This is a genomic window from Botrimarina colliarenosi (assembly GCF_007859955.1).
Taxonomy (GTDB): domain Bacteria; phylum Planctomycetota; class Planctomycetia; order Pirellulales; family Lacipirellulaceae; genus Botrimarina; species Botrimarina colliarenosi.
In genome coordinates, this window is the sequence record NZ_SJPR01000005.1 from 183,012 (window position 1) to 239,946 (window position 56,935).

Consider the following 56,935-nt stretch of genomic DNA (forward strand, 5'->3'; position numbering starts at 1 on the left):
CCGCGGTTCGGCCCCTCACTCAATCGATGGAGTTTGGCTATGCGTATCTCTTCCCAAGGCCTCGCCTGGCTGACGCTCGGTCTTCTGGTCGCCACTGGTCCCGTTTCGAACACGGTGGCCCAAGAGCCCGTGACTGAGTTGGCCGTCTCGACCGGCGCCACGCTCTCGCTACCGACGCCACCCAACGACAAGAAAGGCTGGGCGCCCGAGGGCGAGTTCGCCGAGTTGCTCGAACGCATGGGCGACGCGACCGCTGCGTCGCGCGAGGTCTTCAAGCCGCTGTCGGCCACCCAGATGAACTGGCGCCCGCCGAACGGCACCCACACCCCGCGCTGGAACGCCGAGCACCTGGCGGCGACGCAGCTGCGTTTGTTCTCGCAGGTCTACGCCGCGCTCGACCCCGACCACCACACCGAGATCTCGATCGGTCCCGAGCAGATGCCGGACGCCTACGTCCCGGCTCACCCCACCTGGTCCGGCGCCCAAGAGGCCGAGCAGATGGAGCGGATCGGCGACTACGTCCGCGGGTTCGCCTACCTGCTCGAGGACGCCGATCTCGACAAGCCGGTGAAGGGGACGCGCTGGGCGCCACGCAAGCTAATGGACCTGATGGTCCGCCACTACGGCCAGCACACGGCGAACGTCGAGGCGAAGTTCACCCTGCCCGACTGGCCGAAGGAGTGACGCGAGCCTTCGCCCGCTTCCTACGGCGTCTTCTCAGCAGCCAGTCTAGCCAGAGATTGGTCGCCCACGCGACGGGCCGGTGAATCGCCCAGGCGATCCCCGAGCTAACAACGATCGCTAGAATCAGCGGCACAATGAAATCGCCGGTCAGCGTCAGCAGGCTCAGCAAGACCGACAAGATGGCAGTGATCGCCATCAGCCGCCAAACGGTGAACCGACTTGTTCTGTCTCCGTCGGGACACCTTCCTCGGCGGCGGAGGGCGCTCATCGATCCGAGGTATCCCCCCGCTTGATCGGCGGCGATCGCGAGAAATCCGCCCGCAACCTGAATAGCGAGCATCCAAGCAATGCCCGCCGACATTGCGTTTGCTGAGGCTTGAATCGAGCCAATATGGAACAAGCCCCCAGCCGAACCGACCACCGAGACCGCCGAGCCGCTAATCCATCCGGTCGTGTCGCGACGGATCGGCTCTGCGATCAGCCGCTGGCCGAGGTAGACGCAGGGCAACAGGATCAGGCTGAGCAGGCCTCCCCACAGGAAGCTCATCAACCACCCCAACGGGATCGAGATGAAGAGAATGGCCGCCATCATCCCGGCGCCAGGCATCATCGCGAGACTCAACGGCAGGGAAATCAAGCTCCGCAATAATGCGGCATTGGCGCCCATGATCGCGATCTTGCGCCCCATCCGCCACCAGTACCGACGGCCTGACACCCCCAAACCAAGCTGGTCCGGACCACGGCGGACTAGATGGAAAGACTTCATACTTCGAGGAAGCCGGGCCGGGATTGAGGCCGCGTTCTAAGGGCAAGACGTGGTTGCCTCGACGTTGCAAGAGAACGTTGAGGAGGAGTGGCAGCTTAACCTGCTAAGGGTGACGCTGCGAATCCAACTCGGAACGGGCGTTGGCTTCACGTTGAATCCTCCGCAAGCCGCGCCTACCGGTGTCGGCGGATCTGTCGGCTGACAAGCCACGTGGTCGGCCTCCATGTCGCTACGGTGACCACGGAGGCGGCCGCCGAGCTGAGCAACAAGGAGCGGCTGAACAGGTCCGCGACTTGCAGGAAGGTCAGCACCGCGGAGATTGGCAGCATCAGCGCCATCAGCCGCCAGAGGGTGAGCCTGAAGGGCGCTGTGGGGAGCCGCCCCAATTGTCGTCGGTGAAAGTCGGCCCCCCCCGCCAAGCAGCCAGCGACTTGCCCCGTCCACATCCCCAGGGCGAAGAGGACCACCCCGAAGAGATTGGGGGCGACGTTTTCCGAAAGGGCGAGGAAGCCGAACAGTTGTAGCGAGGCGTAGGCAACCAGCGACCCGGCTACCCGACCGATCTGGTCTCGACCCGGCCGTTCGTTGCCGACGGCCAGGGTCAAGGCGACCGCAGGCAGAACGACAGCCGCGACACAACATGTCCCAACTAGGCCCATGAGGAGGGCGAGCGGGGTGATCGACAGCACGGACAGGCTGGGCCTGATCGGGAAGCCACCAGGAAGGCGCCCGAAGGAGACGGCGCCCATGACTTCGAGAACGCCCAGTACGCCAAAAATGAAGAGCACGAACGCAGCGTAGAACCCTCCCGCCCGCGCGCATTGGCCCCCTAGTTGGGTCCAGAATTCCGCCCGCGATTGCCGGAGCCCGAGGCTCCACCGCGACGGCAGCAACGAGGACCGCCGGAGTCGCTTCAGCTCTTTCTCCCGAAGCGCTCTTGCAAGGGGGCTGAAGGAGTCCGGCATGGCGACAGGTGGTGCGTTGGGTTGTGAGCGAGCGAGCGTCGTTCTAGGTGGTGTTGACCTTCTCCTGGCGACTCCGTCGCCCGATCTCCCACCCCTTGATGGGGAGGGTCGGGGAGGGGTGAGGAACCCGGGTACCCGGGGCGCCCCCCTCCCCACGAGCGGGAGGGGGACTTAGCGACTCGGTCTCCCTACGAATTTTCAACAAGACCTAGCGATCATTTCTTTTTGGCCACTGGAGTCTCTATCCTAAGGGCCGTTCGGCAGGGGTGCGCTGGGCGCCACAAGACGTGTTTCACGTGAAACGACCTTGCCGTTGGCGTCGACGGGGTGTTCCACGTGAAACAGCGTGGCGGCGGGGACGGCGCCGGTTGTTTCACGTGGAACGCTCCGCGAGCCGCGCCGCCCGGCGGCGGCGGAGCCGGCGGTCGAGCCAGTGGTTCACCAGCCAGGTGCTCGGCGGCCACGTCAGCACGGCGCAGAAGGCGGCGCCGAACAGGGCCATCGCCATCGTCGGCGTCAGCAAGTCGGTCAGCTGGAGAAACGCCAACAACGCCGAGAGCGGGACCGTCACGGCCAACAGTTGCCAGATCGAGAATTGCACCGGGGACTTGTTGTGGCGTCCGTGATAACGGCGACGGAGGTCGGCGACACCCGCCAGCGAGCCGGCCACCTGCCCCATCGCGATCGCCAGGGCGACGTGTAGCTGGCCCAGCACAGCGACGATCAGAGCGTCCCAGTTCGTGAAATTGACAGCGATCAGCAACCCGATCGGCAGTGTCGCGACCGCCGCCACGAGGGAGCCGCCGAGGCGACCTATCGAATCCCGCGCAGCGTGCCGCTCGACACACAGAGTCGTTACGACGAACAACAAGGGCAGAGTGACCAACGCCACGACGCCTGTCCAAAGGAAGCCAATGCCGAATTGGGCGGGGCTGGCGAGTAGGACCGCCGCAGCACCCGCCAGGCATCCGAGCAGCGGTTGACCTTGGCCTAAGCCAAGTAACGCGACCAGCGAAAGGGCCGTCGTGATCAGGATCCAGAGGGCGAACACAACTACCGGATAAAGTCCTCCCGCGAGGGCGATGCGCACTCCTAGCAGGATCCAAAAATCGTCGCCCGGAGAGACGACGTAGACACCTCGCCCTGTCGGGGACCGCGAACGGAGAGGTTCGCCCGGATTGGCCATTTGGTCGTCGTTGAAGGCAGAGCGGGTCTCGGCGCCAGCATAGACGCCCAACCGCTAACTGGCGTTCCCCTTCACCACGGTGGCCGCTAACCTCCGCCCGCCGCGGTCGAGGACGACGCGGCTCGCTCGCAAAACGCTCGCAGCGTTCCGTCCTGATACCTCACCCCTCAAGCCTCACCCCCTCCGCCATGGGCCGCGTCCTCTGCATCGCGAACCAGAAAGGGGGCGTCGGCAAGACGACCACCGCGGTGAATCTCGCCGCCGCCCTCGCCGCCGCGGGACGCAAGACGCTGCTCATCGACCTCGACCCGCAGTGTAACGCCACCAGCGCGATCGGCGGCGAGCCCACCCCGCGGCACCCGCTGGTGCAGCGCACCCCGCTCCGCGACGCCGTGACGGCGACCGAGATCGCAGGGCTCGAACTGCTCCCCGGTAGCCGCAGCTTCCACGACGTCGACCACCTGGCGACCGCCGGCGGCGGCGAGTCTCGCCTCGTGGCCGACCACCTGGCGGCGAGCCTCAGCGTCTACGACGCGGTGCTGGTCGACTGCCCCCCGTCGCTCGGGACGCTCACCGAGACCGCCCTCGCCACGGCGGACGAGGTCGTCATGCCGCTGGAGTGCGAGTACTTCGCGATGGAGGGGCTCACCCAGATGATCGAGCTGGTGAAGCGGGTGATGACCCGCCGCAACAGCCGTTTGCAGCTCGGCGGGATCCTGCTAACCAAACACGACCCCCACCTTGAGTTGACCCACGAGGTCGAGCGCGAGGTGCGGGAGTTCTTCGGAGAGGCGGTCTTCCAGACCGTCATCCCGCGGGACGTCGCCCTCGCCGAGGCGCCGAGCCACGGCCAATCGATCTTTCAGTACGACTGTCGCTCGCGCGGTGCGCGGGCATACATCGAAGTTTGCCAGGAGGTGCTCTCGCCATGAGCAGCCAACGTCGCTTGGGTCGCGGATTAGAAGCCTTGCTCGGACGCTCGCTCGACGAGCCGGCGCACGCGCCGGTTCCTCAGGCCACCCCGGGAGAGGAGGGCGAGGCGATCGCTCCGCTCGCCGTCGAGGACGGTGTGATGACGCGCGACGAGGAGGGCCAGCGTTGGCTCGACCTCGGCGTGATCGAGGCCAACCCCTTCCAGCCGCGGAAGCACTTCGACGAGGAGCAGATCGCCGACCTCGCCGACTCGATCCGCGAACACGGCGTGCTCCAGCCGCTGGTCGTGCGCCGGATCGACGGCCGCTTCGAGCTGATTGCCGGCGAGCGCCGCCTCCGCGCCGCCCAGGCCGCCGGCTGGCAACGCGTCCCCGTCCAGGTCCGCAGCGTCGACGACCGCGAGCTCTCCGAACTAGCGATCGTCGAGAACGTCCAGCGCACCGACCTCAACGCGATCGAGAAGGCGACCAGCTTCGACCGTTACCTCCGTGAGTACGACTGCACGCAGGAAGAACTATCGAAGCGGATCCACATCAACCGCTCGACGATCGCCAACCTGGTCCGGCTGCTGGAGCTGCCGGCCGAGGTCAAGCAGATGGTCATCAGCGGCGAGCTGACGCAGGGCCACGCCCGCGCGCTGCTCGCGCTGCCGGCCGAGAAGCAGAGCCAGTACGCCCAGCAGGTCGTCAAGGAAGGCCTCTCGGTCCGCAAGGTCGAGCAGCTGGTCCAAGACGCCACCGGCGGGGCGGGCCTCCGCGTCGTCGGCGACGACGGCGTCAGCCGCCAGCCCGGCGCCGGCCGCAGCGCGCAGTTGGCGTCGCTCGAGCAAGAGCTGACGACGGCCCTCGGGACGAAGGTCGCGCTCAGCCAGAACGCCAAGGGCGCTGGCAAGATCACCCTCCACTTCAAGAACGCCGACGAGTTCGACCGCCTGCGGGCGGTGCTGAAGGGCTCGGACCAAGCGTCGAGCGCTGTCGCCTAGCGGCGGAAGCCTTACCGATCAATCCTTGTGGGAGGCGTCTCCCGACGCCGATGACGGATTGCCTGCTGAATCGGCTGGCAGCGCGTCATCGGCGTCGGGAGACGCCTCCCACAGGCGTTTGCTGGGGTAACTGCCCCCAGACGGTCGTTGTGGTGAACCGCCCGCCGGCGTACGATGTCTTGATCCTCAAGCCGAGGGCTTCCGGGCCCCCGGCAATCCCAACGGGGCGTGGCGCAGCTTGGTAGCGCGACTGCTTTGGGAGCAGTAGGTCGCACGTTCGAATCGTGTCGCCCCGACTGAGTTGTTGGCGGTCTCAGCTTGGCTCTCGCCAAGACTTCGCCACGTTGTTGGCGGTCTCAGCTTGGCTAGCGCCAAGACTTCGCTACGCGTTTCTGGCGGCCTCTGCTTGGCAAAACTGAAAGTAGCGCTGCCCGAGGCTAGCGCCTACGGCTCAAGCAGTGGTCACCTCTTGAGCCGTAGGCGCTAGCCTCGGGCAGCGCCAGTTTTGGTGGAAACCCGTGTCAGCGGTTGCGCTTGGGAGCGCAATCTCCGTCCGCCCTCCGACGGCGAATCACCTGACGCCGGTGTTCGACTTATTCGCCGCCCACCAGCCGGTCGACGATCAGCGACCCGATGTTCAGCGACGCCGTTGCGGCGGGGCTGGGGGCGTTCAGCACGTTGACGACGTGGCCCTGCTCTTCGATCAGGAAGTCGTCCACCATCGTGCCGTCTGACAAGACCGCCTGGGCGCGGACCCCGGCGGGCGCCGCGACCATGGCGTCGGCCGTGATGTCGGGGACGAGGCGCTGCAGCGCTTTGACGAAGGCGCCCTTGTTGACGCTCCGCCACATCTCGCCGGCGCCCATCCGCCAGTGCTTGGCCGCCATCCGCAGGAACCCGCCGTAGGTGAGCGACTCGGCGAGGTCGGCCACGTTGAGCGTTGTCTTGCCGTACCCTTCGCGCGCCAGGGCGAGCACCGCGTTGGGGCCGCACTCGACGCCGCCGCCGATCATGCGCGTAAAGTGGACGCCGAGGAACGGGAACGCCGGGTCGGGCGTCGGGTAGATCAGGTTGCGGCAGAGGTGCTCGGCGCTCGGCTTGAGTTCGAAGTACTCGCCCCGGAACGGCACGATCTTCGAGTCGGGCTTCGCGCCCGACAGCTTGGCGACGCGGTCGCTCTGCAGGCCGGCGCAGGTGACGACTTGGTCGCCAACAAAGTCGCCGGCGGTCGATTGGACCACCACTTCGTCGGCCGACTTACGGATCGCGGTGACACGGGCGCCGGTCACCACTTGGCCCCCCGCGGCGGTGACCTTTTCGGCGAGCCGGGCGCAGACCGCGCTGTAGTCGACGATGCCCGCCTCGGGGACATGGATCGCCGCGATGCCGCGGGCGTGCGGCTCGAGTTCGGCGAGGCGTTCGACGCCGATCCGCTCGCAGGTGACGCCGTTCGCCTGGCCGCGGTCGTAGATTTTTTCCAGCGCGGGCAGGTCCCCCTCGTCGACCGCCACGATGACCTTTCCGCACAGCTCGAAGGGGATGCCTTCCTCCTGGCAGAACGCCTCCATGGCCCGCTTCCCTTCGCGGCAGTTGATCGCCTTGAGCGAGCCCGGCTTGTAGTAGATGCCCGAATGGAGGACGCCCGAGTTGTGCCCCGTCTGGTGCTGCGCGACGGAGGACTCTTTCTCTAGCAGCGTGACGAGGGCGCCCGGCCGCCGTTGCGTGTAGCGGTAAGCGGTCGCGAGTCCGACGATGCCGCCGCCGACAACGAGGAGGGAGGATTTAGCCATCGAACTTAGCCATCAATCAAACGTGGAGGGGCCATCAAACGTGGGGAGTCTCAAGAAGTCACACAAAGCAAGACGTCACACAAAGCAAGTCGGGTCCGAGCCGGCGACCGGAGCGGGCGGCCTGGAGCCCCTCAATAATGATCACCACGCTTGCGGACATGAACCGTCGGGGCCGTCTCGCTGAGAACCCGACCGGCGGTGACCCGGGCCACAAAGACACGGTGGTCGCCGGCGTCGGCGGCGCCCGCCAGCTCGCATTCGATCAGGGCGACCGCGTCGGCGAGGCCGTTGGCGCCGCATGCTGTCGCTGCTAGCTCGAGCCCCTCGAACGCCGGCTCGCCCGGCTCGAAGCCTTTGCCGAAGTGCTTCATCAGGCCCCGACCCCCTTCGCCGACGACGTTTAGCACGAAGGGCTCACCCGCCTCGATCCGGTCGCAAACGGGACGGCCCCGTTTGAGAGCGACGCTCACCATCGGCGGGTCGAATGCGGCCTGCTGAACCCAGCTAGCGAGCATGCCGGTCGCCTCGGCGCCTTGGCCGACGGTGAGGATATAGATGCCGCTCGGCAGGCGGCCGAGCGCGGCGAAGGCTCCGTCGTTGAGGAGGGGGTCGTTGGAGAGGGGGCCGCTAGGGGAGGGGTCGCTCACGCTGCTGTCAGGGGTTGGTTCGAGAGAGGGATCGACCGAGCTTTGCCTCGACGCTCGCCACCTTGCTGCGGAGCCGGCCGCTATGGCCCGGCCGGTAGTCGAGCTTCGCCGAGCAGGTCACGCGGCGGCTCTTGGTCGCCAGCTGCTCGATGCAGCGCTGCATCAACGCCAGCACCTCGGGCAGCTCGCCTTCGACGATGGTCCCCATCGAGTGCAGCTCGTACGGCAAGCCGCTGGCGTCGATCAGCTCGACGCACTCGGCGACCGCGGCGCTGACGCTCTCGCCAGCATCCATCGGTACGAGGCTCATTTCGAGAAGAACCAAGGCGAGATCGTCACTTCCGGAGGGGGTGGGGTGGGGCGACCCGGGCGGGCTGTATCGGTTGTAAGGTTTTTGCGGCCGATCGTCGAGGGGCGCCAGCTCGTAACTCAATACCGGTATAGAGGTTACGAACCGTCAAGTTTGGTCTAGGGGGTGGCCGATCTAACCGCTACCCTCCGCACGACTAGCGCCCAGCCTCGGCTAGGGACGGCTCTACCTGCGTCCACTATGATCGCCCACCGCAAGAACGCCTTCCTCCTCACGCTCTTGGCGACTGCCTGGGCCGGAGGGGCGATCGCCCAATCGCCGGCGGTCGATCCGTTCCTCGCCGCCGCGCGGCTAGCGCAGCGGCCGGTCTCGAACGGTGTCGGGCAAGGGGGCGTCCAGCTGACGAGCGGCTACGCGCCAGTCGAGTATGCACCCGTCGAGTACGCGCCGGTTGATTACGGACAACCGACTCCCTACTTGGGCCCCGAGGTGGGCGCTCCCAACGCCAATTGGGGTTACGCCAATCCGACCGGCGGCTGGGGTTGGGAGCTCATGCCCGATGGGCTGATCTACCGCAGCTACCAGGCCGGCCCGCGCGAGTCGCGGCTCGGCCTGCACACGATCCAGAACAGCTACCCGGGCACAAAGAGTGAGATCGCCTGGGACGCGACCCTCGGCGGCCGCAAAGGCGTCGTCCGCTTCGGCAATTGTGACCCTACAAACCCCGTCGGCTGGCAGCTTGATCTTGAGGGGGCGACGATCGTCCGGCTCAATCTTGACGAGAACCGCGATGTCGATTCGTCCGACTTCCGTTTTGGCGTGCCGCTCACCTACACGGCCGGCGACGGCGTCGCTTACAAGTTGGGCTATTACCACCTCAGCTCGCACCTCGGCGATGAACTGATCGCCCGCACCGGTGTGAACAACCGGGTGAATTACGTCCGCGACGCGATCATCGCGGGCGTCTCGTACCAGATCGTGCCGAGCGTGCGGATCTACGGCGAGACCGCCTACGCGTTCTTCACGGCCGGCGGCGCCGAGCCGTGGGAGTTCCAGTTCGGCGCCGAGTACTCGCAGCCCGGCCCCACCGGCTTCGCGGGGACGCCGTTCATCGCGACCAACGCCCACCTCCGCGAAGAGCTGGAGTTCGGCGGCGACTGGACGCTCCAGACCGGCTGGCTCTGGCGCGGCAACACCGGCAGCACCCTGCGGCTTGGCCTTCACTATATGAATGGCAAAAGCACGCAGTACCAGTTCTTCGACCGGAACGAGGAGCAGTTCGGCCTCGGGCTATGGTGCGATTTTTAGGGCCGACGCCTGAGGCTTGAGACTTGAGTCCTGAGGGGTTAGCAGCGAAGCTGCTGTTGTCCTCAAGCCTACCGCCTCAAGCCTCACCCCTCCTGTGGTTCGCCTCCTCTGTATTGAATCGACTTGCGACGAAACCGCCGCGGCGGTGGTGACCGACTCGCTCGAAGTTCTCGGATCGGTGGTCGCTTCGCAGAACGCCCTCCACGAACGGTTCGGCGGCGTCGTGCCGGAGATCGCCTCGCGGGCGCACGTCGAGCGGATCTTGCCGGTCATCGACGAGACGCTCCGTCAGGCGGGCGTGACGCTCGCCGACCTCGACGGCGTCGCCGTCGCGAATCAACCGGGGTTGGTCGGATCGCTCCTCGTCGGCGTTTGCGCGGCGAAGGCGCTCTGTGTCGCGACCGGTCTGCCGCTGATCGCGATCAACCACCTGCAAGCGCATATCTATGCCTGCAAGATCGCCAGCGGCGAGGAGGTCTTCCCCTGCGTCGGACTGATCGTCAGCGGCGGGCACTCGAACCTCTACCGTTGCGACGGGCCAACCGACTTCACGCCGCTTGGCGGCACGATCGACGACGCCGCCGGCGAGGCGTTCGACAAAGTCGGCTCGCTGCTCGGCTTGCCGTTCCCGGGCGGGCCCGCCGTGTCGCGCGCCGCCGCCAACGGCGACCCCAAGTCGATCCGCTTTCCGCGCCCGCTGCTCGACGACAACACCCGTTTGGCGTTCAGCTTCAGCGGCCTGAAGACGGCGGTCCGTTACGAGATCGCGGGCCCCGGTGGCGACCCCGCTACGGTCGAATTGTCGGAGCAGCGTGTCGCCGACATCGCCGCGAGCTTCCAAGAGGCGGTCGTCGAATGTCTCGTCGGTAAAGCCGAGATGGCGTTGCGGCAGACCGGCTTCAACACGCTCTGCGTCGGCGGCGGCGTCGCGGCAAACGGCCGGCTACGCGAAGGCCTCGAGGCGTCCGCCGCGCGCCACGGGCGCCGCTTGTACATCCCGCCGATGTCGCTCTGCACCGACAACGCGGTGATGGGGGCGATCGCGATCGAGCGATTCAAAGAAGGGAAGTTTGAATCGCTCGAGATGGACGTCTATCCGGGACTGCAGCGGATCGGGTGACGCGCGTGCGGGGGAGGGGGGTGGGTTGGGGGCGTGCTCCGCTTACTGCGTGCGCGGCTCGATGCAACTCGCTTAGCGGAGGCGCTTTGAGCCGCGCACGAAGTAAGCGGAGCGGCCCAAACGCAAGAAAAGCCCCCCCCCGCAAAAAACCGGGCCGGCCCCCGCAAGTGCGGAGACCGGCCCGTCGTTCAATCAGTAGCCGGAGCGCCTCAGCGGTTACGCAGCTGGCAGCTCGGGCAGTACGGCTTCGAGTAGCTCGGTGTCGATACCGGGCCGTCCATCGTCGGCGTGTAAGTCGCGGCCGGCGTCGTTGTTGTCGTCACCGGCTTGGCGACCGTGTAGGCCGTCGCGCGGGCGCCGTCTTCGTGCTTCTTGAGGACGGACGTCCATTCCTGCTTGGTGATGTCGCCCGACACGCGGCGAAGAATCACGCTGCCGCTCTTGTCGATGATCGCGACGTGCGGGAACTCGGTCACCTTGAAGCCTTCAGCCACTTGCTTGCCGTAATCGGTGCTGACATCGATACGGCAGAGGGCGTAGCTGTCCAGCGGGAAAGCGCCGCTGTCGGCGCTGAGCAGGCTCGGGTCGAGTTGCTGCGATTCGTCGCCAGGCTGCTCGAACACCACCAGCAGCGGGTGCTCTTCTTGCTTGGTCTCCGCCAGGGCGACGCCGTAGTCGGCGTGCCATTCCGTCGCGAGCGTCGGGGCCGAGTCGGCGTTGGCAGTCGGGACCGCAACAGCCGCAACGAACATCCAGATCGATAGCATCCTACTTCTCCTGTGGGGTCGACGTCGCAGACTCGCGGGCCCACCGTGACAAGGGCGTCACGGCCGCCGGCGTTGCAGTGGCCGAGCGAAACGGCGTCGGAAAGTTTGAACCGGCTGGGCAGGCGCCTCAGCAAGTAAAATCGGTTCGATTCAGTTCTCGGAAGGAAATGAGCCGGCGGGGACCGCCGCACATCGCGGACGGCAGCCAACGAACGGAATAAAAGCAAAGCGGCCAATCGGATTCGTTGGCAACGACCCTACCCGGGCGACAATCCCGTTCAAGGGGTTGTCGAGGTGATCCACGCCGATTGTGGTGCGATCGCCAACAATTCCGGTCGGGGGGGTGACGCCCTCTGCGGCGTGCTAAGCGGTTGCCAAGCAGCGACTTAACGCTTTCGCTGTTTGTTCAGAGACGCGGCAGCGCGACGCCAAGGAACTCGGCAAAAAAACTTCTTCGCCGAGGTGCATAACCTGTAAATAGAAAAGATAGGCGAGATGGCGCGAGTCGCGTCAGCGCGCGGTTCGCTACTTGACAAACGCGATGAGGGTCGCCGCTCAAGTGGCCCCTAAAGTGACCGGGACATCGACGCGCCTTCCATCGCGCTGCACGGTGAAGACGACGCGATCGCCCGGCGCGTGCGCGTCCATGATCGCCAAGAACTCGGTGTGGGTCGCGACCGGCCGTCCGTCGATGGCGAGGATCAGGTCGGCGTAGTCCTTGTCGAGTTCTTTGATCTCATAGACGACGGCGCCTTGGCGCTCGTAACGCTTCTTCACACGGAAGCCATGGAGCCCCGCGCGCTCGGCGGGACCGTCTTTCGCGAGCTTGGCGATTCGCAAACCGCTTGAGGTTTGGTTGAGAACGACAATGCCGTGGTACGCGCGGACGATGCGGCCCTTCTCGATCAGTTCGGGGACGAACCGCTTGATCCGATCGACGGGGATAGCGAAGCCGACGCCCGAGTTCTGTCCGACCGAGCTACGGATCGCGACGCACATGCCGATCATCTCGGCGGATGTGTTGAGGAGCGGGCCGCCGGAGTTGCCGGGGTTCATCGCGGCGTCGGTCTGGATCATGCCGTCCATGACGCGGCTGTCGATCCGGCTCGGCAGGGAGCGGTTGAGGCTCGAAAGGATGCCAGTCGTCAGCGTGCCGTCGAGGCCGAACGGATTGCCGAGGGCGTAGGCCTTCTGGCCGACGCGGAGGTTGTCGCTGCGGCCGAGGTTGATCGGCGACAAGGCCGCCAGGGCCGCACGCGGCGCGTCGATCTTGAGGACGGCGATGTCGTACTCGCTGTCCGCGCCAATCACTTCCGCGTCGAACGTCTGGTCATCGCTGAGCGTGACTTTGATGCTGTTGGCGTCATCCACGACGTGGTGGTTGGTAAGGACGTGACCCTCGCGGTCGAGAATCGCTCCGGAGCCGGCGCCCTCGCCCCCCTCGATCGGCACGCCGAAGATCGGGTGGTACTGAACGGTGCTGGTCGTCACGTGGACGACGCTGCGGTTGGCGACCTCGTAGACACGGATATTCGCCAGTTCCTCGGGCGTCAGCTGCACCGGCGCCGCGGCCACCGGCGCCGTGGCCTGCTGAGCGATCGCGGTCGGCGCCGCGACGACGAGACAAACGAGCGGAAGTAGCAGGCGTGGGGGATTCATAGCGACGGGTGCGGGCGAAAGGCGGAAAACGTAGCAAGCTTCTAGGCGGTACGCCAAATCGCGGCCGAACGTTCGCCTCCAATCGCGATCTGGGCTAACCGAGCCGGAAGGGCCAGATCAGCCCGATTAGCGTGATCCCCAGCACCGCGATAATCGCCTGCAGGGGCCCGCCGACGCGTAGATAGTCCCGGGGCTGATAGCCGCCGGGGCCCATCACCATCAGGTTGGTCTGATAGCCGACCGGCGTGGCGAAGCTGAGCGAGGCGGCGACCGCCACCGCCATCAAGAAGGGACGCGGGCTGAGGCCGGCCTGCTGGGCGATGCCGACCGCGATCGGGATCATGATCGTCGCGACCGCCGCGTTGGTGATCGCCTCGGTCATGACCATCGACAAGAGGTAAACGCCCGCCAGCAATAGCCACGGCAGAGCGGCCGTCGGGGCTGGGGTCAGCTGGACCGCGCCGACGACGCCGTCGGCGACCCACTTGGCGGCGCCCGAGTGGCTCAGCGACGTCCCCAGCCCGATCGCCGCCGCGATGGTGATGAGCACTTGCAGGTCGATCGCCGAACGGGCTTGGCTCGTCGTCAAGCAGCGGGCCACGATCATCGCCATGACGACGGCGATCCCCGCGATCGGGCGGATGTCTGGCGAAAGCCAAGCCGGCGCCGAGGCGCTCGCGGCGCCGAGCGACGTCGCGACGAGCCATGCCAGCAGGAAGACGAACAGGCCGGTCGCCACCATCGCCCGGTCGTGCCGGCGGGCCGACGAGCCGTCGATCTGGCTCACCAGGTAAAAGTCGCGGCTGTTGCGGTGCGTCTCAACAAACCCGGCCCGCGCCTGCAGGAGCAGGGTGTCGCCCGGCTGCAGGCGGATGTCGCCGATCTTGGTCCCCAGCCGTTCGCCGCCACGGTGGACCGCCACGATCGCCGCGTTGTAGCGCTGGCGGAAGTTGGCCTCGCGGACGGTGCGTCCGTTGATCGGCGACGTGCGCGAGAGCACGGCCTCGGCCAGATGCCGCTTCGTCCGCTCGGCGGGGCGGGACTCGTAGGTGATGTCCGCCGCCGGCACGAGGCCGGGGATCCGCTCGAGGTCGGCGATCGTCCCGACAACGCCGGTAAACACCATCCGGTCGTGGGCGTGGATCACGTCGCCGGGGGCGATCGGCGTGATCACTTCCTCGCCCCGGCTGATTTCGATCAGGAAGAGGCCCGGCAGTTGCCGCAGGCCGGCCTGCTCGACGGTTTTGCTGACCAGCCCGCAGCCCGGCTGCACGAGCATTTCCACCAGGTACTCGCGGCGACGGTCGCCGAAGTCCTCCAGTAGGTCGGTCCGGTCGGGCAGCCGCTTGGGGGCGACCAGCAGCATGTAGCCGATGCCCGCCAACGCGATCGGGACGCCGACGGCGCCGACCTCGAAGAAGCGGATGTCGGCCGACTCTGCGACAAAGGCGTCGGAGACCGAGCCGGCGGCGGCTTGCAGTGACAGGTCGGCCCGGACTTTGGCGATCTGAGCGTTACAGACCAGCGTGGTGCTGGTGCCAATCACCGTGACGACGCCCCCCAGAATGACCAAGTAACTGAGCGGGATCATCAGCCGCGACGGCGACACGCGGTGCTTGCGGCACCAGTCGATCACCACCGGGGCGAGCATCGCCACCAACGGGGTATTGAGCACAAAGGCCGAGATCGGGGCCACCAACGCCAAACGTCGGAGCGCCTCGCGCTCGGTCCGGGCCGACCCCAGGAGCAGTCCGCCGATCCAGTCGAGGGCGCCGGTGGTCTGCAGCCCCGCGGCGGCGGCAAAGAGGGCCCCAATCAGCAAGACGGGGGGGCTCGCGAACCCCGCCAGGGCCTCTTTCGGGGGGATCGACCCACCCAGGGTGACGATCGCCAGTCCACCCAGGAAGAGCAGCTCGACCGGCGTCGAACGCCGGACCATCAACGTGATAAAGACCCCCGCCACCACTACCAGCGAGAGCGTGCCTTGCGGCGTCAGCGAGGCGGCAAGGGCTAGCGTCGAGGGCATAGGGGGTGGTGGAGGCCAGCGCTGCTAGGGAATCAGTCGCCCGTCGGGCGGGCCGGTTATCGTAGTTCCGCGGGCGATTTGCTGCGCGGCTGTTTTTTTCGCCCCGCCAAGCCTTAGGACCGTCGCGACCGGCCGGGCGAATTGGGCGAAATCCGGTGGAAGGGCTTCGGAGGCCCGGATAAGATGGAGGCTCTTGGCTAAATACGCAGCCGGCAACGGTTTGCGCCGCCAATCTTACATTGGCTGTCGCGATACCGGACCCGACTGCGGACGAAGTCACAGACAAGGACCGCGCCGGCCGCGGTTCGCGATTTGGACAGAGATGAGAACCGGCTTTCCCAAAGCGGAGCAGGCCCCGAAGATGATTTCGACGCGTACTTGTCGGTTGACGTTTGTTTACTCCCTCGCTGCGCTGCTGGTCAGCCCGGCTACCGGCTTGGCTGCCGGCGACGCCCCTGGCGACGTGGACCTACAGGTCTACGACGCTCCAACGGGCGAGCGGTACTTCGCCGCCAGCTTTGGCCCGGTCGCTGCGCCGGCCCAGCCGACGCCGATGGACCTCGTCATCGTCGCCGACACCTCCGCCAGTCAGGTGGGGCCGTTCCGGTCGACCACGCTGGCCGCCGTTGAGGCGTGCCTGGCGAGCCTCCACCCGGAGGACCGCGTCGAACTGATCGCCGCCGACCTCGACGCCCGCGTCTTGACCGCGGCGCCGGCCGCCCCCGAAAGCACCGAACTAACAGCCGCCCTCGCGGCGCTCACCGAGGTGACCCCGCTGGGCGCTTCGGAATTGCGTGGAGCGATCGAGTCGGCCGCCGACCGGTTGGCGAAGGGTGAGAGCTCGCGCCGCCGGGCCATCCTTTACATCGGTGACGGCGTCTCGATGGGCGCCACCAAGCTCGCGGGCGCCTGGGCCGACACGGTCCGCCAGCTCCGCAGCGACCGCGTGGCGGTCTCGAGCTTTGCGGTCGGACCGCAGAAGAACGCCGCGATGCTCGCGTCGCTCGCGAATCTGACCGGCGGCAACCTTTACGTTGACGACCCCGGCATCGCCGAGGACGACGCCGACGCCCGCCGTCGCGGGCAGCGGGTTGGCCGCGTCCTCGCCGACTGGGCCCACGCCGACGTGGTCTGGACCGATTCGGCGTCGGCGAACGACGCCGTGCTAGCCGCCTACCCGGCCGACATGCCGCCGCTCCGCAGCGACCGCGACACCGTCGTCATCGGCCGCCTAGCCGCCGAAGCGACCGCCCTAGAGGTTGACGCCCTGTCGGGCGACGAGACGCTCGCTTGGTCCGCCAAGACGCCCGCTTCGGACGACGAAAACGCTTACCTGACGACGTTGGTCGCCGACGCCGCCCGCGATGGCGGCTTGTCGCTCACCACCCTTGGTTCGGCCGGCCTGAGCGAAACGGGCCGCGCGATCGCCGCCGAGACCGACCGCCTGGCGACCATCGCCGAGCAGGCCGTCGCGATGGGCGACGCCGAGGGCGCCGTCCGCATCAGCCAAGCCGTCTTGCAACGTGATCCGGGCAACCTGCGGGCCCAAACGGTCCAGCACGCGGCCGACGCCGACCGGAAGACGCCGATCCGCACCGCCCAGCTGGAGGTTCTCGAGTCGCCCGCCGCCGAGGAAGTGCTGGCCCCCGGCACCCCGGCGTTTGAAGGCCCGGTCGCCGGTTCGGCGCCGCTGACCGACGGAGCGATCGTCGATGCCCCCGGCGTGAATGCGACCCCTTCGGACGCGTACCCGATGCAGCCCGGCACGGCCTACGAGGACCAGGGCTTCTACCCGCCCGCCGAAGCGGTGGTCGATGGTCGGTTCCTCAACTCGATTGACCGCAACCGGGCCGTCTTCGCCCAGTTGCTGGAGAAAGAAGTCCAAAACGCCATCGTCGACGCCCGCACTGAAATGTCGAGCGATCCCGAGGGCGCCACCCAATCCTTGAAGCTGATGCTGCAGAGCGTCGAGCGGGCGCCCGAGCTGGTCGCATCGACTCGGGCGGGCCTCATCGACAAGCTGCAGTCGGCCCTCCGCGAGGCGTCCCGGCAAGCGATCATCAAGGACGAGCTCGACCGCGAGCGTCAAGAGAATCTGGCCGCCGCCCAAGAGCGTCGCCTGCTGCTCGACCGCATGGCGCAGAAGCGTGAGCGGATGAAGCAGCTGATCGAACGCTTCAACGCCCTGATCGACGAGCGCCGCTTCGCCGAGGCGAGCGAAGTCGCTCAGATCGCCGAGGACCTCGACCCCGAGGGCGTCGTCCCGCGTGTCGCCCGCGTCTGGGGCGAGGCGAAGCGTTACCACGAACTCAACATGGAGCTCCGCGAGCGTCGCGCCGCGATGTTCTTGGAGGCCATGTACCAGGCCGAAGAGTCGTTCATGCCGTTCCCGGACAACGTCCCGATGGTCTATCCGGACCCGGAAAAGTGGCGTGAGCTGACCCGCCTGCGTGAGAAGTACAAGGCGGTCGACGTGGCGGGCGAAAGCCCCTCCGAGAAGGCGATCGCGGAGGCCTTGAAGAGCCCGTTGCCGAGCGCCGGCCTCGACTTCCCGGACGGCACGCCGCTCGAAGAAGTCGTCACTTACCTGCGCGTAGAGTACGAGATCGAAATCGTCCTCGATAACATCGCGCTCGACGAATTGGGCCTCGGCCCCGATGAGCCGATCCAGGTGAGCCTCCGCAACGTGTCGCTCCGTTCGGCGCTGCGGCGTATGCTCGAGCCGCTCGAGTTGACCTACGTCATCGACGACGAGGTGCTGCTGATCACCACGCAGGAAGAAGCCCTCACCAAGCTGACCGTGAAGGTCTACCCGGTCGCCGACCTCGTGATCCCCATCCCGCCGCCCCAGCAGGGTGGCATCGGCGGTGGTGGCGGCGGTGGTGGCCTCGGCGGCGGTGGCGGTGGCGGCCTCGGTGGCGGCGGCGGTGGTGGCCAGGGCGGCGGCGGTTTCGGCGGCGGTGGCGGGGCCTTTAGTGTCCCCGACGACCTGTCGGCGGTCCGCCTCGCGAAGCAGCCCCGCACGCTCCAGATCGAAGAGGAGTCGGCCCCGGCCCATCAAGCTCCGGCGCCGCAGTCGGATGCCCCGAAGGCGCCCGTCGGCAAAACGATCGAACTCCCGGCCCACGGCGCCGATTCGGCCGCTTGGGACGCCGCTCTCGAAGACAGCGCCGACTCGGCCGATTCGCTGCGTGACGCGACGCGCCGACTGATGGCCGACAAGCGGTACGGCGACACGACCCAGTTGATCGGCGCCGCAATCCGCGCCGGCAACCCCCAGCCTTGGATGTACGAGTCGCTCGGCATCGCGATGCAGCTCGACGGCAAGGCCCAACCCGAGATCGAGCGGGCGGTCCTCTCGGCCGTCGATCTCGCCACCGACGCCAATCAACTCGTCGCGATCGCTGACTACCTCGTCGGCATGGGCCTCGACCGCCGCGCGGTGCAGGTCTATCGCCTGGCGTTGGAGCGTGACCCGCTGCTGCAAGAAATCCTCGGACCCGCGCTCGCCGCGGCAAAGCGGAGCAACGACGTCGACGCCCTCCGCTGGGCGACCACGGCCGTGCTCGAACGGACCTGGCCCGCCGAGCTCCAGCCGATCGCCGGCGAGGCGCAGCGGGTCGCCAAGGCGCTCGCCGCTCGACTCGAGGCGGACGGCGATAGCCGCGTCGCCGAGCGTTACCGCAACCAACTGGCCGAAGCCAACCGTCGCGACTGCGTCGTCCGCGTTAAGTGGACCGGCGAGGCCGACGTCGATGTGGCGGTCAAAGAGCCCGCCGGCGGCGTTTGCTGGGCCGGCGAGCCCCGCACCAGCGGCGGCGGCGCCCGTATCGAGTCGCTCGCCGACGCGTCGGACGACGCGGTCCGCAGTGAAGCGTACGAGTGCTCGCGCGGCTTCGCGGGCGTGTACGAAGTCTTGGTCAACAAGGTCTGGGGCGATGTGGTCGCCGACTCGGTGACGGTCGAAATCACCGTCGCCGAAGGGACCGAAGCGGCCGAGACGCAGTCGCACCAAGTGAAGCTCGATGAGAACGGCAAGGCTTTGGTGAAGTTCAACGCCCCGACCGGACGCCGTGTCGAGCCGATCGCCGAGGAGAAGCTGGCCCAGGCCCTGCGTCGTCAGGACAAGGTGGCCCGCTCGGTGGTCGCCCAACAGCTCAGTTCGCTGGCGGACCCGACCGCGGTGTCGCTGCGGCCCGACCAGGCGGTTCGCCGTCGCCGCGCCCTAGCGGGTGCGGGAACGGTCGGCTTCCAGCCGCAGATCGTGGTTCTCCCCGAGGGAACGAACCTCAGCGTGTCGGCCGTCGTTTCGGCGGACCGTCGTTACGTCCGGGTTAGCCCGACGCCGACGTTCTCGGTGATCGGCGACGTCGCCACCTTCTCGTTCTCGGGCGGTGGCGTGAATCCGAACGACCAGTTCGCAGCGGCTGGCGCCCAGCAGGCGGGCGCCGCAGGCGGCTTCGGCGGCGTCGGCGGCGGCTTGGCCGGTGGCGGCGGGCTTGGCGGTGGCGGCCTCGGCGGCGGCGGACTCGGTGGTGGAGGCGGCGGCCTTGGCGGTGGTGGCGGTGGTCTCGGCGGTGGTGGTGGTGGCCAGGGTGGCGGTCAGTTCTGACCCTCACCCGACGGGACTTCCCCTACCGGGGCCTTCACCTACCGAACGTAGAAAGCAACGCCGCGATCGCCTCTGGCTGAATGCCTCACGTGGCTTACAGCTTCACGCCGCGCCGTTCTGCAGGTCGGTGATCTGGGCGATCCCTTCGATCGCCAGATCGAGCATCGCGTTGAGCTGCGCACGGCTGAACGTCGTTCCCTCGCCCCCGCCCTGGACCTCGATCAGGTCGCCAGTGCCGGTCGCGACGACGTTCATATCGACTTGGGCGGTCGAGTCCTCGGGGTAATCGAGGTCGAGCGCCGCTTCATCCCGGACGAGCCCGACACTGACCGCGGCCACGCTGCCGATGAGCGGCTTGCCGGGTCCGACGACGTCGCCCTCGGGGAACAGCAGTTGGCCGTCCTCGTTGCGGATCGTCGCGATGGCGTCGCGTAGCGCCACCCAGCCGCCGGTGATGCTGGCGGTGCGGGTGCCGCCGTCGGCGCGGAGGACGTCGCAGTCGACGGTCAGGGTCCGTTCGCCGAGCGCCGCCAGGTCGACGCCCGCACGGAGCGAACGGCCGATGAGCCGCTGGATCTCGGTCGAACGGCCGTCGGGCTTCCGCGCCTTACGCGGGCTCGTCGAGCCAGGCAGCATGTTGTACTCGGCGGTGACCCAGCCGCGGCCCTTGCCGGCCAGCCAGGGGGGCGTCTCGTTCGAGAGACTCGCCGTGCAGAGCACGGTCGTCTGACCCCACTCGACCAGGACGCTGCCGGCGGCGGCCGAGGCGTAGCCGCGGGTTAGTTTCAAGGAACGCAGTTCGTTCGCGGCGCGGCCGTCGTGGCGTGGCATGTCGTCGAGTTGTTGGTGTGAGAGTTTGCGTCGCCAATGTCGAGACGGCGAGCCGGAAGCGTCAGCGCCCGGAGTGTTGTGGGTACACGGTTTGTTGAGCGTGCACCTCGTTCACTCCGGGCGCTGACGCTTCCGGCTCGCCTACGTTCTGCTCTAGGCGCCGTTGTTTTGTTCAGTCGTGCGCGTGCGAGCCTAGCAGCCAGACGAGGATGCCCTTTTGAACGTGCAGCCGGTTGGCGGCTTGCTCGATGACGGCGCTGCGGTCGTGGTCCATGACGCCGTCGGTCACTTCCTCGCCGCGATGGGCGGGGAGGCAGTGGAGGAAGATGGCGTCGTCGGGCGCTTTGGCGAAGAGGGCTTCGTTGACCTGATAGTCGGCGAACGCCTTCTTGCGGACGTCGGCCTCGTGCTCCTGCCCCATGCTGGCCCAGATGTCGGTGTAGACGGCCGACGCGCCATCGATCGCGGCGACGGCGTCTACGGTTGACGAGAGCTTCGCGCCCGGGCACTGCTGGCGGAACCTGTCGAGGAGCGCCGGGTCCATCTGGTAGCCCTTCGGCCCGGCGATTACGAACTCGACGCCCAGCCTTGCGCAGCCGTGGGCGAGGCTGCGGGCGACGTTGTTGGCGTCGCCGATCCACGCGACCTTGCGGCCCTTCAGGTCCCCAAAACGCTCGCGGATCGTGTAGAGGTCCGCCATCGCTTGGCAGGGGTGCGAGATGTCGGTGAGTCCGTTCACGACCGAGCAATCGGCGTGCTTGGCGAACTCGGTGACGGTGTCGTGCCGCTTGCTGCGGATGACGACGACGTCGACCATCTGGCTGAGCACGCGGGCGAAATCGACCAACGCCTCACGCGGGCCGCCGAAGCCCGTATCGGAGCCGAGCATCAGGCTCGAGCCGCCGAGGTGCGCCATGCAGGACTCGAAGCTGACGCGGGTCCGCAGCGACGGCTTCTCGAACAGCAGCGCAAGGACTCTCCCCGGCAGCAGCGGCTCGCGGACGCCCTGCCTCAGCTTGTCCTTGAGGTCGGTGGTCAGCGCGAAGATCGTCTCGATCTCAGCGGTGGAGACGTCGTCGAGCGTTACGAAGTGACGCATCGGAAGTGGGGATTCGGAAGTGGGAAGTGGGAATGCGGAAACTTGAGCGAGGCGTCGTGAGCCGTGTCGTCCTTGACGCCTCGCTTAGCTTGCCAGGTTGCGGAGGACCTCGATGAGGATTTCGCAACCCTCGTCGCACTCGGCGTCGCTGAGATTCATCGCCGGGAGGAGGCGGATCACCGTCCCCTGCGTGCAGTTGATCAGCAGGCCGCGCTTCATGCACTCGGCGACGACCGGGGCGCCCTCGACCAAGAGCTCGATGCCGATCATCACGCCACAATGGCGGAACTCCTTGACGTGGGGCAACTCGTCGACGAGCGGCGCGAGGCGCTGCTCGAACCGCTTGCCGATCTGCTTGGCCCGCTCGAGGAGGCCTTCGCGCTCGATCGTTTCGATCGTGGCGATACCGGCGCGGGCGGCTAAGGGGTTGCCGCCGAAGGTGGCCGCGTGCATGCCGGGACGCAGGCTGGGGGCGATTTCGGCGGTGGTCAGCATCGCTCCACCCGCAACGCCGCCGCAGAGGCTCTTGGCGAGCGTGATCACGTCGGGCGTCACGCCCATCGTCTGGTACGCGAACCAGTCGCCGGTCCGGCCGCAGCCCGCCTGGACCTCGTCGAAGACCAGCAGCAGGCCGTGCTCGTCGGCGATCTCTCGGAGCCCTTGGAGGAAGCCCTCCGGCGCGAGGCGGACGCCCCCTTCGCCTTGGATCGGCTCGACCATGATGCCGGCCGTCTCGTCGTCGATCAATTCACGGACGGCGTCGAGGTCGCCGAACGGGGCGTAGCTGAAGCCCGGGACGAGGGGGCCGAGGCCCTGGTGGTACTTCGGCTGGGCGGTGGCGCTGGTGGCGCCGAGCGTCCTGCCGTGGAAGCCGCCGGTGAAGGTGATGATCTTGTAGCGGTCCTCGGGCGTGTGGAGCCGTACGAGTTTGATAGCGGCCTCGTTCGCCTCGGTCCCCGAGTTGCAGAAGAACGCCTTGCCGCCGAAGGAACGCTCGCTGAGCATCTTGGCCCACAGGCCTTGGGCCTCGGTGTGCCAGCTGTTGGGGACGTGGATCAGCGTGGCGACTTGCTGCTGCACCGCCTCGACAACGGCCGGCGGACAATGCCCCAACAGGTTGCAGCCCCAGCCCGGGAAGTAATCGAGGTACTTGTTTCCCCGGTCGTCCCAGACCCACGAGCCCTCGCCACGCACCAAGCAGACCGGGTACCGGCCGTAGTTGGGGACGACGTAGTCCTTGTAGAGGTCCGCCGTGGCGGGTGACATCGTCGATTCGGCAGTCGCTGACATAGGATTCACCGCGGAGAATGCGGAAGGCGCGGAGGTAAGAAGACGATGTTTGGCACGGGTAGCAGCAGGCCTCCGCGCTCTCCGCGACCTCCGCGGTGAGCCCGATAGACATGGCGATCAAGCCGCGGGTTCGTTGACAATTTGCGTGCCGACGCCCTGGTTGGTGTAAATCTCGAGCAGCAGCGAGTGGCGGAGCTTGCCATCAACGATGTGGACCTTGCCGACGCCGTTGGCGAGCGTCTGGAGGCAGGCCTCGACCTTCGGGATCATCCCGCCCGAGATGACGCCGGCGCCGACTAGTTCTTTGGAGAGCGACGGCGTGAGCGTGCCGATCCGGCTGGAAGGGTCGTCCTTGTCGCGGAGCACGCCGTTGACGTCGCTGAGGAAGACCAGCTTCTCGGCGCCGAGCGCCTCGGCGACCGCCATGGCGGCGGTGTCGGCGTTGACGTTCAAGAGCTGCCGTTTGCCGTCGACCACCTCGTCGGTCTCGCACAAGCAAGGGATCACGGGCACCTGGCCGGCGAAGCAGAGGTTCTCGATCGCGTCGCGATCGACCCGGGTGACGTGCCCGACGTGGCCCAAGTCGAGCCGCTCGCCGTTCTCGCCTTCCAGCGTGATTGGCTCGCCGTAGAGGACGTTGTTGTTCGATTCGCCGGTCGTGTTGAGCGGCATCGCCCGGCCGCCGTACGACTCGATCTTGTTGGCGATCAGCTCGTTGAGTTCGCCGCCGAGGACCTTCTCGACGATGCCGAGCGTGGCGTCGTCGGTGTAGCGGCGTCCCTGGACCCAACGGGGTTCGAGTCCCGCGGCGGCCATCGCTTGGTTGACCGCCTTGCCGCCGCCGTGGACGACCACCGGCCGCATGCCGACGGTCTCCATAAAGACGATATCGATCAGCAGGTGCCGGAGCGCTTCCTCGTCGTCGAGCAGGCTCCCGCCGAGCTTGATGACGGTCACGCTATCACGGAACCGGCGGATCCAGCCCATCGCCTCGATGAGGACGTCGGCTTTCTGGATCGCTTTTTTGGGGATCGGTTCTTGCACGTGATCGGGACAGGGGTGGAGCGTCTCGGGAGCGGCGGGGCAATCCGACAGGATAGGGCCGCCGGGATCGGGCCGACGGGATCGGGGGACTAAGGCGCCAAAGAGCCAAGGGAGGCCCGGCCCGCGAATCCCGCAATTTACGCGGGTTGGCGCTCGCGGTCCAGGCAAGGCGCCCCCGCCCGTGACGCCGGCGCTCCTGGAACCCGACCGCCGATTCGGCGATGATTCATCGTTGGCCCGCCTCGGTTCGCCCGACGCCCCGGCTTCCGAGACGCGTCCCCCCTTTCGTTATCCCTAGAAAATGCCCGACCTTCCGCCCGCCGCCCCGATGGCGATCGTCCTCGCCGCCGGCAAAGGGACGCGGATGCAATCCGACCTGCCGAAGGTGCTCGTGCCGGTCGCTGGCCGGCCGATGATCCGGTACGTCGTCGAGGGGCTCCGCGCCGCGGGCGTCGAGAAAATCGTGGTCGTGGTCGGCTATCAGGCGGACCTGGTGCGACAAGAACTCGCTAGCGAGCCTGGCGTCGAGTTCGCGCTCCAAGCCGAGCAACTCGGCACCGGCCACGCCGTGATGATGTGCCGCGAAGCCATTGCGGGACACTCCGGCCCGGTCGTCATCGTCACCGGCGACTCGCCGATGCTGCAGGCGTCGAGCGTCGAGGCCCTGCTCGCCGATTTCACACAGACCCACCCGGCCTGCCTGCTGGGCACGGCGCACCGCGAAGACCCGACCGGGCTGGGGCGGATCGTCCGCGACGCCGCGGGGCGGTTCGTCGGCATCGTTGAGCACAAGGACTGCACGCCAGAGCAGTTGGCGGTCACCGAGGTGAACATGAGCACCTACGTGTTCGACGCCGTCGATCTGCTGGCTTCGCTCGAATCGCTAACGACCGACAACGCGCAGGGCGAGTACTACGTCACCGACTGCCCCGGCCTGCTGCTGGCGGATGGGAAAGATGTTCGCGCCCTGGCGGCCCTCAAGCCGTGCGAGGCGCTGAGCGTCAACACGCTGGCGGATTTGGCGGTCGTGGAAGCGGAAATGAAGAAGATGAAAAGGTAGGAGGCTTGAGGCGGCAGGCCTGAGGAACAGGGCCCGGCCACCCGCCCTCAAGACTCACCACTCAGGACTCACCCCCCACGACGATGCACGACCTCAAGCTTTTCAGCGGCGGCGCCAATCCGCGTCTCAGCCAGTCAATCGCCGACTATCTGGGGGTGCCGCTGGGGCATATTTCGTTGGGACGATTCCCGGACGGCGAGATCAGCTGCAAGATCGACGAGGACGTCCGCGGCCGCGATGTCTTTCTAATCCAGCCGACGTGCCCGCCGGTCAACGAGAACCTCATCGAGCTTCTCGTGATGATCGACGCGTGCGTCCGCGCTAGCGCCGAGCGGATCACCGCGGTGATCCCCTACTTCGGCTACGCCCGGCAGGACCGCAAGGACGAGGGCCGCGTGCCGATCACGGCGAAGCTCGTCGCCAACATGATCGCGCGTGCGGGCGCAAATCGAGTGCTGACGATGGACCTGCATGCGGCCCAGATCCAGGGTTTCTTCGACGTGCCGGTGGACCACCTCTACGCGGCGCCGGTGCTGACCGAGCACTTCCTCGAAGCCCTCGAAGATGTCGGCGACATCGTCATCGTTAGCCCCGACGAGGGGAGCATCAAGCGCGCATTGGGGCACGCCAAGCGGCTTGGCGCCAACCGCGACGGCGGGGCGCCCGTCGCGATCATCGACAAGCGTCGCACCGGGCCGACGACGACCGTGCAGGCGAATATCCTCGGCGGGCCGGTCGAGGGGCGCACGGCCCTGATGTTCGACGACATGATCAGCACAGCGGGATCGATCGCCGGCGCCGCCAAGGTGCTTCACGAGCACGGCGTCAAGGCGATCCACGTCGGGGTGACGCACGCCGTCCTCTGCGGTCCCGCGATGGAGCGACTCGAGGAGGCGAACCTAGCGAGCCTCGTCTGCACCAATTCGATCCCCCTGACCGAGGCCCAACGGCTGCCGCAGACCCACGTGCTCGATGTCGGCCCCACGCTCGGCGAGGCGATCAAGCGGATCCACCGCAACGAGTCGGTCAGCAAGCTGTTTAGATAATCACGCCAGTGCAGCAGCCAAAAACGCCCAGGACGCTCAAAGCCCGCAAATCGCCTGAGCCGGGGGCGCGAGCCCTCGGAGAGACGCCGGCGATCCGCTTCGACTCCGAGGGCTTGCGCCCCCGGCTCAGGCGTCAGCCAATTGGCTGCCTCGGACGGAAACCTGAGGAAAGCGGCCCTTGATCCCTGGGCGGAATCTGCCATAATCCGCGATTCTCGCCGGTCCGGCAGTCCCAGTGGGCGGTTGGTTCCTCTGGCGAGACCAAGCCATTCCCGTCCGGGCCGAGCCACGCCCTCCCCTCCGTCCTTCGGAGTGTTGCGTGGGTCCGCCGTTTGAGGAGATTTTTGATGTCAGATACCCTCGCCGCCCAGCGGCGTGAAAAGATCGGCTCGCGGGCCTCGATGCGTCTGCGTGCCGAGGGGCTGGTCCCCGCCGTGCTGTACGGCCACAAGGAAGCCGCGGTGAGCCTGTCGCTGCAGTCGACGGAGCTCCGCAAGTCGCTCGCCCACAAGGCGAAGGTCGTCAACCTGTCGGGCGACGCCTCGGGTCAGGCGATCATTCAGGCGCTGCAGTGGGACACCTTCCACCGCGAATTGCTCCACGTGGACCTGTTGCGGGTCGACGCCGGCGAGCGCGTCCACGTGACCGTACCGCTTGAGACCAAGGGTGAGGCCGTCGGCGCCGTCGAAGGTGGCGTCGTCACGATGGTGGTCGATCACATCGAGATCGAGGCCCCCCCGGCCAGCATTCCCGAGGTGCTGCACCTCGATATCACGAATCTCCACCTGGGCGACAGCATGTCGGCCAGCCAGATCACCGACTTGCCCGAGGGCGCCAAGCTGCTGACCGACGCGGACACCGTGCTGGTGCACTGTGTCCCGCCCGCCGGGGCGCCGGCGCTCGATGGCCCTGCGGCCGCTTCGGAGTCTCCCGAGGTGATCGCCAAGGGTGGCGAGGAAGAAAAAGACGGCGAGTAGCCGCGAGACGACCTCCCCCGCGGGAGGGCCGGAAGTCCGAGGGCTGTTGGGAGCCAATCGATGAAAATCGTCGTTGGCCTTGGCAACCCAGGCAAGCAGTACGAGGCGACGCGGCACAACGTCGGCTTCGACACCCTGCGGCTCCTGGCGGAGCAGTTTTCCGCCGAGACGCCAAAGTCGAAGTTCGACAGCTACGTCACCGAAGCGATGGTCAACGGCGAGCGAACGCTCCTCGTTTGGCCCCAGACGTTTATGAACCGCAGTGGCCAGGCGGTTCGCCAGGTGGTGCAGTTCTACAAGACGCCGCTAGAGGATTTGCTCGTTATCTGCGATGATTTCGCCCTCGATGTGGGGCGGCTGCGGATCCGGGCGAAGGGCTCCTCGGGCGGTCAGAATGGGCTGAAGGACGTGGCCCAGCAGCTAGCGACCGAGGACTACCAGCGTTTGCGGATCGGGGTCGGCCCGGTCCCGAGCGGACGCAACGCGGCGGACTTCGTCCTCGGGCGATTCGCCTCGAAAGAGCGCGAGCTGGTGGAGGTGGCGATTGCCGACGCGGCGGCCGCGGTCGCCTGTTGGGCGGAAGCGGGCGTCACCGAAGCGATGAACAAGTTCAACGGCGCCGGGTCCTAAGGGCCCGCTGCCGCACGCGATATTACGAAGCGATCCACGAACCTATCCTGCGGCGCCAACGCGCCGACAACGAGGGCGATCCCTTGGCACAAAACGTTTACGAAGGCCTGTTCATCTTCGACGCGAACAAGTTCGCTCGGGACCACGACGCGCTGCCCAAGGCGGTGGAAGAGATGATCACCTCCGAAGGGGGCGAGGTCGTCGTCAGCCGCCTCTGGGAAGAGCGTCGGCTCGCTTACGCCGTCAAGGGACAGCGCAAGGGCGCCTACTGGCTGATCTACTTCCGCCAGGATGGCGACAAGATCACGGGCCTCAACCGCGCTTGCGAGCTCAAGAGCGGCGTGCTCCGCCACATGGTCCTCAAGATCCACCCGCGTCTGGTTGAGCCGATCCTCGAGCACGCGACCGCGGCCCCGATCCACGAGGGCGAAGGCGAGGGAGAAGGCGCCGCTACCGCCGAATCCGCGCCCGCTCCCGCCGAGGCGACCGCCGCCGAGTGAGCCCAACGGCTCCTGCTGTGAAGGCCCCGCTCCGACGTTTAACGCTCCACGACTTTAGCCCCGTGGCGAACCGCAATGGCCAGCTACAACCGCGTCGTCCTCGTCGGTAACCTGACGCGCGACATCGAACTCCGTTACATCCCGAGCGGGACCGCTGTGTCCGAGATCGGCCTCGCCGTGAACGACCGGGTCAAGAAAGGGGACCAGTGGGTCGATGAGACAACCTTCGTCGATGTGACCCTCTGGGGCCGCACCGCGGAGGTCGCCAACCAGTACCTGACGAAGGGCTCGTCGGTTCTCATCGAGGGTCGGTTGAAGCTCGACACGTGGGAAAAGGACGGCCAGAAGCGTTCCAAACTCCGCGTCGTCGCCGACAAGATGCAGATGCTCGGCGGCCGCGGCGAAGGCGGCGGTGGTGGTGGCGGCGGCCCTCGTGGCGGCGCGTCGCGAGCCCCCGCTAGACAGCAAGAAAGTTACGATCAGGACCAGGACTACGGCGACAGCTACTCGTCGGCGCCCTCGGCCCCTCCCGAAGACGACATTCCATTTTGAGTCGGCGGTTGGCAGTCGGCAGTGAGCAGTTTCTGTTCGCGGCTTGCTTGCCCACTGCTTACTGCCCACTGCCCAATACGCAGCCATGGCCACTACCAAGCAAAAGAAACTCAAGCGTACCCCGGTCCGCACCAAGCGCTTGCCGCGCGGTGAGAACGGCGGCGTCGAGCTGCTCTTGATCCAGTCGGTCGAGCACCTGGGCAAGCAAGGCGACGTGATCGAGGTCAAGGCGGGCTACGCCTTGAACTACCTCGTCCCCGAGGGCCTGGCCACGATCGCCAACGACCACCACAAGCGGATGGTCGAGAAGCACAAGGCGAAGCTGGCCGAGATCGAGCGTGAGCGCCAAGCCGAGCTCCGCAAGCAAGCCACCGAGATCGCCAAGCAGAGCGTCACGATCGAGGCCAAGGCGACCGAAGAGGGCCACCTCTACGGCAGCGTCGGCGCCACCGAGATCGTCGCCGCCCTCAAGAAGCAAGGCGTCACCATGGCCGCCGAGCAGATCAAGCTCGAAGGCGTCCTCAAGGAGCTGGGTCTCTACACCGTCAAGATCCGCTTCTCGAGCGAGGTCGAGGGCGAGCTCAAGGTGTGGGTCGTCCCGGCTGTTGGCGACGAGTAAGTCCAACGACCGCTAGCATTTACGCACACGAGGCAGCCGCCCGGCGACGGACGGCTGCCTCGCTCGTTGATGCCTCTGGACGCTGACGCTTGCGGCTCCCGGCCCGCGTTTGGTGAACGACCCTTGGGCAGAGAGCCGCAAGCGTCAGCGCCCGGAGCGTACCCTCGCCCCGCTCCGCCACAACTAACGCCGCCCCCGTTCGAAGGAGTGAACATGTCGATCGGCGAATCTCGCGACCGGAAGGACTCCCCGCACCGCGGCCGCGGTGGTTCGCAGCCCACGCCGCCGTCGATCCTTGATCGCCAACTCCCGCAGAGCATCGAGGCCGAGAAGGCGGTTATTTGCAGTGTTCTCTTGCTGCCGTCGGTCGCCGACGAGGTCGCGCTGATCCTGCGACCGGACGACTTCCTCGACGACGGCAACCGCCGCATCTACGGCCACCTCGTCGCGATGCACGACGACGGCGTCGCCATCGACGTGATGCTGCTCATCCAGCGGCTGCGTGACGCGGGCGAGTTCGAGGCGATCGGCGGCAACTCGTACCTCGCCGAGCTGAGCGACACCGTCGCCACCGCGGCCCACGCCGAGCATTACGCCCGGATCGTGCGCGAGAAGGCGACGCTCCGCAGCCTGATCGAAGCCTCGACCGACACGCTCCGCGACGCCTACGACCCAACGATCGAGCCGCGGCAGCTCCTCAGCCAAGCCGAAGAACGCGTCTTCGGCATCCTCGAGTCGAAGGGGCAGGGCCAGGTCCATTCGATCCGCGACGTGTTGCACCAGGCGCTCGAACGGATCGACGCCCGGATGAAGCAAGACCACGCGTCGAGCGGGCTCGAGACCGGGTACGACGATTTCGACGAGATGACCGGCGGCTTCCACGGCTCGGAATTGATTATCCTCGCCGCCCGCCCGTCGATGGGCAAAACGGCGCTCGCGATGAACATGGTCGAGCACGTCGCGATCGACTGCCAGCAGCCGACGCTCTTCGTGAGCCTCGAAATGTCGGCGCTCGAGCTGGCGGACCGCCTGCTCTGTTCACGCGCGATGGTGAACGGCCACAAGCTCCGCAACGGCCAGATCTCGATCGAGGACCGGCAGAAGCTGATCCGCACCGCCGCGGAGATCAGCACGGCCCCGCTCTACATCGACGACTCGCCGAGCCGGACGATGACCGAAATCTCCGCCGCCGCCCGGCGGCTCAAGCGCCGCGACGGGCTCGGCCTGATCGCGATCGATTACCTGCAGCTGATCGACCCCGACAACTCACGCGACCCCCGGCAGGAGCAGGTCGCGAAGATCGCCCGCCGGCTGAAGGGCCTCTCGCGCGAGCTGAACGTGCCGGTGCTCTGCCTCGCGCAGCTCAACCGCCAGACCGAGTCGTCGCGCGACAACAAACCGCAGCTGTCGAACCTCCGCGAATCGGGCGCCATCGAGCAGGACGCCGACGTCGTGATGTTCATCCACCGCGAAGAGTACTACGCCTCGAACGAGGAAGAACGCGAGCTACACCGCGGGGAAGCCGACCTGCTCATCCGCAAGCAGCGCAACGGCCCGGTGGGCGACGTGAAGCTGACCTGGCTGCACGACTACACGCGTTTCACCAACCGCGCCCCCCAGCAGTACGACGAGTTCTCTGGCGGATGGGGCGGCGAGGAGGGGTGAGGCCCCCTGCTGGAAAAGGGGCCGGGCCTACTTTGCTAGCGTTCTGCGTTACGAACTGGTCGCACGAGAATTGGCGACTTTCCGGGGGAAAGATCGTCAACCGTGGTGCAGCGGATCCTCGACTCGGGACGCTGAGGCCCCATCGCCCCAGGCGCTTCAAAGTGAGCCGTCGGCGCTAGCCGCGGTTGAACCCGGCTGTGACGCCACCCGCGGCTAGCGCCGACGGCTCACTGATTTCCAGATCGACAAGACCTTGGAGCATGGCGGATGCCCCGCGTGCTAGCACGCCGCCACGGTGAAAAGCGGGTTGGTCGGTCCCCTTCGGTCTTGTTCCCGTGAGAGGCATTCTCTAGTTCTACGCGGCCCTCCGCTGCGTCGGGGGGTCGGCGGACCCCGCGTCCGCCGCCCGAACGCCGTGGAACGCCGCTCATCGACCCCTGCACGCCCGCGATGCCGCAAGCCAAACCATTCCTGTCGGTCCGGCCGTCTTCGTCACGCCATCGAGCGGGGCGATCGGCTGCTCTGCGTTGGGCGATCGCGGTTGGAGGAGGCCTCTTTTCCGCGTGGATCGCTGCGGCGCCGGTCTGTGGCCAGGGTTACGGCGACGGTTTCGGTTCGTCCCCCGCCGCTCGGCCGCCGATGCCGAGCGAGAACAAACAACGTCGTGCGACCTCGGGGTTGAGCGAATTCGCCACCGACGAGCTCGTCGCCGACATCCAAGTGCGGGGCAACCGCACCGTCCCCGCCGCGAGAATCACGGGCCAGATGCAGACCCGCGTCGGGCGGCCCTTCGACCCCCGCGCGCTGGCGGCCGACATCAAGAAGCTGGCTTCGCTCCCCTACTTCGTGACGGTTCGCCCGCTGCACAAATCGACCGAGGCGGGACGCGTCATTGTGCTCGAGGTCGTCGAGCGTCGGACGCTGCGGTACGTCGAGTACCTCGGCAACGAATCGGTCAAGGAGAAGAAGCTTGCCGAGGCGACGGGGCTGGCGGTCGGCGGCGCCGTCGATCCCTACGCGGTCGAAGAAGGCAAACGCAAGATCGCCGCCCTCTACCAAGATAACGGCTTCAATCGCGTCCACGTCGAGGTCGTCGAGGGGAGCAAGCCCGAGGACCAAGGCGTCGTCTACAGCATCAACGAGGGCGCCCTCGAGAAGATCTGGGCGGTTGAGTTTGTTGGCAACGAGTTTGCGTCGGAAGGCCAGCTGAAGAACAAGATCGACACGAAGCCCGGCTTCGCTTGGTTGATCGGTGGCAAACTGAAACGCGACGCCCTCGACTCGGACGTCCAGAAGCTTACCGACTACTACCGCTCGTACGGGTTCTTCCGCGCCGATGTCGGCCGCACGGTCGAGCTGAACGACGAAGGGACTTGGGCGACGGTTCGCTTCGCCATCAACGAGGGTCCCCGCTACGCGATCCGCAACGTGACGCTGAACGGCGTGACGATCTTCGAGGAGTCGAGCGTCCGCGCCGGCTTGAAGCTGAGCGATGGGAAATCCTTCGAGCGTTTGATCCAGCAAGCCGACGTGGCGTGGCTTCGCGATCTCTACGGCAGCCGCGGTTATATCTTTGCCGACGTGCGGGCCGAGATGCTCTTCCTCGAAGAGCCGGGCAAGATCGATCTGGTCTACAACGTCGAAGAAGGCAAGCGTTGGCGGGTTGGCCAGATCCTCGTGAACATCAAAGGCGAAGACCCCCACACCCGGCTGCCGGTGGCGCTCAACCCGCTGGGCATGGCGCCGGGCGACTGGATCGACATCCGCAAGATCCGTGACGCCGAACGCCGACTCGGCGCCTCGGGCATCTGGAACCGCAGCCCGGCGCAAGGGACCGTGCCGAACATCACCTACGAGCCCTCGGAAGAAACCAAGCAGCAGCTGGCTAACGAAGAGAAGGCGGAGGAGAAGGACCGCGAGGGGGTTTTCCGCGGGCAGAGCCAAGCCCCGTCCGGCCCGACCCCGTGGACCTCGTACAAGCCGCCGCTGCCGTCGGTCTACCAAGTGCAGCAATTGCAGCCCGTCGCCGCCGACGGCTGGGCGCCGCGGACGACGCACGCCGTCGCCAAGGAGCCTGTCGCCGCCGAGCCGGGCGTCTTCCGTGGTCAGAGTCCTAGCTACGGCTACCCTTCCGCAGGACAACCGGCGAATGGGTCGGTCTACCAGGTGCAGCAGTCGAACGCCGGGACGGCCGAAGAGGCGCTCGCCCGCAGCGGGACGATCTTTGCCGATCCCGGTCCACCCGCCGGCGCGATCTACAACGGTTCGACCGCCGCGGACGCCCACTACAACGCCTACACCGGTGGGTACGGCGGCACGGCGGTCGGCGCGACGGACCCGAGCGTAGCGCCGGTGAACGCGTACGGCGCGCCGGTCCAACCCATGGGCGTGGTCGAAACTCCCAACAGTGTCGCCCCGGCGCAGTACGCGCAGAGCTATCCGGCGACGCCCGGCTATCCCCCGCAGCCGGCTTACCCGCCCGCCGCGAGTTACCCCCCCGCGGATCAGCCGCCGCAGAACTACCAGAGCGCGCCGATCGCGCCGCCGACTTACGGCCAGCCAACCAGCCCGGTGTACGGCTCGGTAGCCGCCGATTCGTACCAGTCGATGAATCCGGTCAACACGCGGATCTTCCCGTCGCAAGTTTACGCGCCGACGCCGGTGCCGCCGCCGAACGACCCGTTTGCCGACCTTGTGCTGAATCTCGAAGAGACGCAGACGGGCCGCTTCATGGTGGGCGTCGCGGTGAACTCGGACGCGGGCGTTGTCGGCCAGATCTCGCTCGACGAGCAAAACTTCGACTGGCGCCGTTTCCCGCGGAGCATGCAGGACGTTTACGACGGCACCGCGTTCCGCGGCGGCGGGCAGCGGTTCCGCCTCGAAGCGGCGCCGGGCACCCAGGTGCAGCGCTATCTCGCGAGTTGGCAAGAGCCCTACCTGCTCGACACACCGATCAGCCTCAACCTGAGCGGGTCGTACTACGACCGTCGTTACGACGACTGGGACGAAAACCGCCTCGGCGGCCGTGTCGGGCTCGGTTACCAATGGACCGATCGCGACCTGTCGGGCATGCTCACCTACCGTGGGGAGAGCATCAAATTTGACTCCGACAACAACATTCTCGTTCCCGAGTATGTGGAAGCGGAAGGTAAGAACTCGCTGCACGGCTTTGGCGTCCGGCTGGTGAACGACAAGCGAGACAATCCGTTCTTGGCGACCGAGGGCTACTACGTCTCGGGAAGCGTCGAGCAGGTGGTCGGATCGTTCACCTACACAAGAGCTGAAATCGACGCCCGGACCTACATGCTTCTCAAAGAGCGGCCCGACCATACCGGGCGGCACGTGTTGACCTTCCAGACGCGACTCGGCATCACCGGGTCGGACACGCCCGTCTACGACCGTTGGTACGCGGGCGGCTTCTCAACGATGCGCGGCTTCGACTTCCGCGGCGCCTCGCCTCTGCGGAACGGCTACGAGGTCGGTGGCGACTGGATGTTCATCAACACGCTGGAGTACATGTTCCCGCTCACGGCGGACGACATGATCCACGGCGTGGCGTTTGTCGATCACGGCACGGTGACCGAGTCGGTGTCGCTCAGCGACTACCGCGTCGCGCCCGGTCTCGGCCTGCGGATTACGGTCCCGGCGATGGGCCCGGCGCCAATCGCGCTCGACTTCGCCTGGCCGGTGGCGGGACCCGACTTCGACGACAAACGGGTCTTCACGTTCAACGTCGGCTTCCAGCGCTAGCGCTTGTTAGGAGCCTGGGCGGGTGGAAGGCGGTCCGCGGCGCCACCCGCGGCTAGCGCCGACGGCTCAAGCACGAGCAGCTAGTTTGAGGCGTCTGCGCTAGCCGCGGGCGGCGCCACGTTCGATTGGCGCGCTCAATCTCAATACCGCCGGTGGGTCGACCATCGCATCAGGTCGCCGTTGTAATCGCGGTGCCACGACGGTTGCGGGTAGTGCCTTTCGGCCCCGAACCATCCCCACTGAAACGGCGGGGCGGCTTGCGCGTAGTTCACCGGGCCGGCGTACGGCGCCGAGTAGGTTGGGCCGGTGGCGCAGGGCGTGTACCCGTCGGCGCTGCTACCCGCCAAGACGGCCAGCGTTAGAATCGAGCCGCCCAGGCAGCAGCGTAGTCGTTGAGATAACAGCGAAAGCATTCGACGAGCCTCTGGTTTGGGCGGCGCCCCCCTTGGCGATCCCTGAGGGTTGTTTCGACTGGGTAAAGGCCGAGACTTTGGGGTACCCGGCGACTTGCGCCGGGGCGGGCAAGAAAAGCCCGCAAGGTGTCACCGCAGATTGCCAGCGCTGCCCCAACGGCGCCGGCGCCACCGTTGGACCTCGTATGAACTACCTCGCCCATGCCTGGTCGGTCGTCCAAAGCGGCTCGTGGGACCCCTACGAGCTGGCCGGCGTCGCTGTTCCCGACTGGCTCGGCGTCACCGCCAAGCGGACCAAGTGTCGATCGCGCTCCGCCCAACCGCATTTGCTGTCGGAAGACCCGCGGCTCGCCGCGCTAGCACGGGGCGTCTGCCGGCACCACGCGGACGACGCCTGGTTCCACGACTCGCCGGCGTTCGGGGCGTTGTCGCTGGGATTCGCAAAGACGCTGCGTGAGTCGCTCGGCGAATCGACCAGCCTGCGGCCCTGGTTCTTGGGCCATATTCTGGTGGAATTGCTTCTCGACGACGAGCTCGCCAAGCGGACGCCCGGGCTGTTTGACCGCTACTACACGGCGATCTCCCGCATCGACGCCGAATGGGTTGAAGCACGCGTCGGCCAGTTGGCGGGGCGCGACGTGGGCCGGCTCGGTTACTTCATCGGACGCTATATCGAGGTGCGGTTCCTCGAGGACTACCGCGACGACGCGTCGCTGACGCTCCGGCTCAATCAGGTGATGAAGCGGGTCGGACTCGATCCGTTGCCCGACGGCTTTCCGCCCTTGCTGACGGGCTTCCGCGGCGCCATCGCCGCTAGCTTCGACGACCTTCTGATGCGTCCCCTGGCCGCGGTTCTCAAGGAAACAGGCGGCCGAACCGAAACCGTCTCGACGGGGTCTGCGTAGCAGGGGCGGGTGGAACCCTCCTCGAAGCAGACGGAGCGATACGATGAAGCGGACTCTTCTCTCTTTGACGGTGATGGCGTCGTTGCAAGCGGCCGGCGCCGCCCGGGCGATCGAACTGCCCCAGATCGATAGCTTCGACACCCGAACTCCCGAGGTGTCGTTCGACGTCCCGGCGACGCTTACTTGCCGTGACGTAACGAGCGACGCGTTCCGGGCGACGCACCCCGACCAGCGGCTTGTCGCGGTCGAGGCGCCGGTGTCGCTCCTGCTGTTCCATGGCCTGGCGAACAAGGTCGATGACATCGTCGTGGAGATCGATGGCGGCGACGCCGGTCTGACCGTTTACGACTACGCCCCTCGCACGGAACTGACCAGCGAACTTTCGAAGCCGACCGAATTCAAAGAGACGACGGCCGCCGAGAAATCGATTGGGGCCACGATCGGGGCGAAGCTCGCCCCCGAGGTGGCGCTAACGCCGACGCTGTCGGCCGGCTCGTCGAAGGCCCAGTCACAAACCGTGACGCGTAGCGAGCTCCCGCCGAAGCAGGCCGTCATTGTCAGCGGCACCACCGGCGGCCGCAGCGGTGTCTACTACAAGCTGCGTCGATCGTCGCAATCGACGCTCGAAGGCGAACGGACCTTCACAGTGACGTTCGCGGCTCCCCTCGACTGGCAGGGGGGCGCCATCGAGGTGCGCTGCCTCGCCCGGGGCGAGAAGCGCTGGCTGTTCGTCGATCAACGCCGTGTCTGGAACCAGACGGCGCAACCGGTTGAGCTACGGCTCGTGAGTCACACGGTGGCGAAGCCGGAGATGGAAGAGCCGCCCGCCTCCGAGTAAGCCGGGCTTCTCCGGCAATAAAAAAGGGCCCGGCCAATTGCTTGGCCGGGCCCGCTGTCGATCACGATGTCGTCTCACCTCAGGTGGAAGCGAAGCTCTAGCTGCGACGACGCAGCGACAGGCTCCCGACGCCAAGCAGCCCGGCGAGGGCGAGCGAAGTCGGCTCCGGAATTGAGGCGACGGCGATCGAGGTGATGATGGCCCCGCCACCGACTTCACCGACCGGCGACCCAGCGCCCGTCACCAAATCGACGGTCCAGAAGGTCGTCCGCGACGTCGACGAATCTTCGATCGCCATGTACGCGATCCCGGTGTCGCTCGAGATGTCGAAGCCACCGGTGCTGGTGACATCGGTGCCCAGCGGACCGACCGTGCCGAGTGTGCCCGCCGAGTTGGCTTGGGTGACCAACAGGTCGAGGCCGGCGTCGACGCCGTAGAGCTGGGTCGAGGTCGCCCCAGCGAAGCTGTTGGTGTAGGCCGAGTGGACGACGTTCGGGTCGGTCCCGTTGTTCGAGTCGCCGGCGCCGTAGAAGACGTCGGTCACAACCGTCGCCGTGCCGTCGTTCGGGTTCAAGACGAAGTTCTTGTTGACGTCCGAGACAAGCCGGATCCGGTCGATCACGGGATTGAAGTCAAAGCCGAAGCTCGATCCGTTGATCGGCGGCGCAAACGGGCCGGCGCCGACCAGCGAGACGGCCGCCGTCGACGTGCTCAGCGTGTAGAGACGGCTGCTGCTGCCGAGGGCGTAGAGGTCACCCGTTGCGGGGCGGAAGTCGATCCCCAGAATCGTTTCGTTGCTCTGCAATCCGCTGACCGGCGAACCCGAGAGGAGATTGCCTGGCGTCGCGGAGTCCCAGCTCACCAGGAACTGGTTATCGGTGATGCCGTAGACGGTTTCGGCGGTGGCCGCCGTGGGGAGGGACGTCGCCACCAGGGCGATTAGCAGTAGGGGTCGTAGGGACATGGCAGTAGCTCTCGTAGGGAAGCGGAGGAAGAAGTTCGGCAGCAACTCGGAGGACGACCGCCGAGTGGACGCGGGAGTTACGGCTGACCCCGACCCCCAGATTGAAGAATTTGTAATAATTGCCCGGTGGGGCTAAACCATCGCCTCGTTGGCGGTTGATTGACCAGATTGGTCCGCAGAACTACGGTAGAAGCTTGGCTTCCCGCTTTTTTTTGACTTTCTCGCCATGGTCTTGCCCTCCACTCGCTGGCGCCGTCGGGTCGGCTTGTCCGGCGGAGGGGTTGCCTTCGGTCTCCTGCTGTCACTCGGCTCGGGGTGCGACGTCGCTGGAAACCACGCCGGTTCGGCGCCCGCGACAAGCTCAGCGAAGAGTTCTTCCCCAAGTCCGGCTGCGGTAACGGACCACGTCTCTGACAGCAGCCTGGCGAGCGACTGGGACCTCTCCGCCGCAGAAGTTGTTCAGGAGCAGATGACGGCGCTCGCCGCTTGGCATGAGAAGCCGGACGCCTCGAAGCGAGCGTTCAGTTTCGCGTCGCCGGGGAACCAAGCCGTGACCGGCCCGTTGAGTAAGTTTGAAGGCCTCGTCGAATCGGAGGCCTACGGTCCGCTCACGAGTAACCAGGGCTTTGTGGTCGGCGAGTCGGTGGAGAAAGAAGGCGCCGCCACGGTGCTCGTCACGCTCATCGGCCCAACGGGCGAGCTGGTGGCGTACCGGTTCTATCTCAGCCGACAAGAGAGCGAGCCTCACCGCCGTTGGATGACCGACGCGGTCTATCGCTTCCGGCCCGCGGCGTCCGGCGACGTCTCGCCGACGTTCCCCACGATCTGAGTCCCCCCGCACGGGTGCGCGTCCACGATGCGGTCGATTGGTCTCTCCTCCTCCTCGCCCGGTGATCCCGGCGTCGAATGCCCGCCCGACGCGGACGACGCTGCGCTGGTAGGGGCGGTTGCGGAGGGGGATCGCAACGCCTTTGCGGCTCTTTACGACCGTCATGTTCCGCGGGTTTACGGGATGGCGTTACGCATCGTCCGTCGGGAAGCCGAAGCCGAAGCGGTTGTCTCCGACGTTTTCTTGTCGCTATGGGGCCAGCCGCAGCGTTTTGACCCATCCCGCGGCCCGCTACGGACGTACCTAATTGTGCTAGCGCGGAGTCGGGCGCTCGATCGACTCCGAGCGGGCGCCACCCGAGCCGACCACACCGAGGCCGCGGCGACCGATTCCGGCCAGAGTCACGCCGACCGTGAGAAAGCGACCCGACCGGATCAACAAGCGATGCAGCTCGAGCGAAGCGCCCTGGTGCGTGCCGCGGTCGAGCAACTCGACACCAAACAACGAACCCCCCTCGAACTGGCTTACTTTGAAGGGCTCACCCACGCTGAGATCGCCGACCGGCTCGACGAGCCACTCGGAACCATCAAGACCCGTATCCGCACGGCCATGAGCGCCCTTCGCGGCGTGCTCCGAACGTTGGGAGGGGACCGCGATGGCATGCCGTGATATCCAGCCTCTCCTAACCGACTACGCCGCGGGCGCCGCAACGCCCGAGGAACGACGCCTTGTGGAAACCCATCTCGCCGAGGGCTGCCATGTGTGCACCAACGAATTAGCCGCGCTGGAGGAAGCGGCAATGATGCTGTTCGACGCCGAGCCGCTGCCGACGCCGCCGCCCCGGTTGCGCGCGGCGGTGCTGTCCGCGATCGAAGCCCATCCCCAAGAGGTCCAGCCGCTATTCATTGAACGGCCGGCCACCGTCGCGCCCGCCTCGAAGCCAGCGCGGCGTTGGCAGACGGCGCTCGCCTTGGCGGCGTGTCTGTCGGCGATCGCGTTCTTTGTGAATACGGTCCGCAACAACCGGGCGGCGCCGCAGGCGGCGATCGACGCGGTCGCCCAGGCGTGGCGAGAGCGTGTCCAAGAGAGCGAGCGACAGCTCGGAGTTCGCGGCGCCAAGTTGGTGAGCCTCTCGATCGACCCGTTCCAGAACGCCGTCGTGACGCACTTGTTGTACGACTCGCTGTCCGAGCAGCTGCACCTGTGGGCGACTCGCAACCCGATCTCCGCCAACGCCGAGCCCAATTGGGCATGGGTGCTCGACGCCGACGGCGCGGTGATCGCCAAGGGGCGACTCGCGCCGGCCAGCTTGGGGCGCCTCGTGGCGGTTCTCGACATCGGACCGCTGGAAACCGAAACGGCCGAGGTCCTGCTCACCGTGGAGGACGACGTTCCCACCGAGCGGCCGAGCGACGACGTCGTTGAGCAGGGCGTGTTACGGATCCGCTAATCCGTTACTCGGTGTTACGTCGGCTATTTCTTGCGCTTTGCATTTGCCCGCAAGGCTCGCCGCCAGACAGACCAGTGAGGGCCCCCCGAGAGAGGCGCTCTCACCAACAATCTGTCGGACTAAGTAGACCTCGAATAGCGCCGAGAATTCGGTTCTCCGCATTGAAGCCGACGCCGGGCGCCCCCCCCCTTCGCTAGTCGTAAGCTTCTGGTGGCCGTGCGACGCTTGCCGCGCGCCACCGACACGCCATGTGACACGACCGGTAGCTAGTCGATTCGCGCAATTCAAAACAGCATGTTTAATATCCTACTCGTCGACGACGACGCCTTGGTGCTCAAGTCCGTCAGCCGGGCGCTCAACTTCATCTACTACGTCGCGACCGCGTACAGCGTCACCGAGGCGGAGACGCTCCTGGCCGGAGCGAGTCCCTTCCGGGTGGTTGTAACCGACATCCGGATGCCGGGTGACGATGGTTTCAAATTGCTTGAGCGGTGCGGTCCGAAGTACCCCGATACGCGTTTCATTGTTCTGAGCGGGTGCCAGGACGTCGCGACGGTGCGTCGTATCGAGGCGTCGCCGTACGTTTTTCGCTTCCTACAAAAGCCCGCCAGCGTAAGCGACATCGCCACCGCAATGATCGACGCACGGCGGTCGTTGGGACTCGACGAGGACCCAACACCGGCGTTCGAAGTGACGGGGTCGATCTCTTATTGAGGTTTCAAGCATCGGCCCCGACGGGGTGATTGGGCGGCTTCGTCACCGAGTCGCTTGAGCGACGACCATGTCGGCGGCTAGGCAGGGCGCCCCCTCGTCGATTGAAGGCGCCGCTGTCCCGCCGATTGCGTGGGCGGCAGTCGCCCCCTCCGATCCCGTCGCCGCTCTCTGGTATTCCGTAGGGGAACCTGACAACAATGAGGGCCAGCCGGCCGTCGGTCGCCCCGTCGTTGCGGAGCGGCGGGGCCCGTTCTTATCTCCGAGGAAGATCCCTGTGCCCTACTCTTTTTGTGCGTTGGTGTCGGCCGGCTTTGCGCTTCTCGTGATGGGCGGCGTCGCCGAGGCTCAAGTCGATCCCGACAACTTCGCCGAAGAGCGGCTCGACTTCCCCATCGCGGACGGCCCCTTTGAGCCGACGTGGGAATCGATCGCCGAAAAGCATCCGGGCGCCCCCGCCTGGTTCCGCGACGCCAAGTTCGGCGTCTGGATCCACTGGGGACCCCAGGCCGCGGGACGCTCGAACGATTGGTACGCCAAGAAGATGTACCTCGAAGAAGAGAAGGCCTACACCAATCATCTCAAGAACTTCGGTCACCCCTCCGAGTTCGGCTACAAGGACGTCCTCAACCAATGGCGGACGCCCGAGTTCGACGCCGCGGCGACCATGAAGCGGTTCCGCGAGGCCGGCTTCCGCTACGCCAATATCATGGGGGTCCACCACGACAACTTCGACCTGTGGGATTCGAAGCACCAGCCGTGGAACTCGGTGAACGTCGGCCCAAAGCGAGACATCGTCGGCGAATGGGTGGCGGCCGCGAAGGCCGAGGGGATCCGCTACGGCATCTCGTTCCACCACGAGTACACCTGGTGGTGGTGGCAGCCGGCGTTTGGCGCCGACACACGGGGACCGCTCGCCGGGGTCCCGTACGATGGCGTTCTCACCGCCGCCGACGGCAAGGGGAAGTGGTGGGACGGCCTCGACCCGGCCCGACTCTATGGCCGGAAGCTCGACGGCTATCCCGAGTACGAGCCGATCCACCTCATCGCTCATGGCCGCGAGGGCGTTTTCAACAAGCACCTGCCGTACGCGCGGCAATACGCCACGCAGTGGGCCGAGCGCATCATGGATGCGGTCGATCAGTACGACCCCGACTTCATTTACACCGACGGTAATTCCAGCCAGCCGTTCAGCGGCAAAAAGAGCGGGTCGGGCTACAAGTGCGACGCCGCCCAGCGCGTCGTGGCGGACTTCTTCAACCGCACGGTCGAACGCCGCGACGAGATCGACACCTTCGCCATTATTAAGTTCAGCAAGCCCCAGCCGGGGCTCGCCTCGACCTCCGAGAGCCGGATCCCCAGCGGCAAGCAGGCCGACCGCCAGTGGATGGGCGAGCTGGCCATCGGCGGCTGGTTCTACGAGCCGGGCTTCTACTACGACGCCGCCACCGTGGTCCGCGGCTTGCTCGAGTTCGCGTCGCGCGACGGTAACTTCGCGGTATCGATCCCGTTGACGCCCGAGGGAGGTTTTGACCCCGGCGTGCCGGCCATGCTCGACGGACTCGGCCGCTGGACCACGATCAACGGCGAGGGGATCTACGGATCGAAGGCGTGGAAGGCCTCGCGCGAAGGCGATCGGACGCTCCCACGGGGCGGGCTCGGCAAGAAGCAAGCGGAGTACCGGTTCACCGCCGACGACCTCCGTTACACCGAAGGCAAAGACGGGTCGCTCTACGTCTGGTGCATGACCGTGCCGCCGGCCGGCGCCAAGCTGCGGGCCGCCTTGATGGGACGCGCCGCCGGCCTGCTCGACGCCGATCCGAAGCGTATCGAGTTGCTCGGCTCCGACGCGGTCGTTGAATGGAACCGCGATGACGAAGCGCTCTGGATCACCTGTCCCGACACAACGGCTTCGGAATACGCCCTTGGCTTCAAGCTCACATGGTGAGCGTGAGCACGACGTGCTGGGGTTCCTGACGGGGGAGATCGCCCGCGGCTAGCGCCGACGGCTCGCGAAGAGTTGACCAGCGCTTGAATCGCAAGCGCGAACCTCCGGCCGAACGGCTTTTCGGATCGCAATCGTTACGAATCGATCCCAACAAAAAAACCGCGTCGCCTCTTCCTGCTACCAGGAAGAAGCGACGCGGAATCGATGGTTTTCGATCGCTTCGTCCTTAGCGGGCTGCGCGACGGCGTACGCGGCCAGCCAGTGCAACACCGACCAACGCCAGCAAGCCGGCGGTCGGTTCGGGGACCGTCACGCCAACATCGGCGAGCGACGTGCCGAGGCGGATTTCGTCGATGGCGAAATCGGCGTACTGGCCAGCCGAGCTGGTGTTGCCTGAGAAGATGCGGACGCGACCGAACAGATAGTCGTGGTTATTCCCTTCCGCTTGCGACAGTTCGACATCCGGCGCGCCGAGCGGCCCGTTGAGGCTTGGGTTGATCCACATCCGGGCCTCGTCGGTCGAAACGCCGGGGCCTTCGCCGTCGGTGTCGTCGTTGACAACAAACTCCATCAGGACGAAGGCCTGATTGGTGATCGGTTCGGCCGACTCTTCGAGGAAGTTGCCTGACCCGTCGGAGAACATCGCCCAATTGTAGAGCTGGTTGGGCGAGGCGGTGGTCGCCTTGCCGGCGCTCAGTCGTTCGTCGCCGCTCGTGCCGAACCCCTTGTGGATCTGGAAGCTGCTGGCCCGGACGGTATTGTCGTCTAGAGTGCCATGCGGCGAGAGCCGCTGACCGATAAAGCTGATGTAGTAGGTTCCGGCGCCATACTCGGCGGCGAAGTCGCGGTAGGCCGAGATCGATCCGCCCGATCCGCTAATCAAGGCCGAGTTTCCGGCTGTCGGGAGCGAGCCGTAGCTGAGGCTCCCCGGCACGACCGACCCGGCCGACCAAGCGCCGCCCCATCCGGAGCCGCCGTTCTGGCCGGCGAGACTCCCTTCGGCGTAGTCGAAGCCTTCGTAGGCGAGCAGGGCGGCTTCGGTCCGTCCAGACAAGGCGACTGCCGCTGCAAATGCGAAAAGACCGAAGCAAATCTGACTGGTTCGATAACTCATACGATGACACTCCATGAGACCAAGTCACTGCGCAACGAAATTACAACCCTCGGATTTCTACCGAGAGGGCGTCACGTGTCGCAGCGAAGAAGAAAAGAACAGTACGCAACCGATGCATTAGAAAAGGACCATCGATTCGCACCCCACCTTGGGCGCAATCGACTGCCACGAAGATAACCAGTGCAGCTACGCACAGCGACGGCGAAATATTGCACTCTTGCGAGTATCTGCTTTACGCCGAAGTGGTACGCAGCGCTTTGATGGATGACGGTTCTAGGTCCATTAGCGGTCGTTCATTTGACCTTGCGATGAGTGGGACACCAATCTCCTGCCGTTCTGTCCAGGCCTACTAAAACAGACCGCGTCGCTAGAGCAAGGGTTTGTCTTGAAACAAGTCGTGTAACGTTCTCCTGTATCCTCAGAAGAGCCAGGTTGGCTTCGGTCGAGGAGACGCGATTTGCCCCCTCGCATAGCGACGACCGAGGCGTGGAAGCTGCTTGGTGACGGATCTGTCGCGACGCCTTCGCGACAGCTTCGTGGGTCATGCTGCGTTCACTCGTCTTGACCTCTGGCCGCCATGGAGCGGCGATCTGCCGGGTGCGAAGTGCCGATCGGCACGTCGTAGCGAACGAAGCCGGTACGGACCCCGCGGTGGCCCCTGCGTCCGCAATTTCGTAGGCCGGAACGCGGTTTCGGCGGCTTTTCGGCCATGCTCGCTACGTTGTTGGCGGGGACGACGACGGCTAAATTGGCGGGTTCTCGACCGCAGTCTATAGCCTCCTGCCTCACTCCATGAAGATTCTCGTTACCGGCGGCGCCGGATATGTTGGCTCCCACGCCGTCCGGCGGCTCGTCGCGGCGGGGCACGACGTTTGGGTGTTCGACAACCTCGTTTACGGGCACCGGGCGTGCATCGAGGCCTTGAAGCTGCCGCCCGAGCGGTTCGTCGATGGCGAGCTGGGCGACCGGGCCCTGGTCGAAAAGACGCTGTCCGATAACGGCATCGAGGCGGTGATGCACTTCGCCGCCTACGCGTACGTCGGCGAGTCGGTCACCGACCCCGCCAAGTACTACCAGAACAACATCGTCGGCACGCTGTCGCTGCTCGACGCGATGCGGGCCGTTGGCGTGAAGACGATTGTCTTCTCAAGCACCTGCGCCACCTACGGCGAACCACGGCAGGTGCCGATCCCCGAGGATCATCCGCAAACGCCGATCAGCCCTTACGGCTACACCAAGCTGGTGATTGAGCACGCGCTGGCTGACTACCATCACGCCTACGGCTTGAACTACGCGGCGCTGCGGTACTTCAACGCGTCGGGCGCGGCGGACGACGGATCGATCGGCGAGGACCACGACCCCGAGACCCATCTGATCCCGCTGATCCTCGACGTGGCGCTCGGCAAGCGGGAGCACATCTCCGTCTTCGGGACCGACTATCCGACGCCCGACGGGTCGTGCATCCGCGATTATATCCACGTCGATGACCTCGCCGACGCCCACCTCGCCGCGATTGAAAAGCTGACAGCGGCGGGGGGCAAGCCGACGGCGATCCGCTGCAACCTCGGCACCGGGGTGGGCTCGAGCGTCCGCCAGGTGATCGCCGCTTGCGAGAAGGCGACCGGCAAGACGCTCAAGGTCGTCGAGGCCGACCGCCGCGAAGGAGACCCGCCCGAGTTGGTCGCCGACCCGGCCGGCGCCGAGAGGATCCTCGGCTGGCGCGCCAAGCGACGCGACATCAACGAGACGGTCGCCTCGGCGTGGGGTTGGCACTCGACGCATCCCGATGGTTACGGTGACTAAGCAACCGGTTTTGCCCACGAATAACACGAATGGTCGCGAATAGGATCTCTTCATTCGCGACCATTCGCGTAATTCGCGGGCTCTTCGCTGCCCTGCGACTTGCCATCCTGTGCGGAGCCATCATCCTGGCCGCGCAGACGTTCGTCGCGATCGGATGGCTGCGGCCTATCGTTGTGGCGGGCGACTCGATGGCGCCGACGCTTGAGCCGGGCCAACGCGTCTCGGTGCGGCGTTGGCGGGCGCCGAAGCGGTGGGATGTCGTCGTCTTGCGGTCACCGGTCGACGCCCGTGACTTATTGATCAAACGGGTCGTCGGGATGCCGGGCGAAGAGGTGTCGCTCCGCGCCGGGGGCGTCTGGATCAACGGCCACCGCGTCGAGCCGGGGAACCGCTCCCCCGCCCGGAGCGTCTACTACGGGGCGTTTGGTTCGCCCGCCTGGCGGCTTGGCGCTGATGAATGGTTCGTCACCGGGGACAACCAGCTTGCTTCGGTCGACAGCCGCAATTGGGTCGCCCCGGCGGGCGTCCCGACGCGGCTGATCGTCGGCGTGGTGGCGGAAGGCACAGTCCCCCCCTAGGACTGCCGGCATGGGTGGCGACCTACGTCGATCCGTGGCGAGCCGTTAGACTAAGTCGTTACCAACCGCCCCTCTCCGCATCTGTCCCCCCCAAGCTCGGGTCGCCGTATGGCTACGAAGAAACGACGCGACGCCGACCGCGTCAAAACCCCCGCCGAGCTCTCTGCCGACGGGCCGACCGCCGCGCAGATCAGCCGCCGTGGGGGCCGCGAGACGGTCGACGCCCTCGTGGTGGCGTTCGTGCTAGCGTTCTTGATCCGGACCTTTGAGGCCGAGGCGTTCGTCATCCCGACCGGGTCGATGGCGCCGACGCTGATGGGCCGTCACAAGGACGTGTTCTGCGACCAGTGCGGTGTGCGTTACAAGGTCAACAGCAGCGACGACGCGACCGACCTCGCCCCGGTCTTGCAGCGCGAGGTGGCGTCGGGACGGATGTCGGTCCGCGATGCGCAGTCGCGACTCAAAGGGACGACCTGCGTCGCCGGCGAATGCCCGCAGTGTCGCTTCCTGATGCTGCTCGAGGACGACGTCCCCGACGCGATTCGACCCGCTTGGGCGACGACGGTCGATCAGAGCGCCGACTACAGCGGCGACCGCCTCGTTGTCAGCAAGTACGCTTACTCGTTTAGCGGACCGGAGCGGTGGGACGTCGCGGTCTTCAAGTACCCGGGCAACTCGCAGACGAACTACATCAAGCGCGTCACCGGCCTCCCGGGTGAAGAGCTGCGCGTTTTCCAGGGGGACCTCTACCTGCGGAAGCTCGGGTCCGACGACGACTTTTCGGTGGCTCGAAAGCCGCCGAAGACCGTGTTGGCGATGCAGCAGTTTGTGCACGACTCGTTCCACGAGCCGCGATCACTGATCGACGCCGGCTGGCCCCTCGGCTGGAGCGAAAGCGAAGGCTGGAGCGTCGAGAAGCGGGCCGCCGAGGCGACGCGCGGCGCCGCGGTCTACCAGACCGCCTATCAGGGCGAGGCGCCGGCGGGAGAGACCCGCTGGCTACGCTATCATCACCGGCCGCCGACCGAGAACGTCTGGCGGAATGTGCTGGGCGACAAGCAACCGATCGAGGTGGCCCCAGAGCCCGAGCTCATCACCGACTTCACGGCCTACAACACGCGGCTCAATCTCGACCACGTGGAAGAGTTGCGGCAGCTGAGCCTCGCGCCGCGGCGGCGCCGGCCCGACGACCTAGGGCGGCTCGGCCTGCACTGGGTGGGCGACCTGCTCCTCGAGGCGGACCTCAACGTCGAATCGGCGACGGGCGAGGTGTCGCTCGACCTGGTCGAGGCGGGCGTTCACTACGGCGTCACTTTCGACGTTGCGACCGGCGCGGCCTCGCTGTGGCGGCGGCCGTTTGAGTCGGACGAGCGAGAGGAACTCGCCAAGGTGACGACCGCGGTGCAGGGCGCCGGGTCGCACGCGGTGCGGCTGGCGAACGTCGATAACCGTCTGCTTTTGTGGGTGGACGGGGCTCTTGTTGGTGACGGCGTCGAGTACGCCGACGAGGCGAGCGACGCCTACGGCCCCGCCGAGACGCCGCGGACCAGCGACGCCGATGAGGGAGACCTTGCCCCGGCGGGGGTCGGCGTCGCGGGCGGCAAGGTAGCCGTTGAGCGCCTGAAGCTTTCGCGTGACGGCTATTACATCGCAATGAGTTACGAGGACCCGAACATCGGATTCACGTCCGACCTGACGGTCGCTTCTTTCGAGCCCCGGTCGGGGGTTCCTTGGGTGCAGTCGCTGCTGGAACTGCCGGGGAATCCGGAGCTTTGGGGCGCCTTGGCCAAGCGGCGGCACTCCGATTTCTCGATCGACGAGGGCCAGCTCTTCGTCATGGGGGACAACAGCGGCTGGAGCCTCGACGCCCGGCTGTGGGCCGGCGGCAACGGGCGCGACATCGGCGTCCCGGGTGGGCCGTACCTCGAACGGAGCCAACTGGTCGGCAAGGCGATCTGTGTCTACTGGCCCCATGCATGGTATAGCGTCCCCTTCACGCGGCAGATGATTCCCGCGTGGCCGAATTTCGAAGACATGCGGCTGGTCCGGTAAGAGGAGTCAGGAGAAACGCCGGTAAGAGAGGCCGGTAAGAGAGGGAGGATCGTCGCTATCACCGCGGCGCCGCCTCACAACTTCTCCCCCTCCCCCTGGTGGGGAGGGGCGAGGGGAGGGGGGCGTCTCGGGTACTCGGGTTCCTCACGCCTCCCCGACCCTCCCCATCCAAGGGGAGGGGGAATAAGGCATACGCGAGAGATTAGGCGAGCCGGCGACGCTAGTCGGCGGTGGGATGACCAAAGCGAAGCAAGGAAGCACGCACTGATGTCACTGCTAGAAGCGCGAGGCCTCGTCAAGTCGTACGGCCGCCGACGGGTGGTCGATGGCGTCGAGTTCGAGGTGAATCCTGGCGAGATCGTTGGTCTGCTGGGCCCCAACGGCGCCGGGAAGACGACGTCGTTCCGGATGACGTGCGGCCTAGTCGAACCCGACGGCGGCGCCGTCAAGCTCGCCGGCAAGGACGTCACGAAGTGGCCCCTCTACCGCCGCAGCCGGGAGGGGGGCATGGGCTACCTGGCCCAGGAGTCGAGCGTCTTCCGCAAACTCTCGGTGCAAGACAACCTGCTGGGCGTCATGGAGATGCTCGGCTTCGACCGCCGCACCCGCCGCAAGCGGTGCGACGAGCTGCTCGAGCAGTTCGGCATCACTAAGCTCAAGCGGAGCCGGGCGATGAGCCTCTCCGGCGGCGAACGGCGCCGGCTCGAGATCGCCCGCTGCCTCGTCTCGAACCCCAAGATCATCCTGCTCGACGAGCCGTTCACCGGCATCGACCCGGTGACGATCGACAGCATCCAGGAGATCGTCCGCGAGCTCCGCGCGAGCGGCATCTCGATCTTGATCACCGACCACCAGGTGCGTGAGACGCTCGAGATCACCGACCGCAGCTACGTCGTCAAATCGGGCCGCGTGCTCTGCCACGGCACGCCGCGCGAGGTGCTGGCGCATCCCGAGGCCCGCAAGCATTACTTTGGGGACGGCATCGGCCCCTCGCTGGGGGCCGCCTAGCGCCGTGTCAAAGCGGAATCGTAGGATCAGCCGATTGGGCGCTAGCCCCGGTTGAATCACCCATGAACCGTGGCTAGCGTCAAAACGGCTAAGGGAGCGAACGCCTATGTTAGCTTTGACAGAGCGCTAGCTTGCCGCCGCCGGGCCGTCGACTAAGCTGCTAGCGTTCCTGACAGCCGTCACACGACCAATTGTAGCCGCGCCGTGATCGACCCGATCGACACCCTTGGCGTGATTTGGTTCGTCGGGCTGTTCTTGGGCCTGCCGTTGCTCGGTTGGCTGGCGATGGTCGTCGACTACCGCGCCTATCTCCATAGCCTGAAGCGAGCGCTCGTGGTGGTGCGGACCTACCGGCTCGAAGTCCCCCTGTGGGCCTTGAGAGACCGTCCCGAGTGCCTTCGGGAGCTGGGACTGGCCCCCGATTGCACGCGGGACGAGGTGATGGCCGCCTATCGTCAGCGGGTGAAGTTGGTGCACCCCGACCACGGCGGCGACCGCCGCCGGTTCGAGCTGTTGCAGCAACGCTTGCAGGAGGCCCTCCGGCTGGTCGAGAAACGCGACGGTTAGCGGCGCGGCGCTTCGACCTTGCCGCGCATCGCCCTGCCGGCGTACAAACCACCGAATCCCGTCGGCCCGTGCGCTACTAAGCCGCGTTGTCGAGGGGGGTGCGGCGGTCGTGTGTTGGGACCCAGGGAGGGGTTTCGGTGCGACCGGCGACGGCCCGGAAGGAACCGCATGGCTGCCACGATCACGCTGGGGGAACTCGCCGCAATGGTCGGTGGCGAGACGCACGGCGACCCCACGACCCTCATCCACAACGCCTGGCCGCCGCAAGACTGCGACGCCCACGCGATTACGCTCGTCGATTCGGCGGAGAAGCTGCCGAAACTCGAGGGCTGTCCCGCCGCCGCGTTGGTGGCGCCCCTCGACGCGACCAACCCGGGCCGGCCGGCGATCCTGGTCGCCAACGTCCACGCGGCCTTCGCCGCGATCGTAACCCACTTCCGACCCCGTCGCGAACGCCGCGTCACGGGCATTCATGCCACCGCGGTGGTGCCCCCTTCGACGCATCTCGGCAGCGAGGTCTCGATCGGAGCGGGCGCCGTGATTGGCGAGGATGTTGTGCTCGGCGACCGCGTCACCATCGGCGCCAATGCGGTGATCGGGGACGACTGCCGCGTCGGCGCCGGGACCCTGGTTGGCACGCGGGTCACGCTCTACGAAGGAACGCTCGTCGGCGAGCGTTGCCGCCTGCACAGCGGCGTCGTCCTCGGAGCCGATGGCTTTGGCTACCGACAAGTCGAAGGCCGACATATTCCGGTGCCCCAGCTCGGCTCGGTCGAGATTGGCGACGATGTTGAGATCGGCGCCAACACGACGATCGATCGCGGCGTTTATGGCCCGACTAAAATCGGCGACGGCACCAAAATCGACAACCTCGTACAGATCGGGCACAACTGCCGGATCGGCCGCCACAACCTGCTCTGCTCGCAAGTCGGCATCGCCGGCAGCACCTCGACGGGCGACTACGTGGTGATGGCCGGCCAGGTGGGTGTCCGCGACCACGTCCACATCGGCGACGGGGCGATCCTCTCGGCAATGGCCGGCGTGTCGAACGACGTGCCGGCTGGCGAGATCATGCTCGGCGCTCCCGCGACGCCGCTGCGTGAACAGAAACTCAAGTTCGCCGCGATCGCCAAACTGCCGCAGCTCCGCAAGGAGTTCCGCGAGCTCCGCCGCGAAGTGACCGAGTTGCAAAAGCGCCTCGCCGAGCGTCCCAACAGCTCGCTCGACCGCGCCGCTTGATAACAATAGCCACCAAGACTGTGGGAGGCGTCTCCCGACGCCGATTCCGTACGCCAAGCCGTTTTGGAATGGAAGCCGTAGTCGGCGTCAGGAGACGCCTCCCACAGAAGCGATTCCGACCCGATGAATCCCCGAGCTGACGATCGACCGGCGGTGGGCGTGCTCGCGGCATGGGGGCGTTTGCCGATCGTCGTCTCCGAAGCGATGCGTGGCGCCGGCTACCGCGTCGTTTGCCTTGGCGTGCGTGACCACGCCGTCCGTGCCGACTACGACGGGATCGCCGACGCGTTCCATTGGATCGGTCCCAGCCAGCTCGGCGCCGCTATTCGGTTGTTCCGCCGGCACGGCGTCGATCGCGCGACGATGGCGGGCAAGTTCCACAAGGTGCGGCTCTATCAACCCGGGGCGTGGCTACGTTACGCCCCCGACTTGACGGGTCTCCGGGCGTTTTACTCCCATTTTGTTGGCCACTCGGGCGACCGAAAGGACGACACCCTGCTCGGAAAAATCGTCGAAGTGTTTGCCGACGGAGGAATCACGATGGAGCCCGCCACCGACTTTGCGCCCGAGCTGCTGGTCCCGGAGGGACTCGTCGCCGGCAAGCCGCTAACAGCCGCGTTGCAGGCCGACGTCGATTTCGGCTGGGCGCTCGCGCGGGAGATGGGCCGGCTTGATGTCGGGCAGAGCGTCTGCGTCAAAGGCCGGGCGGCCTTGGCGATCGAGGCGATCGAGGGGACCGACCTCTGCATCCAACGGGCCGGTGAGCTCTGCCCCGGCGGCGGGTTTACAGTCGTCAAGGTCGCGAAACCCCAGCAAGACATGCGATTCGACGTGCCGACCGTCGGCGTCCAAACGCTCCAGACGATGCAGCAGGCCGGGGGCCGGGTCCTGGCGATCGAGGCCGACCGGACGATCCTGCTCGATGCCGATGAGTTTCGCACCTACGCCACGCGGAACGGCCTGACCGTCGTCGCTCAGCGGCCGACAGCCGACTAATGCGGCGTCCCAGGGGGTGTTTCACCCTACGTGCCGGCCCCTCGGCCCTCGTTACGGGCCGATCGGCGCCCCCCCGGGCCGCTGTAAACCCTTCAACAGGAAGGGGTTGGCGTCGCGTTCGGTGCGTATTCAATACAACCGGCGCGACCCGCTAGCACCCCGCCGCCCGGTTGCAATTACTAAGCGGAATTGTTGTGGAAATCGGTAGGGCCAATTAGGATGCGAGCTAGGAGCAGAGCGATTCAAGTCACGGGCGGTCCGTGGCGCCTCCTTGAGTCCGGCCGTCGAGGCAACGACCGGGCAACAACTTTGCAGCTTATTGGAGTGCTCGTGACCCGCTGAAAACGTTTCCCCTTTCTTTCGCTCGCCCCGGAAATGGTGCGTCGGCAGTAAGAACCGAGAAACGAATGCCGACCACCTCTGTCCTCAGGGGTAATGGCCACGACGACACTCCCCGAGGGCGGATGCGATTCCGCCGTAATCGGCCGCAGGTGGACTCTCTCAGGCTTTCGGGCCCGACAGACCCCCCTCTGGCGACGGGGCAGAGAAACCGGCATGCCGACAACGGCGCCCACCTTATCGAATCGTTCTCTCGAGAACCTCGCCGAACGTCCCGCAACGGACGTCGATGCCTGGGTTCTTGGCAGTAGCCCCCGTGTCCGGCAGATCGCCCGGCACGCCGAGAAGGCTGCTGAAGTCCAGTGCACCGTTCTGGTGACGGGCGAAACCGGCACCGGCAAAGAGCTGTGGGCCAAGTCGCTTCACCAACTCAGCCCGCGGGCCAACCGCCCGTTTGTCCCCGTTAACTGCGCGGCCCTGACCGCGACGCTGGCCGAGAGCCAGCTCTTCGGCCACGAGAAAGGCGCCTTCACCGGCGCCGCCGGCCGCAGCCTGGGCGTGTTTCGCGCCGCCGAGGGAGGCGTCGTCTTCCTCGACGAGGTCGGCGAGATGCCCCTCGAACTACAGCCCAAGTTGCTCCGCGTCCTCCAGGAGGGCGAAGTCACGCCGGTCGGGTCGTCCCGCCCCGAGAAGATCGACGTCCAAGTGGTGGCCGCCACCAACCGCGACCTGGAGGTCGAGGTCGCCGAAGGCCGATTCCGCGAGGACCTCTACTACCGCCTCAATATGGTGGAATTGCGGGTCCCTGCTTTGAGGGATCGGGCGGAAGACATTCCCCGTTTCGTTGAGTTCTTCTCCGAGCGGTTTGCCGGCAAGTACAACCGGCCCCGCTGGCGGCCCTCCGCTGAGCGGATCCAAGAGTTCTGCGAGTTCCCCTGGCCCGGCAACTTGCGGCAACTGTCGCACGTCGTCGAGCAAGGCTACGTGCTCGACTGCGAGCCGTCGCTGCCCGTCGCCCGCAGCACCGGCTTGGCCTCGTCGCAGCTACCCTGCACGAATCTCGACAAGCTGCGTTCGATGGCGGTTCGACAGGCGCTGAACGCTACGGGCGGACACAAAGGCCGTGCGGCGAAGCTGCTTGGCGTTCACGCCAATACCATGACGCGGCTGCTGGCGCAACTCGACGACGAGTGAGGCCGCCCACGGCGAGTGGTTCACCCGCTCAATGACGTCACCCCTTCAAGCCCCGGCCAATCGGCCGGGGCTTTTTTCATGCGCCATCGGCAACGACGAAAGCCTGGCAAAGCGGCCTCACTAAGTTGGTTGGGTTTCACCATGGCGATGAATCGTGGTGAAACGCCTGCAAAAGAAGGCATTTGGTTGACCGTGATCTTCCGCCCTTCACCAAGACAGGGAGGCCCCGCTCGCGTTGCGGTTCGGTGGGGGCCCCGAGGCGAATCGATAACTCCTTGCAAACAAGCGACTTACGGCAAGAGCGGTCGGCGCACATCTCGATTGGCACGCGTCTCGCTTTAAGGGAGGGCGTGGTGGTTCCACTAACCGCCGCCCGGACTCGCTGGTTAGGCGAGTCGGAAGAACGGAAACGCACGCCAAGTGCCAACCAGGAGAAGGTCAATGAGCACCGACCATCGCTACGAGCACGACGATCAGGAGTACGGCCGCAACTCGTTCAAGCACGAGCACCACACCGAAGGTGGCGCTACCGAGCGGACCCGTCCGACCCTTGGCCGCCGACGGGCAAAGAGCCCCCAGTCGGTCAACGGCATTCACAAGCGGCGCCGTCGCAAGATGTCGTGGTGAGTTTGAGCCGCCTCAGCCCGCAAGAGTTCGAGGCCAACTCACTCACTAAATCGTGCAAGAGCAGGGCTCCGCGATCGGACCGCAAGGGAGCGGTCCCAACGGGGCGCCAGCGTCGTGCCATCAAAACGATCCAGCCCGGGGCGGGCGGCGGGCGACCTCCAAGTCGCCGCCGCCCTCGCCCGTCGGGATGGCTCTAGCTTTCAAGACAGCTCAACTCGTTTCGCCTCCGCGGCGTTGAGACGGCGGTTGCCGTCGTCTCTTCCGCGTGGAGGCGCTTCCGCTTCCATCGGCGCAGGGGGGAAAGGCGCCGCCATGCAAGGACTTTATTGAATGGCGATCACGACCCCTTCGAGCGAGGCAAAGCCCGCTCGGCTGGGCCCCGGACGTGCGATTAGCGCTGCGGCGATCAGCACTGCCGGGACAACTCAGCAACGCGCTCCCCGACAGACCGTCGGAACATGGGCCTGTCTCGTTCTTTCGGATGACTCGCAACGTCGCCGCTTGCTTGAGCAAGCCGCTACCGCCGCCGGCTGGGACCCGGTCCCGTGCGCCTCGGTGGGCGAAGCGATGCAGTCCCACAAGCGCTGGCGGACCCAGTTAGCGGCGGTCGATCTCGGCGCAATGAACGCCGTCAGCAAGTCGGCTTATCTACAGTTCTCAACGCGTCTGACGAGCCGCGACCGATTGCTCTTGGTGTGTGACGAGCCTGCTGGCACAGACGGGGAGTTGTTGGCGCGCCAGGCCGGCGCTTGGATGTATCTGCCGACCCCCGAGTTCGGAGCGCCGCTCATCTCGTTGTTTGTCGAGGCGAAGTTGGCGGCTGAGAAAGCCGCCGACGCCGCTTTTTTGAGCGATCGCGAACCGGCCGGGGCGGCGTCCCGATCCAGCCAGGGCTCTAGCGGCGCCAACCCCCCTTCTATGCAGGAAGGACGGCCGTTGTGAATGTAAACGAATCGGATCCCGTCGACGTCGCGGAAGAGACAACACGTCTCCGCCCGCCCCACCGCAAGTCGACCGGCCCTAGTCGCGATCGCAAGGTGAAGGCCCGTCGCGCGTCGGCCCGCAAGCAGGGGGGCGCAACGCCCAGCGGCATGCATCGTCGCGGATCGAAAGGCCGCGGCAAGTAATCGCATCCGGGCCGGAGTCGATCTCCGCTTGAACGCGACCCAATCAAGAGCGGGGCGGCGTCGCGGCTAGCGCGACACCGATCGGTCGCGCGAGGCTTCAGCCACCCGCACGGCGGTACGGGTCAAGGTGGTCACCGCCACGGCAAGGCCCTCACGTCCGACAACGCCCGTGCGGACGGTCCGCTTGCCGTGGCGCCATGCGTCGCTCGGCGCCAGTTGGACCTCGAACCGTTCTCCCGCCGCGACGCTCTTCTCGGCGTGGATCACCGGTCGGTCATCGCGTTGCGGCGTGTAAGGCCTCCGGCTCTCGACCCGCAGGACGCCGGCGAACGGCGCGACGCCGCGGAGGGCCACCGTCTCGTCGGCGGCGGCGCTATTAGGCGCGTCGCAAGTCATCGGCGTCGTCCGGTCGAGGGCTAACAACGGGTCGCCCAACAGCTGATAACCGTGCGTGTGGTCGCTGCGTTCGTCGGCCAGCGTCGCCGCCTCCGCGCCGAGTAGAGTCGCGACTCCGTCGAGGCCCTGCAGCGCCGCGGCGGTGGAGTCGCCATGGTTTTGCTCTCGGGCGGTCTGCATCAGCTCACCGAGCGATGCGGTTGGGCTTTCGCGCCAGGCTCGCAGCAGTTCGCCCCCGAAGCGGGCGTTCCCATAAGGCATCGTGACCCGTGTCGCGGCGACAACGGCCAGCGGACCGTTCGAATCGGCGAGCAACCGCTCGGCGACGCATCGGCCCGGCGCTTCGAAGTCGCCCGCGTAGCAGGCCAATAGCACCGCGATGTCGGCGCCGCCACAAGCGTCGGCCAGATGGTCGCCATCAATCCCCGGGAGCTGGTTGCGATGGCCGTGCCCCATCCAGACCCACAGCCCACCACGCTGGACCATCGGCGCTAGGTCCTTCTTTGAGGCGGCGTCGTGCGACGCGTCTCGGTAAGGGTCGTAGCGTTGCAGTGATAGCGTCGCCGCAGCGGGGGCCAGACCCGTCACCAGATTGGTTGCCGCTCCTTCGATCGCGGCGTCGATGACCGGTGAGAAGCCACCGACCCCGGCCGCCACCTGCAAGCGGACGTCGCCCCAAGTTGGCGCCGTCCGTTCGCGTCGCACGACACGAGCGAGATAGTCGCGCAACTCGTTCGCGTCGTTCAGAGGAATCCGTCCTACGGCGTCGGCGCCAGCGACCGTCCCCCACGGCACGTCGTCGGCGATGTCAATCTCGGGGCCGTACCGACCGACGACAAGTGCCCGCGACTTCGCCGGCGTGACACCAGAAACCAAACCATCACCAACGAGAATGAGAACCAGTCGTTCGTCAGGCCGCTGTCGGTCGGGGAGGTCTTTGAGGAGGCGTATCGACTCGCTGACGGTCGCTCCCGGCGCCATCATCCGAACTCGCCATCCCTGCGATTCCCGCAGCGCGA

At 66.5% G+C, this 56,935-nt stretch carries 49 protein-coding genes and 1 tRNA gene (1 of these 50 running past the window's edge); 33 read left to right on the forward strand and 17 right to left on the reverse strand.

Annotation, left to right across the window (positions count from 1 at the left end; all coding sequences use genetic code 11):
• Positions 1 to 39 precede the first annotated feature (39 nt).
• The gene (locus tag Pla108_RS16960; RefSeq protein WP_146446158.1) at positions 40 to 684 is read left to right on the forward strand and encodes a DinB family protein; all 645 of its coding nucleotides are present in this window, start codon (positions 40 to 42) and stop codon (positions 682 to 684) included.
• Here the strand turns inward: Pla108_RS16960 and Pla108_RS16965 are convergent.
• The 3 genes from Pla108_RS16965 to Pla108_RS16975 all read right to left on the reverse strand — a co-directional run bounded on the left by Pla108_RS16965 (position 656) and on the right by Pla108_RS16975 (position 3,505).
• Positions 656 to 1,450 carry a hypothetical protein gene (locus tag Pla108_RS16965; protein WP_146446159.1) on the reverse strand — a complete coding sequence of 265 codons (795 nt, stop codon included), beginning with the start codon at positions 1,448 to 1,450 and terminating at the stop codon, positions 656 to 658. The genes Pla108_RS16960 and Pla108_RS16965 overlap by 29 nt on opposite strands.
• Before the next feature lie 173 nt (positions 1,451 to 1,623).
• On the reverse strand, positions 1,624 to 2,238 hold the full coding sequence (locus Pla108_RS16970) for a hypothetical protein (RefSeq protein WP_197526649.1): 615 nt from the start codon (positions 2,236 to 2,238) through the stop codon (positions 1,624 to 1,626).
• Positions 2,239 to 2,788: 550 nt separating this feature from the next.
• Positions 2,789 to 3,505, reverse strand: a complete 717-nt coding sequence (locus tag Pla108_RS16975; protein ID WP_146446161.1) for a hypothetical protein — start codon at positions 3,503 to 3,505, stop codon at positions 2,789 to 2,791.
• A gap of 284 nt (positions 3,506 to 3,789) precedes the next feature.
• On the opposite strand from Pla108_RS16975, the gene Pla108_RS16980 reads away from it, so the two are divergent.
• The 3 genes from Pla108_RS16980 (at position 3,790) to Pla108_RS16990 (ending at position 5,812) form a co-directional block, all read left to right on the forward strand.
• Complete coding sequence (locus Pla108_RS16980; protein WP_146446162.1) at positions 3,790 to 4,533, forward strand: ParA family protein; 744 nt, start codon at positions 3,790 to 3,792, stop codon at positions 4,531 to 4,533.
• Positions 4,530 to 5,516 carry a ParB/RepB/Spo0J family partition protein gene (locus tag Pla108_RS16985; protein WP_146446163.1) on the forward strand — a complete coding sequence of 329 codons (987 nt, stop codon included), beginning with the start codon at positions 4,530 to 4,532 and terminating at the stop codon, positions 5,514 to 5,516. Before Pla108_RS16980 ends, Pla108_RS16985 begins: the two co-directional genes overlap by 4 nt.
• 222 nt (positions 5,517 to 5,738) lie before the next feature.
• Positions 5,739 to 5,812: transfer RNA gene (locus Pla108_RS16990), tRNA-Pro, on the forward strand.
• 297 nt (positions 5,813 to 6,109) lie between these two features.
• Here the strand turns inward: Pla108_RS16990 and lhgO are convergent.
• The 3 genes from lhgO to Pla108_RS17005 all read right to left on the reverse strand — a co-directional run bounded on the left by lhgO (position 6,110) and on the right by Pla108_RS17005 (position 8,278).
• Positions 6,110 to 7,306, reverse strand: a complete 1,197-nt coding sequence (gene lhgO / locus Pla108_RS16995; protein WP_146446164.1) for an L-2-hydroxyglutarate oxidase — start codon at positions 7,304 to 7,306, stop codon at positions 6,110 to 6,112.
• Positions 7,307 to 7,437: 131 nt separating this feature from the next.
• Positions 7,438 to 7,953 carry a flavin reductase family protein gene (locus Pla108_RS17000; protein ID WP_197526650.1) on the reverse strand — a complete coding sequence of 172 codons (516 nt, stop codon included), beginning with the start codon at positions 7,951 to 7,953 and terminating at the stop codon, positions 7,438 to 7,440.
• Between the two features lie 7 nt (positions 7,954 to 7,960).
• Positions 7,961 to 8,278 (reverse strand): MTH1187 family thiamine-binding protein, encoded by a 318-nt coding sequence (locus tag Pla108_RS17005; RefSeq protein ID WP_146446166.1) that lies wholly within the window; start codon positions 8,276 to 8,278, stop codon positions 7,961 to 7,963.
• Between the two features lie 225 nt (positions 8,279 to 8,503).
• Between Pla108_RS17005 and Pla108_RS17010 the strand changes: the two genes are divergently transcribed.
• Both Pla108_RS17010 and tsaD read left to right on the forward strand, forming a co-directional pair.
• Complete coding sequence (locus tag Pla108_RS17010; RefSeq protein ID WP_146446167.1) at positions 8,504 to 9,571, forward strand: DUF1207 domain-containing protein; 1,068 nt, start codon at positions 8,504 to 8,506, stop codon at positions 9,569 to 9,571.
• A 94-nt stretch (positions 9,572 to 9,665) separates the two neighbouring features.
• Positions 9,666 to 10,691 (forward strand): tRNA (adenosine(37)-N6)-threonylcarbamoyltransferase complex transferase subunit TsaD, encoded by a 1,026-nt coding sequence (gene tsaD, locus Pla108_RS17015; protein ID WP_146446168.1) that lies wholly within the window; start codon positions 9,666 to 9,668, stop codon positions 10,689 to 10,691.
• 209 nt (positions 10,692 to 10,900) lie between these two features.
• On the opposite strand, the gene Pla108_RS17020 is transcribed toward tsaD, so the two are convergent.
• From Pla108_RS17020 to Pla108_RS17030, 3 genes are all read right to left on the reverse strand, one after another.
• Complete coding sequence (locus Pla108_RS17020) at positions 10,901 to 11,458, reverse strand: hypothetical protein (protein ID WP_146446169.1); 558 nt, start codon at positions 11,456 to 11,458, stop codon at positions 10,901 to 10,903.
• 555 nt (positions 11,459 to 12,013) lie between these two features.
• A complete protein-coding gene (locus Pla108_RS17025; protein ID WP_146446170.1) occupies positions 12,014 to 13,117 on the reverse strand; it encodes a S1C family serine protease in 1,104 nt (367 codons plus the stop codon).
• Between the two features lie 94 nt (positions 13,118 to 13,211).
• Entirely contained in the window at positions 13,212 to 15,143 is a 1,932-nt protein-coding gene (locus Pla108_RS17030) for an SLC13 family permease (protein WP_146446171.1), read from the reverse strand.
• 361 nt (positions 15,144 to 15,504) lie between these two features.
• Between Pla108_RS17030 and Pla108_RS17035 the strand changes: the two genes are divergently transcribed.
• Positions 15,505 to 19,755: a VWA domain-containing protein gene (locus tag Pla108_RS17035; RefSeq protein WP_197526651.1), complete on the forward strand. Its 4,251-nt coding sequence runs from the start codon at positions 15,505 to 15,507 to the stop codon at positions 19,753 to 19,755.
• A 102-nt stretch (positions 19,756 to 19,857) separates the two neighbouring features.
• Here the strand turns inward: Pla108_RS17035 and rph are convergent, their stop codons facing one another.
• From rph to argB, 4 genes are all read right to left on the reverse strand, one after another.
• Entirely contained in the window at positions 19,858 to 20,586 is a 729-nt protein-coding gene (gene rph, locus Pla108_RS17040; protein WP_146446173.1) for a ribonuclease PH, read from the reverse strand.
• Positions 20,587 to 20,758: 172 nt separating this feature from the next.
• A complete protein-coding gene (argF, locus tag Pla108_RS17045; RefSeq protein ID WP_146446174.1) occupies positions 20,759 to 21,685 on the reverse strand; it encodes an ornithine carbamoyltransferase in 927 nt (308 codons plus the stop codon).
• Between the two features lie 84 nt (positions 21,686 to 21,769).
• Complete coding sequence (locus Pla108_RS17050; protein ID WP_197526652.1) at positions 21,770 to 22,975, reverse strand: aspartate aminotransferase family protein; 1,206 nt, start codon at positions 22,973 to 22,975, stop codon at positions 21,770 to 21,772.
• A 117-nt stretch (positions 22,976 to 23,092) separates the two neighbouring features.
• Complete coding sequence (gene argB, locus Pla108_RS17055; RefSeq protein ID WP_146446282.1) at positions 23,093 to 23,962, reverse strand: acetylglutamate kinase; 870 nt, start codon at positions 23,960 to 23,962, stop codon at positions 23,093 to 23,095.
• A gap of 358 nt (positions 23,963 to 24,320) precedes the next feature.
• Here argB and Pla108_RS17060 point away from each other — a divergent pair, with 358 nt between their 5' ends.
• The 9 genes from Pla108_RS17060 to Pla108_RS17100 all read left to right on the forward strand — a co-directional run bounded on the left by Pla108_RS17060 (position 24,321) and on the right by Pla108_RS17100 (position 34,818).
• A complete protein-coding gene (locus tag Pla108_RS17060; RefSeq protein ID WP_231934544.1) occupies positions 24,321 to 25,079 on the forward strand; it encodes a sugar phosphate nucleotidyltransferase in 759 nt (252 codons plus the stop codon).
• An 83-nt stretch (positions 25,080 to 25,162) separates the two neighbouring features.
• Positions 25,163 to 26,125 carry a ribose-phosphate diphosphokinase gene (locus Pla108_RS17065; RefSeq protein ID WP_146446175.1) on the forward strand — a complete coding sequence of 321 codons (963 nt, stop codon included), beginning with the start codon at positions 25,163 to 25,165 and terminating at the stop codon, positions 26,123 to 26,125.
• Positions 26,126 to 26,472: 347 nt separating this feature from the next.
• The gene (locus Pla108_RS17070) at positions 26,473 to 27,102 is read left to right on the forward strand and encodes a 50S ribosomal protein L25 (RefSeq protein WP_146446176.1); all 630 of its coding nucleotides are present in this window, start codon (positions 26,473 to 26,475) and stop codon (positions 27,100 to 27,102) included.
• 60 nt (positions 27,103 to 27,162) lie between these two features.
• On the forward strand, positions 27,163 to 27,732 hold the full coding sequence (pth, locus tag Pla108_RS17075; protein ID WP_146446177.1) for an aminoacyl-tRNA hydrolase: 570 nt from the start codon (positions 27,163 to 27,165) through the stop codon (positions 27,730 to 27,732).
• A gap of 83 nt (positions 27,733 to 27,815) precedes the next feature.
• A complete protein-coding gene (rpsF, locus tag Pla108_RS17080; RefSeq protein WP_197526653.1) occupies positions 27,816 to 28,232 on the forward strand; it encodes a 30S ribosomal protein S6 in 417 nt (138 codons plus the stop codon).
• A 75-nt stretch (positions 28,233 to 28,307) separates the two neighbouring features.
• The gene (gene ssb, locus Pla108_RS17085) at positions 28,308 to 28,784 is read left to right on the forward strand and encodes a single-stranded DNA-binding protein (protein ID WP_146446179.1); all 477 of its coding nucleotides are present in this window, start codon (positions 28,308 to 28,310) and stop codon (positions 28,782 to 28,784) included.
• Positions 28,785 to 28,869: 85 nt separating this feature from the next.
• Positions 28,870 to 29,403, forward strand: coding sequence for a 50S ribosomal protein L9 (gene rplI / locus Pla108_RS17090; protein WP_146446180.1), 534 nt, complete (start codon positions 28,870 to 28,872; stop codon positions 29,401 to 29,403).
• A 213-nt stretch (positions 29,404 to 29,616) separates the two neighbouring features.
• On the forward strand, positions 29,617 to 31,068 hold the full coding sequence (gene dnaB / locus Pla108_RS17095; RefSeq protein ID WP_146446181.1) for a replicative DNA helicase: 1,452 nt from the start codon (positions 29,617 to 29,619) through the stop codon (positions 31,066 to 31,068).
• Positions 31,069 to 31,746: 678 nt separating this feature from the next.
• On the forward strand, positions 31,747 to 34,818 hold the full coding sequence (locus Pla108_RS17100; protein WP_197526654.1) for a BamA/TamA family outer membrane protein: 3,072 nt from the start codon (positions 31,747 to 31,749) through the stop codon (positions 34,816 to 34,818).
• A 140-nt stretch (positions 34,819 to 34,958) separates the two neighbouring features.
• Here the strand turns inward: Pla108_RS17100 and Pla108_RS17105 are convergent, their stop codons facing one another.
• Positions 34,959 to 35,231 carry a hypothetical protein gene (locus tag Pla108_RS17105; RefSeq protein ID WP_146446183.1) on the reverse strand — a complete coding sequence of 91 codons (273 nt, stop codon included), beginning with the start codon at positions 35,229 to 35,231 and terminating at the stop codon, positions 34,959 to 34,961.
• A 185-nt stretch (positions 35,232 to 35,416) separates the two neighbouring features.
• Between Pla108_RS17105 and Pla108_RS17110 the strand changes: the two genes are divergently transcribed.
• Together Pla108_RS17110 and Pla108_RS17115 are read left to right on the forward strand one after the other, a co-directional pair.
• Positions 35,417 to 36,136, forward strand: coding sequence for a hypothetical protein (locus Pla108_RS17110; protein WP_197526655.1), 720 nt, complete (start codon positions 35,417 to 35,419; stop codon positions 36,134 to 36,136).
• A gap of 43 nt (positions 36,137 to 36,179) precedes the next feature.
• On the forward strand, positions 36,180 to 36,974 hold the full coding sequence (locus Pla108_RS17115) for a hypothetical protein (RefSeq protein ID WP_146446184.1): 795 nt from the start codon (positions 36,180 to 36,182) through the stop codon (positions 36,972 to 36,974).
• Positions 36,975 to 37,071: 97 nt separating this feature from the next.
• On the opposite strand, the gene Pla108_RS17120 is transcribed toward Pla108_RS17115, so the two are convergent.
• On the reverse strand, positions 37,072 to 37,938 hold the full coding sequence (locus tag Pla108_RS17120) for a DUF4394 domain-containing protein (protein ID WP_146446284.1): 867 nt from the start codon (positions 37,936 to 37,938) through the stop codon (positions 37,072 to 37,074).
• A 226-nt stretch (positions 37,939 to 38,164) separates the two neighbouring features.
• Here Pla108_RS17120 and Pla108_RS17125 point away from each other — a divergent pair, with 226 nt between their 5' ends.
• From Pla108_RS17125 to Pla108_RS17145, 5 genes are all read left to right on the forward strand, one after another.
• The gene (locus Pla108_RS17125) at positions 38,165 to 38,767 is read left to right on the forward strand and encodes a DUF4864 domain-containing protein (protein WP_146446185.1); all 603 of its coding nucleotides are present in this window, start codon (positions 38,165 to 38,167) and stop codon (positions 38,765 to 38,767) included.
• A 27-nt stretch (positions 38,768 to 38,794) separates the two neighbouring features.
• Positions 38,795 to 39,436 carry a sigma-70 family RNA polymerase sigma factor gene (locus tag Pla108_RS17130; protein ID WP_146446186.1) on the forward strand — a complete coding sequence of 214 codons (642 nt, stop codon included), beginning with the start codon at positions 38,795 to 38,797 and terminating at the stop codon, positions 39,434 to 39,436.
• The gene (locus Pla108_RS17135) at positions 39,423 to 40,217 is read left to right on the forward strand and encodes a zf-HC2 domain-containing protein (protein WP_146446187.1); all 795 of its coding nucleotides are present in this window, start codon (positions 39,423 to 39,425) and stop codon (positions 40,215 to 40,217) included. The genes Pla108_RS17130 and Pla108_RS17135 overlap by 14 nt, the downstream gene beginning before the upstream one ends.
• A 294-nt stretch (positions 40,218 to 40,511) precedes the next feature.
• Positions 40,512 to 40,931, forward strand: a complete 420-nt coding sequence (locus Pla108_RS17140; protein WP_146446188.1) for a response regulator — start codon at positions 40,512 to 40,514, stop codon at positions 40,929 to 40,931.
• Between the two features lie 274 nt (positions 40,932 to 41,205).
• Positions 41,206 to 42,876, forward strand: coding sequence for an alpha-L-fucosidase (locus Pla108_RS17145; protein ID WP_197526656.1), 1,671 nt, complete (start codon positions 41,206 to 41,208; stop codon positions 42,874 to 42,876).
• 226 nt (positions 42,877 to 43,102) lie between these two features.
• Here the strand turns inward: Pla108_RS17145 and Pla108_RS17150 are convergent, their stop codons facing one another.
• A complete protein-coding gene (locus tag Pla108_RS17150; protein ID WP_146446190.1) occupies positions 43,103 to 43,930 on the reverse strand; it encodes a hypothetical protein in 828 nt (275 codons plus the stop codon).
• An 852-nt stretch (positions 43,931 to 44,782) separates the two neighbouring features.
• Here Pla108_RS17150 and galE point away from each other — a divergent pair.
• The 10 genes from galE (at position 44,783) to Pla108_RS17200 (ending at position 55,335) form a co-directional block, all read left to right on the forward strand.
• Positions 44,783 to 45,793: a UDP-glucose 4-epimerase GalE gene (gene galE / locus Pla108_RS17155; RefSeq protein WP_146446191.1), complete on the forward strand. Its 1,011-nt coding sequence runs from the start codon at positions 44,783 to 44,785 to the stop codon at positions 45,791 to 45,793.
• Between the two features lie 29 nt (positions 45,794 to 45,822).
• Positions 45,823 to 46,371, forward strand: coding sequence for a signal peptidase I (gene lepB, locus Pla108_RS17160; RefSeq protein ID WP_146446192.1), 549 nt, complete (start codon positions 45,823 to 45,825; stop codon positions 46,369 to 46,371).
• A gap of 108 nt (positions 46,372 to 46,479) precedes the next feature.
• Positions 46,480 to 48,423 (forward strand): S26 family signal peptidase, encoded by a 1,944-nt coding sequence (locus Pla108_RS17165; protein WP_146446193.1) that lies wholly within the window; start codon positions 46,480 to 46,482, stop codon positions 48,421 to 48,423.
• Between the two features lie 267 nt (positions 48,424 to 48,690).
• Positions 48,691 to 49,431 (forward strand): LPS export ABC transporter ATP-binding protein, encoded by a 741-nt coding sequence (lptB, locus tag Pla108_RS17170; RefSeq protein WP_146446194.1) that lies wholly within the window; start codon positions 48,691 to 48,693, stop codon positions 49,429 to 49,431.
• A gap of 204 nt (positions 49,432 to 49,635) precedes the next feature.
• Positions 49,636 to 49,998 (forward strand): J domain-containing protein, encoded by a 363-nt coding sequence (locus tag Pla108_RS17175; protein ID WP_146446195.1) that lies wholly within the window; start codon positions 49,636 to 49,638, stop codon positions 49,996 to 49,998.
• Positions 49,999 to 50,166: 168 nt separating this feature from the next.
• Positions 50,167 to 51,237 (forward strand): UDP-3-O-(3-hydroxymyristoyl)glucosamine N-acyltransferase, encoded by a 1,071-nt coding sequence (gene lpxD / locus Pla108_RS17180; RefSeq protein WP_146446196.1) that lies wholly within the window; start codon positions 50,167 to 50,169, stop codon positions 51,235 to 51,237.
• A 123-nt stretch (positions 51,238 to 51,360) separates the two neighbouring features.
• Complete coding sequence (locus Pla108_RS17185) at positions 51,361 to 52,233, forward strand: LpxI family protein (RefSeq protein WP_146446197.1); 873 nt, start codon at positions 51,361 to 51,363, stop codon at positions 52,231 to 52,233.
• A 555-nt stretch (positions 52,234 to 52,788) separates the two neighbouring features.
• Positions 52,789 to 53,766, forward strand: a complete 978-nt coding sequence (locus Pla108_RS17190; RefSeq protein WP_197526657.1) for a sigma-54 interaction domain-containing protein — start codon at positions 52,789 to 52,791, stop codon at positions 53,764 to 53,766.
• Positions 53,767 to 54,207: 441 nt separating this feature from the next.
• Positions 54,208 to 54,393, forward strand: coding sequence for a hypothetical protein (locus tag Pla108_RS17195; protein ID WP_146446199.1), 186 nt, complete (start codon positions 54,208 to 54,210; stop codon positions 54,391 to 54,393).
• A 330-nt stretch (positions 54,394 to 54,723) separates the two neighbouring features.
• Entirely contained in the window at positions 54,724 to 55,335 is a 612-nt protein-coding gene (locus tag Pla108_RS17200; RefSeq protein ID WP_146446200.1) for a hypothetical protein, read from the forward strand.
• Positions 55,336 to 55,586: 251 nt separating this feature from the next.
• Here Pla108_RS17200 and Pla108_RS17205 read toward each other — a convergent pair whose 3' ends face one another.
• Positions 55,587 to 56,935, reverse strand: partial view of a C25 family cysteine peptidase gene (locus tag Pla108_RS17205; protein WP_146446201.1) — the 3' portion only. Its footprint extends 115 nt past the window's final position; only the last 1,349 of its 1,464 coding nucleotides appear in the window; its start codon lies beyond the right edge, outside the window; its stop codon occupies positions 55,587 to 55,589.

What these genes read in the sequence shown, in the direction of transcription:
- Pla108_RS16960 (WP_146446158.1), top strand. Translation starts at nt 40, where the DNA reads ATGCGTATCTCTTCCCAAGGCCTCGCCTGGCTGACGCTCGGTCTTCTG.
- Pla108_RS16965 (WP_146446159.1), bottom strand. Translation starts at nt 1,450, where the DNA reads ATGAAGTCTTTCCATCTAGTCCGCCGTGGTCCGGACCAGCTTGGTTTG.
- Pla108_RS16980 (WP_146446162.1), top strand. Translation starts at nt 3,790, where the DNA reads ATGGGCCGCGTCCTCTGCATCGCGAACCAGAAAGGGGGCGTCGGCAAG.
- Pla108_RS16985 (WP_146446163.1), top strand. Translation starts at nt 4,530, where the DNA reads ATGAGCAGCCAACGTCGCTTGGGTCGCGGATTAGAAGCCTTGCTCGGA.
- lhgO (WP_146446164.1), bottom strand. Translation starts at nt 7,306, where the DNA reads ATGGCTAAATCCTCCCTCCTCGTTGTCGGCGGCGGCATCGTCGGACTC.
- Pla108_RS17010 (WP_146446167.1), top strand. Translation starts at nt 8,504, where the DNA reads ATGATCGCCCACCGCAAGAACGCCTTCCTCCTCACGCTCTTGGCGACT.
- Pla108_RS17020 (WP_146446169.1), bottom strand. Translation starts at nt 11,458, where the DNA reads ATGCTATCGATCTGGATGTTCGTTGCGGCTGTTGCGGTCCCGACTGCC.
- Pla108_RS17025 (WP_146446170.1), bottom strand. Translation starts at nt 13,117, where the DNA reads ATGAATCCCCCACGCCTGCTACTTCCGCTCGTTTGTCTCGTCGTCGCG.
- Pla108_RS17030 (WP_146446171.1), bottom strand. Translation starts at nt 15,143, where the DNA reads ATGCCCTCGACGCTAGCCCTTGCCGCCTCGCTGACGCCGCAAGGCACG.
- Pla108_RS17035 (WP_197526651.1), top strand. Translation starts at nt 15,505, where the DNA reads ATGATTTCGACGCGTACTTGTCGGTTGACGTTTGTTTACTCCCTCGCT.
- rph (WP_146446173.1), bottom strand. Translation starts at nt 20,586, where the DNA reads ATGCCACGCCACGACGGCCGCGCCGCGAACGAACTGCGTTCCTTGAAA.
- argF (WP_146446174.1), bottom strand. Translation starts at nt 21,685, where the DNA reads ATGCGTCACTTCGTAACGCTCGACGACGTCTCCACCGCTGAGATCGAG.
- Pla108_RS17050 (WP_197526652.1), bottom strand. Translation starts at nt 22,975, where the DNA reads ATGTCAGCGACTGCCGAATCGACGATGTCACCCGCCACGGCGGACCTC.
- argB (WP_146446282.1), bottom strand. Translation starts at nt 23,962, where the DNA reads ATGGGCTGGATCCGCCGGTTCCGTGATAGCGTGACCGTCATCAAGCTC.
- Pla108_RS17060 (WP_231934544.1), top strand. Translation starts at nt 24,321, where the DNA reads ATGCCCGACCTTCCGCCCGCCGCCCCGATGGCGATCGTCCTCGCCGCC.
- Pla108_RS17065 (WP_146446175.1), top strand. Translation starts at nt 25,163, where the DNA reads ATGCACGACCTCAAGCTTTTCAGCGGCGGCGCCAATCCGCGTCTCAGC.
- Pla108_RS17070 (WP_146446176.1), top strand. Translation starts at nt 26,473, where the DNA reads ATGTCAGATACCCTCGCCGCCCAGCGGCGTGAAAAGATCGGCTCGCGG.
- pth (WP_146446177.1), top strand. Translation starts at nt 27,163, where the DNA reads ATGAAAATCGTCGTTGGCCTTGGCAACCCAGGCAAGCAGTACGAGGCG.
- ssb (WP_146446179.1), top strand. Translation starts at nt 28,308, where the DNA reads ATGGCCAGCTACAACCGCGTCGTCCTCGTCGGTAACCTGACGCGCGAC.
- rplI (WP_146446180.1), top strand. Translation starts at nt 28,870, where the DNA reads ATGGCCACTACCAAGCAAAAGAAACTCAAGCGTACCCCGGTCCGCACC.
- dnaB (WP_146446181.1), top strand. Translation starts at nt 29,617, where the DNA reads ATGTCGATCGGCGAATCTCGCGACCGGAAGGACTCCCCGCACCGCGGC.
- Pla108_RS17105 (WP_146446183.1), bottom strand. Translation starts at nt 35,231, where the DNA reads ATGCTTTCGCTGTTATCTCAACGACTACGCTGCTGCCTGGGCGGCTCG.
- Pla108_RS17110 (WP_197526655.1), top strand. Translation starts at nt 35,417, where the DNA reads ATGAACTACCTCGCCCATGCCTGGTCGGTCGTCCAAAGCGGCTCGTGG.
- Pla108_RS17115 (WP_146446184.1), top strand. Translation starts at nt 36,180, where the DNA reads ATGAAGCGGACTCTTCTCTCTTTGACGGTGATGGCGTCGTTGCAAGCG.
- Pla108_RS17120 (WP_146446284.1), bottom strand. Translation starts at nt 37,938, where the DNA reads ATGTCCCTACGACCCCTACTGCTAATCGCCCTGGTGGCGACGTCCCTC.
- Pla108_RS17125 (WP_146446185.1), top strand. Translation starts at nt 38,165, where the DNA reads ATGGTCTTGCCCTCCACTCGCTGGCGCCGTCGGGTCGGCTTGTCCGGC.
- Pla108_RS17130 (WP_146446186.1), top strand. Translation starts at nt 38,795, where the DNA reads ATGCGGTCGATTGGTCTCTCCTCCTCCTCGCCCGGTGATCCCGGCGTC.
- Pla108_RS17135 (WP_146446187.1), top strand. Translation starts at nt 39,423, where the DNA reads ATGGCATGCCGTGATATCCAGCCTCTCCTAACCGACTACGCCGCGGGC.
- Pla108_RS17140 (WP_146446188.1), top strand. Translation starts at nt 40,512, where the DNA reads ATGTTTAATATCCTACTCGTCGACGACGACGCCTTGGTGCTCAAGTCC.
- galE (WP_146446191.1), top strand. Translation starts at nt 44,783, where the DNA reads ATGAAGATTCTCGTTACCGGCGGCGCCGGATATGTTGGCTCCCACGCC.
- lepB (WP_146446192.1), top strand. Translation starts at nt 45,823, where the DNA reads ATGGTCGCGAATAGGATCTCTTCATTCGCGACCATTCGCGTAATTCGC.
- Pla108_RS17165 (WP_146446193.1), top strand. Translation starts at nt 46,480, where the DNA reads ATGGCTACGAAGAAACGACGCGACGCCGACCGCGTCAAAACCCCCGCC.
- lptB (WP_146446194.1), top strand. Translation starts at nt 48,691, where the DNA reads ATGTCACTGCTAGAAGCGCGAGGCCTCGTCAAGTCGTACGGCCGCCGA.
- lpxD (WP_146446196.1), top strand. Translation starts at nt 50,167, where the DNA reads ATGGCTGCCACGATCACGCTGGGGGAACTCGCCGCAATGGTCGGTGGC.
- Pla108_RS17185 (WP_146446197.1), top strand. Translation starts at nt 51,361, where the DNA reads ATGAATCCCCGAGCTGACGATCGACCGGCGGTGGGCGTGCTCGCGGCA.
- Pla108_RS17190 (WP_197526657.1), top strand. Translation starts at nt 52,789, where the DNA reads ATGCCGACAACGGCGCCCACCTTATCGAATCGTTCTCTCGAGAACCTC.
- Pla108_RS17195 (WP_146446199.1), top strand. Translation starts at nt 54,208, where the DNA reads ATGAGCACCGACCATCGCTACGAGCACGACGATCAGGAGTACGGCCGC.
- Pla108_RS17200 (WP_146446200.1), top strand. Translation starts at nt 54,724, where the DNA reads ATGGCGATCACGACCCCTTCGAGCGAGGCAAAGCCCGCTCGGCTGGGC.